Genomic DNA, 57492 nt, shown 5'->3' with positions numbered 1-57492 from the left:
GTGCCGACCGCCTTCATCCCGGGTATTTCCGGGCAGTTCTACCAGCAATTCGCCATTACCATCGCGGTGGCGACGGTGATCTCGGCGATCAACTCGCTGACCCTGTCGCCGGCGCTTGCCGCCCTGCTGTTCCGTCCGCATAGCCACACAGCGCCGCGCTTCATCGTGACGCGCTGGCTCAAGGCCGCCGGCGACGGCTTCAACCGCGGCTTCGACCGGGTGTCGGAATATTACGGCCGGCTGGTGCGTTTCCTGGTCGGCAAATGGCTGGCGCTCATCGGCATGCTGGCGGTCTTCGTCGGCCTCATCGCGGCGACGGTCTATATGCTGCAGACAACGCCGCGCGGCTTCATCCCGACGATGGATCAGGGCTATGCGATCGTGGTGATCCAGCTGCCGGAAGGCGCCTCGCTGTCACGCACCGACCAGGTGGTGCAGCGCGCCTCCAAGATCATCGCGACGACGCCGGGCGTCACCGACGCGGTCGCCTTTGCCGGCTTCTCGGGCGCCACCTTCACCAATGCGTCGAATGCCGGCGTCGTCTTCGCGCGCTTCGATTCCTTCGCGAACCGCCTGAAGGAAGGCCACAATGCCAATGCCATCATCGGCGATCTCTATGGCCGTCTGCAGCAGATACAGGAGGCCTTCATCATCGCAGTGCCGCCGCCGCCCATCCGCGGCATCGGCAATTCCGGCGGCTTCAAGATCCAGCTGCAGGAGCGCGACAGCGCCGATGTGCGCCGCGTCCTCGGGCTTGCCTATGACATGATGCAGCAGGCGAATCAGACGCCTGGCCTGACCGGCGTCTACACCACCTTCTCGGCGTCGAGCCCGCAGCTCTTCCTCGAGATCGATCGCGACAAGGCGCGCATGCTGAATGTGCCGATCCCCAATATCTTCGACACGCTGTCGATCAATCTCGGCACGTCCTATGTGAATGACTTCAACGCCTTCGGCCGCGTCTACCAGGTGCGCGCCCAGGCGGATCAGGAACACCGGCTCGAGCGCGACGACATATTGCGGCTGAAGGTGCGCTCGGCCACCGGCGCCCTGGTGCCGATGGGAACGCTTGTCGCCATTCGCGACGTCACTGGCCCCTCGCTCATCCAGCGCTACAACATGTATGTGTCGGTGCCGCTGCAGGGCACCGCGGCGCCCGGCGTGTCGACGACGACCGCGCTCGATCTGATGGAGGGGCTCGCCGCCAAGGGGGCTGCCGCCCGGCACCTCCTTCGAATGGACCGAGCTGTCGCTGCAGGAGCGCCAGACCGGCAATACCGCCATCTTCATCTTCGCACTGTCGGTCTTGTTCGTCTTCCTGGCGCTCGCGGCCCAGTATGAAAGCTGGGTGCTGCCCTTCGCGATCATCCTGATCGTGCCGTTGAGCATTCTGGCCGCGCTGATCGGCGTCAATCTGCGTGGGCTCGACAACAACATCCTGACCCAGATCGGCCTCATCGTGCTCATCGGCCTCGCCGCCAAGAACGCGATCCTCATCGTCGAATTCGCGAGGCAGGCGGAGGAGCGCGGCGCCAACGCGATCGATGCGGTGGTCGAGGCCTGCCGCCTGCGTCTCAGGCCGATCCTGATGACCGCCTTCGCCTTCATCCTGGGCGTCGTGCCCTTGATGCTGGCGACCGGTCCGGGTGCGGAGATGCGTGAATCGCTCGGCACCGCGGTGTTCTCCGGCATGCTCGGCGTCACCTTCTTTGGTCTGTTCCTGACGCCGGTCTTCTTCGTGGCGCTGCGCAAGCTCTTCCCCTATCGTGTCGCCTCGCGGCCGACCTATTCGGAGGCGGTCGCGACCGATAACAAAATTTAGGATCAGTTTGTCTTCCACCCGTCAGCCCGGCGAAAAGTCGGGATGACGTAGAAAGGAAGAAACGAGTGGAGGACGTTCGACATGTATGATGGGCCGGTCATCGATCCGCATCATCATCTGTGGGATTACGGCATGGGCAAGCATCGCTGGCTCATGCCGGTCGATGGCGCGGTCGAGGCGCTCGGCGGCCTGGACTCGCTGCGGCGCGATTATCTGGTCGAGGATTACTTAAGGGATTGCGCCGGCCACAATATTGTCGGCACCGTCCATATCGAGGCGCTCTGGCAGGAAGACGACGCGCTCGGTGAGACGCTCTGGCTCGAAGGCCTCGACAAATCGCAAGGCGTGGCCTTGCGCTATGTGGCGCGCGCCCCTCTCGGATCACCGGAAGCCCGTGACGTCATCGCCAGGCAGGCGACGGTCAAGCGCGTCGTCGGGATCCGGGGCATATTGAGCCATCATCCGAGCGCGCCGCAGAAGAGCTTCATCCAGCGGCCCGATCTCGGTTTCGACAAGGACTGGCGGCGCGATGTCGGTTACGTCGGCGAGGCCGGGCTGCATCTCGAGCTGATGGCCTATCCCTATCAGGCGCAAGCGGTCTTCGAGCTGGCGCATGTCTTTCCAAAACTGCAGATCATCGTCAATCACTGCGCCAGCCCGATCGACCGCGACGAGGCCGGCATGGCGCGCTGGCGCGACGCGCTGACGCTTCTGGCCTCGCGCCCCAATATCGCGCTCAAGATCTCCAATCCGGGCGCCTATGATCCGCAATGGACGCCCGACAGCATCAAGGCCGTGGTGCATGACTGCCTCAATGCCTTCGGCGTCGGGCGCTCGATGTTCGGCACCGATTTTCCGGTCGCCGCCCTGCAGATGACCTTCGCGGAGATCTATACGAACTTCAAGGAAGCGGTGGCACATCTGCCGGCCGCCGACCAGCGCGCGCTGTTCCATGATAATGCGCGCCGCTTCTATAGATTCGATTAGAGCGTCATCGCTTTGTCCATCGCCTCCAGCACGATCTCTGCATGCTCGCGGGCGAAGGGCAGAGGCGGCCTGACCTTGAGGACATTGCCGTGTGGTCCGTCTATCCCGACCAGCACACCCAGCTCGCGCAAACCGTTGGTGATGCGCCGGGCTTCCTGCGGCGAGGGCGTGCGTGTGGCGCGATCGGCGACGATGTCGACGCCGGTCATCAATCCGCATCCGCGCACATCGCCGATCATCTGATGGCGTTGCCCGAGTGCCTTGATGCCGGCACGTAGGAAATCGCCCGTCGCGCGCGCTTTGTCCTGCAAGCGGTCGCGCTCGATGACGGTGAGGGTCGCGAGCGCCGCCGCGGCCGACACCGGATTGCCGCCGAAGGTCGAGAAAAAATCAACTCTGCCAGTGAAGTCGGCAAGGATGTCCTCGCGGGTGACGGCGAGGCCGACGGGATGACCATTGGCCATCGGCTTGCCCATGGTGACGATGTCCGGAACGATACCTTGTCCCGCGAAGCCCCAGAAGGCCTCGCCCAAACGGCCGAAGCCCGGCTGCACTTCATCGGCGATGACGAGGCCGCCTGAGGCGCGGATCTTTTGCGCGACCATGGCGAGCCAGCCCTCGGGCACGTCCAGAATGCCATGCGCGGTGTAGGCGGAATCGATCATCAGCGCGGCCGGCCGGTGGCCGCGCTCGGCCAGTGCCGCGATGGCGCGATCGGCATCCTCGGCATAGGCGCGTGCAGCATCGGGATGATCCTCGCGGAAGCGGCCGCGATAGATGTCGGGCGGCTCCAGCGTCTCGACATGCGGCGGCGAAGGAATAGCCAGCGGACCGCTATAGGGCGAGAGGGCGGCGATCGCATCCGAGATGCCGTGATAGGCATTGGCGATGATGATGGCGCCGGTATTGCCCGTGACCGCCTTGGCGATGCGCCAGGCCGCGTCATTGGCCTCGCTGCCGCTGTTGACGAAAAGGCATTTGTCGAGGCCATCCGGCATGGTGCGGGTGATGCGCTCGGCATAGGCGACCACCGTCTCATGCAGATAGCGGGTATTGGAGCAGATCCGGCTCGCCTGGCGCGCGATCGCGTCCGCGACCTCAGGGTTCGCATGACCGACCGAGGGCACGTTGTTATAGACATCGAGCAGGCGCGTGCCGTCCGGCTCCCACAGGAAGACGCCCCGGCCTTTCACCGCATGGACAGGCTTCACATAGGAAAGCTCGAGATTCCGGCCCATGACCTTGCGGCGGCGGGCGACGAGCGTCTCTGTCGCGGCCGTGTCGCCTAAACTTGCGGCCTGGAAGGCGGCCAGTGCCTTGTCCGGTCCGAGGCGCATCATCTCGGCCAGAATTGGCCCGTTCAGCGCGCAGTAAGTGTCGAGCTTCGCGGCCGCTTCGGGGTCGTGCTTGCCGCGCCAGCCATGGATGGCGAGCGTGAGGGCGTGACGCGCCAGGATCACATCATAAAGGATGCCGAGCTCCGCCTCTTCGAGCGGTGTGATGCCGGCATAGCCGGCAAGCACGGCAGCGGCGGAGCCGATAGGCGACAGGCCGGCGCCCTGCGTCTCGGCCATCGGCACGGCCAGATCGAAGGCGAGCGGCCCGTGGATGATATCGCCGAAATCGAGAAGCCCGGTGATTTTGCCGCTGGCGTGATCGACCAGGAGATTGCCCGGATGGCAATCATGATGGATCACCTGATGGCGGAGGCCTGCGAGCCGCGGCCCGATCTCGATGAAGCGGTCGAGCGCCTTATTGACGATCCCACGCATCTCGCGATCCGCGATGAGGCCCGTATGCGGGCGCAAAAGGGCCGCCTGGCGCGGATCCCAGGCGATGCGCCGTCCGGCAGCGGCATGAAAATAGCCGCGCAGAGCGAGGCCCAGGCGGGCGACGGTGCGGCCGATCTCCTGCAGGAGCTCAGGGCTCGCCGGCATGCCCTCCAGCATCTCGCCGGGCAGGAAAGAGAGCGCGTAAACGGCGTAGCGCGCGCCATCCGGCGCCTCGACCTGTGCCACGTCCTTGCCGTCACGCGCCGCGATGAGGCGCGGCACCGGCAAAGACGGGTCGGTCCGGGTCACATGCCGCAAGGCGGAGATCTGCAGGTCTATGACGTCGGCATTTTCGCGGGGATCGACGATCTTCAGGAGGATGTCCGGGCCGCCGGGCACGGCAATGTGGAAATTCTGGTCGCGTTCGCCATAAAGAAGGCGCGGATTGCCCTCGATGCCGAATATGTCGCGGGCTAGTCTGGCGGCTTGTTCGTCGGTGAAGCGGGGTGGCCGTCCGGCCAAGGCGGTCAAAGCGAGTTCCGCCGGATCTCTTTCATCTTTCGCCACGCTGCTCCACTACGGTTGTTCGCCATGGTCTGTACCGATCACATTATCGCGACTTCGGCTTCGATTTCCACCGGGATGTTGAAAGGAAGTTCCGCCATGCCGACGGCGCTTCTTGCATGGGCGCCGATCTCGGGGCCGAAGACATCGAGGATCAGGTCGGAGAAACCGTTGATGACACTGGGCTGGCTCGCGAAGCCAGGCGCCGAATTGACCATGCCGAAGACGCGGGTCCAGGCGGCGATGCGGTCGAGATCGCCGAGCGCGCGATGAAGGCTGCCGAGCATGGCCAAAGCGGTAAGGCGCGCCGCCTGATAACCCTGATCGATCGTGAGGTCGCGCCCCACTTTTCCAAGCGGCTCGGCGAGTGAGCCGTCATCCTTCGTGGGGCCGTGCCCGGAGATGAAGGCGCGCGTGCCCAGTATCCGCACAAACCGGAAGGGCAGCACGACGCCCGGCGGTCCCTTGACCGGTCCCGGCAGCCTGAGACCCAGCGCCGTCAGGCGTTCTTCGGCTTTCCCCATCATCATTCTCCCGAGATGCCTTGATTCATGGATGTTTATCCGAGAATATCGTGCCGATGAACCCCAGTCGTGAATACTGGCGTTCGCGTGGGGCATAGTGTGGGGCATTAAGAAGTGAGATGTCGCGGTCGCGACGGATCAAAAAACAGGCCAGGGAGGTCAGCCATGAAAATGAGATTATTCTCTGCAGCGTGCTTTCTCGCCGTGCTTTCAGTTCCAGCATTTGCGGATGACGTCACCGTCGTCTCCTGGGGCGGCGCCTATCAGGACAGCGTCCGCAAAGCCTTCTTCGAACCATTCATGAAGGAATCCACCGATAAGATCGTTGAAGAGGAGTTCAACGGCGAGATCGCCAAGATCCGCGCCATGGTCGAGACGGGCAATGTCACCTGGGACGTGGTTGAGAACGACTCGATGACCACCCTCGCCGCCTGCGCGGAAGGCATCGTGGAGAAGATCGACTGGGACAAGCTCGGCCTGAAGCGTGACGATTTCATCAGCGCCGATGCCAGCGAATGCGTCGTTCCCAGCATTCTCTACTCGACCGTGCTCGCCTATGACACCACGAAGGTGAAGGAGCCGCCGAAGTCGATCAGCGCCTTCTTCGATCTCGAAAAATATCCGGGCAAGCGCGGCCTGCAGAAGAGTCCCTTCATCAATCTCGAATGGGCGCTGATCGCCGACGGCGTGGACATCAAGGACGTGTACAATGTGCTCTCGACGCCCGAGGGCGTAGACCGCGCCTTCGCCAAGCTCGACACGATCAAGAAGGATGTCGTGTGGTGGGAAGCGGGCGCGCAGCCGCCGCAGCTGCTCGCCGACGGCCAGGTGATCCTGACCTCGGCCTGGAACGGCCGCATCTACAAGGCCGTGAACGAGGACAAGAAGCCCTTCGCCGTGATGTGGAACGATCAGGCCCTCGACTGGCAGGGATGGAATGTGGTCAAGGGCTCGAAGCATCGCGACACGGCCTATAAATTCATCGCCTTCGCCGGCCGTGCCGACCGTCAGGCCGACCAGACGAACTATATTTCCTATGGACCGGGCAACAAGGCAGCGATCGCCAACACCAACCCGAAGATCACGCCCGATCTGCCGACCAACCCCGAGAACCTGAAGGACGGCTTCATCGTCAATGCGAAGTTCTGGGGCGACAACATCGACGCATTGCGTGAACGCTTCAATGTCTGGGTCGCGCAGTAACTGAACAGGATCGCGGGGGCCGCAACGCCCCCGCTTTCTTGCAGCGGCCAGAATAATGACAGCGACCGTCGCGACCGCACCAAGATTGCCCTGGCAGTTCGCCGCCGCGCAGAGGAGAGGACATCTGCGCGCGATGATCCTCGTCCTGCCGCTGCTGCTCTTCGTGCTCGTCACCTTCGCGGCGCCGGTCGCCTTTCTGCTGACGCGCGCCGTCTACGATCCGAGCATCGCCCAGAACCTGCCGGCGACGATCGAGGCGCTGCGCAGCTGGGATGGCAAGGAGACGCCGGATGAGACCGCCTTTGCGGCGCTGGCGAACGACTTCAAGAATGTGGCGCAGGACAACAGCGCGGCTCTGATCGGCAAGCGGCTGAACTACGAAATCTCCGGCGTGCGCAGCAAGGTCATCGCGGCCGCCAACAAAGCCAAGGAGATGACCGGCCCGCCTTACAAGGAACAGTTCATCGCCCTCGACAAGATGTGGGGCGACCGGCTGATCTGGGTGAAAATCAAGCAGGCGGGCCGGCCTTTGACCGATTTCTACCTGCTGCGATCGCTCGATCTCGAGCGCAACGCCGACAACAGCATCGTGCCGGTGGCCAAGTCGCAGGCCGTCTATATCAATGTCCTGGCGCGGACCTTCTATATCAGCGCGCTGGTGACGCTCATCACGCTGGCGCTCGCTTATCCCGTTGCCTTCATGCTGGCCAACGCGCCGGAGCGCCTCGCCAATATCCTCCTCATCTTCATCCTGGTGCCGTTCTGGACATCGCTCCTGGTGCGGACCACGGCTTGGTTCGTGCTCCTGCAGGACAACGGCCCGGTCAACAACCTCATCCAGTTCATGCATCTCTCGGACGGGCCGCTCAAGCTGATCTTCAGCCGATTCGGAACGGTCACCGCCATGGTGCATATCCAGCTTCCATTCACACTGCTGCCGATCTATGGCGTGATGAAAGGCATATCGCCGTCCTATATGCGGGCCGCGCGCTCGCTCGGCGGCGGGCCGATCTATTCGTTCTTCCGCGTCTATCTTCCGCTGACGCTGCCCGGCATCGGCGCCGGCTGCCTCCTGACCTTCATCCTGAGCCTCGGCTATTACATCACCCCGGCGCTGGTCGGCGGCGCGTCCGACCAGATGGTCTCGGGCGTTATCGCCTCGGCGATGAATCAGGAGAACAACTGGGGCAAGGCCAGCGCCCTCAGCCTGATCCTGCTGGGGGCGACGCTCGTCCTCTTCTTCGTCTACAACCGCATCGTCGGCATCGACAAAGTGAAGCTCGGCTGAAGCCCATGTTGAAACCCGCTCCCTATGCCATGCCGATCGAAAAGGCGCTCTTCTATGGCGGCTGGATCTTCACCGCGCTGGTGCTCCTGTTTCTCATCGCGCCGATCCTGGTCATCATCCCGCTTTCCTTCAATTCCGAGCCCTATTTCAGCTATCCGATGCCGGGCCTGTCGCTCAAATGGTATGCGGACTTCTTCGGCAATGAGCGCTGGACCAGCGCCTTGTTCCTCAGCATCAAGCTCGCCGTCACGGTGACGATCGCCTCGACGGCGCTCGGCACGATGGCGGCGCTGGGGCTCGCCCGCGCGGGCCTGCCGGGACGCAGCATCGTGCTCGGCATATTGCTGCTGCCGATGATCGTGCCCGTCATCGTCGTGGCGGTCGCGGTCTTCATGTCCTTCGGCTATTTCGGGCTGATCGGCACCTTCGCCGGGCTTGCTCTGGCCCATACAGCGCTCGCGACCCCCTTCGTGGTGATCGCGGTGACCTCGACGCTCACCAATTTCGACTGGACGCTGCAGCGCGCCGCGCAGGGTCTCGGCGCGCCGCCGCTCACCGTCTTCCGGAAGGTTATTCTCCCGCTCATCCTGCCGGGTGTGATTTCCGGCGCGCTCTTCGCCTTTGTGACATCCTTCGATGAAGTGGTCGTGGCGCTGTTCCTGTCGAGCGCCGAGCAGCGCACCTTGCCGAAACAGATGTTCAGCGGCATCCGCGAGATGATCAGCCCGACCATCACCGCCGCGGCGACGGTTCAGGTTCTGCTGTCGGTCTGCCTTCTCATCGGCGTCGAGCTCTTGCGGCGGCGCTCGCAAAGGCTGCGCGGGATAACTTAGTTCTTAGTCTGCGCAGGGGATTATCTGAAAACTGCTGCGAGTTTTTCGGTCCGATGCGCTAAACATCATCCAGCGCGCGGCAGTCCTCCGGTTCCCATCCGATCCTGACCGTGGTGCCTTCCTTGAGCGCGGGCCGCTCGGTGTTGTTGGGAATCTTGACGATGAAATCGGACTGGCCGGCCACCGCGAGGCGGGTTCGGACATGGTCGCCGAGATAGATGATCTCCTCGACGCTGCCCTGAATGACATTGGCGCCGCCGCTGTCGCCCGGATTGATCTTCACCCGCTCCGGGCGCAGCGACAGCAAGGTGCGGTCACCCTTCTTCGCGACCTTCACGGCCGACGCGTTGACCACCTCGCCGGAGGTGAGCTTCACCTTGCAGGTACCGTTGCCGGCCATGTCCTCGACGACGCCCTGCAAGCGGTTGTTCTCGCCGATGAACTGGGCGACGAAGGAATTCTGCGGGCGCTCATAAAGCTCGGCCGGGCTCGAGAGCTGCTGCACGATGCCGTCTTTGAAGACGGCGATGCGATCCGACATGGTCAAGGCTTCGCCTTGGTCATGGGTGACATAGACGACGGTGATGCCGAGCCGCTCATGCAGATGCCGGATTTCATACTGCATCTGCTCGCGCAGCTGCTTGTCGAGGGCGCCCAGGGGCTCGTCCATGAGCACGAGGTCGGGATCGAAGACGAGGGCGCGGGCGACGGCCACGCGCTGCTGCTGACCGCCCGACAGCTGGCTCGGGCGGCGATTGCCGAAGCCCGGGAGCTCCACCATTTCGAGGGCGGTCTTCACCCGGCTCTCGATCTCGCTTTTGCCCAGGCGGCGCACCTGGAGCGGAAAGGCGAGGTTCTCGTTGACGGTCATATGGGGAAACAGCGCATAGTTCTGGAAGACCATGCCGATGCCGCGCTTGTGCGGCGGCATCCCGCTGATCGGCTGGCCGTTCAGGAAGATCTCACCGCTGGTAGTGGGCTCGAAGCCGGCGAGCATCATGAGCGTCGTGGTCTTGCCCGAGCCCGAGGGGCCCAGCATGGTGACGAATTCGCCCTTGGCGATGTCCAGATTGAGATTCTTGACGACCAGCGTGGCGCCGTCATAGCTCTTCTGCACATTCACGAAGCGGACCATCGGGTCTGCGGATACGGAAGCCGTTGCGGTCAAACTCCCTCCCTCACCTAGAGCCTTCCCCGTTTTGATCGAATCAATAGATTCGATCAAAACGGGAGAAAAGGCTCGATTAAATATATCTGGAGCGCTTCCTTGTCGCGAAAGTCGAGCAACTTTCGCGGGAAGCGCTCTAGATCACGATGAGGTTGGATTGAGTCAATCCAAACTCATAAACGTGATCGGTTCTTATATATTGGCGCGGGATTCTTGCGAAAACCGGTGCCCACTTTTTCGCATCCCGCGCCTGCCTTGCAGTTTTGAGCCAAGGATATTCCGACGTCGCCAAAAGGCAAGGGCAGGATGGACAGTATTTGACCGGGCGTCGGACGAGGCGCAGGATCGGCGGGTTGAGCAGAATCAGACCAAAGAGGATCGATGCGCACACATCCCTGCGTTGTCGTCGGGCTCGCCCTCGATGCCGCCCGGTCTGTGCGCGAAGGCGACAGGCTGACTCTCGCGCGCAGGCCACAGGACGAGGACATCGTCGCCTGCATTCATGACGGCCAGCGCATCGGCCACATTCCGCCGGGACGAATCTGGGTCGCCCGGCTCCTCACTGAGGGCGCGCATCATGAGGTCACCGTCACTGGCTTCGATACCGATCCCGCCGGCGCGCTGGCCCATATCGAAATCGCGATATCCATCATAGGAGACGGACCGGAGCGTTCCGTCATCCGGTCGGTCATCTCCGAGATCGGCGATGAGTTGCGCATCCTGGCCATGATCGGCGCGACCGACGGCCGGCTCGAGCCCGCCGAACGCGGGGTGATGGAGCAGTTCGCGTCCGTCCGCGCGGCGGAACTCGGGCTTGAGACCGACCCTGGCGAAGTGGCCCATGCGGTACGCTGGGCGCGCCGGCATGTGCCCAATGTCCTCGATGTCGCGGGCATCGTGAAGAGATTGACGAAAGAACGACCGCAGGCACTGCCGCTGATCTGGGAAGCCTGCATGCTCGTCGCCGAGATCGACGGGCGGATCGCGCCAGAGGAGCGGCAGTCGATGACCACCCTTCATGCCTTGCTCGAGCAAGGCATGTCCGACGCCAAGCGGAACACTGCCGGTGGTTAGACTGGATCGCCGCAAGTTCCTGCTGTCGTCGGTGGCCGGCACACTGGCCTTGGGGCCTGGCCTCGCCATGCCCGCCATCAGCCACGCCGCCACGCGCCCGCAGCTGAGCCACGGCGTGCAATCGGGCGATGTCGATGCGCGTTCGGGTATGATCTGGGCCAGAAGCGACCGGCCGGCGCGGCTGCATGTCCAGGTCGCCACCACCGAGAGCTTCAAGGATGCCGTGCGGGTGGCGAGCCTCGATGCGCGGCCGGCGCGCGATCTGACCGTGAAGCATCTCCTCGTCGATCTGCCGCCCGATCAGACGATCTTCTATCGCCTGCGCTTCGCCAATCTCTCTTACACGAGCACCAAGAGCCAGCCGCTCATCGGCCGCTTCCGCACCGCGCCGCTCAGCCACCGTAATGTGCGCTTCGTGTGGTCGGGCGATACCGCCGGGCAGGGCTGGGGCATCAATACGGAAGATGGCGGCATGCGGACTTACGCCACCATGGCCACGCATGATCCGGACTTCTTCATCCATTCCGGCGACACGATCTATGCCGATGGGCCGATCAAGCCGGAAGTGCAGCTCCCCGGTGGTGGTGTATGGAAGAACATCGTCCAGGAAGGCGTCGGCAAGGTCGCGGAGACGCTCGACGAGTTTCGCGGACGCTGGAAATACAATCTGCTCGACGAGAATCTGCTGGGCTTCAATGCCACGGTGCCGACCTACTTCCAGTGGGACGATCATGATGTGCTCGACAACTGGTCGCCGGCCACCGATCTGCGCCAGGATGCCCGTTACAAGGAAAAGTCGATCGAGAAACTCGTCGAACGTGCCGCGCGCGCTTTCCACGAGATGACGCCGATCGTCTATTTTCCGGAAGAGCCGGGGCGCATCTATCGCCGGATATCCTATGGCCCGCTGCTCGACATCTTCTTCGTCGACCTGCGCAGCTATCGCGGGCCGAACGGCCCATCGCTCGAAACCGAGCTCACGCCCTCATCGCGCATCATCGGCGAGACCCAGATGCTGTGGCTCAAGCGCGAGCTCGCGGCATCGAAAGCGACCTGGAAGGTGATCGCCTGCGACATGCCGATCGGCCTCATCGTCTGGGACGATTGGAAGGAAAGAAAGGGTGTCGAGGCCGTCGCCAATGGCGATCAGGGCAAGCCGCTCGGACGCGAGCTCGAATTCGCCGATCTCCTGAAGTTCATCAAGGGATCGGAAATTCACAATGTCGTCTGGCTGACGGCGGATGTGCATTATACCGCCGCGCATTACTACAGTCCCGACAAGGCGCAGTTCCAGGATTTCGAGCCTTTCTGGGAATTCGTGTCGGGCCCGCTTCATGCCGGGACCTTCGGTCCCAATGAGCTCGACAGAACTTTCGGGCCGGACGTCAAATTCATGAAGGCGCCGAGCAGGGAGCAGGGCGTCAATCTGCCGCCTTCGGCCGGCCTGCAGTTCTTCGGCCTCGTCGATATCGACGGCAAGACGGAGCAGATGACGGTCAGGCTCATGGATCGTGGCGACGCTGAGCTCTACAAGGTGACGCTCGATCCCAAGCGCAGGGCTTAAGGCGTAGGCGTCTGAGGACCCACCGCGCAGCGTCCTGCGTGCTCGCCCACCGCGGTCAAAAAAAGTTCCGGCTTTGTGCCTTTTCGGACAATGTGTTTCGGCTCGACGGATAGATTTCGCCCGCGAAGAACACATGGGATGTTGCGCAGGCGCTAGGGGGCTGATGTGATTTTTGCTTCGGCGGGCGAAATGACGAAAATCGTCATTCGCGACGCGAAACCTTTGTGGAAAGCCGGGTTTGCAATTGCCGCGTTGACCGTGATGCAAGAGCCGGTGCTGGCCGATGAGGGAGGCGTCAGCTTCTGGCTTCCAGGACAATATGCGAGTCTCGTGGCAGTGCCGTCACAGCCTGGCTGGTCGCTTGGTCTCGTTTATTATCATGCCTCGGTCGATGCAGGCCGCGGCCTCGATTTTCCGCAAGGGGGAGAAATCAGAGCCGGTCTCGAGAGCGACGTGAATCTGTTGTTTGTCGCTCCGAGCTATACATTCGAGGAGGCGGTTCTGGGCGGACGGGCCACTCTCGGCTTGACCGGTGTGTTTGGCCGGAACGAAACCACGGCAGAGGCCACGCTCTCCGGCCCAGGCGGTGGAACGATTTCCGGTGATCGCACGGATATGCTCACGAGCGTCGGTGATCTCTATCCCGCATTCAGTCTGAAGTGGAATGCCGGCGTCAGCAACTATATGACCTATATCACCGGCGATATCCCGGTCGGCGACTATGAGGCTGGCCGCCTCGCGAATATCGGGATCGGACATGCGGCCATCGATGGCGGTGCCGGCTACACCTACTTCAACCCGGTGACCGGCCGGGAATTCTCCATTCTCGGTGGGCTCACTTACAATTTCGAGAATCCCGACACCAATTATCAGAACGGCGTTGACGGCCACATCGATTGGGCGGCAGCACAGTTTCTGTCGCCGCAGGCGCATGTGGGTATCGCGGGCTATGTCTACCAGCAGCTCACAGGCGACAGCGGACAGGGTGCCGTGCTCGGTGATTTCAAATCGCGCGTTTTGGGCATCGGACCTCAGGTCGGCTTCATGTTTCCCACCGGGACCATGCAGGGCTATCTGAATATTCGCGGCTATTACGAATTCGCGGCGGAGAATCGCGCCGAGGGATGGAATGCCCTGGTGACTTTAGCCCTATCCCCGCCGGCACAGGCGCAATAGCGGCCGTTTGGGACGGATTCCGGTAGTATTATGATTTTGCACAAGATTAACCGGTTGCTCCTCATCGGCGCCCTGGCGATGGTCCTTTCGGCATGCGCGGGCAGCAAAGATCTGCTTCGCGACCCGGTGCCCGAGACCCTTGCATCCCAATCGGTCGTGCCGGGTTACCCGCGCATACGTTATTGGGGAGATGACGCCACCGACATGGAGGCCGGGGCGCTTTCGCAAATGGCGGCCCAGCAGGCCAGCAGAAAGCTTTCGGAAGTCAGCTATCTCTCCGTGTCCGGCGGCGGCAGCAATGGCGCGTTCGGAGCCGGATTGCTGTTCGGCTGGACGGCCTCGAGGACACGCCCGGAATTCACCGTCGTTACGGGCATAAGCACCGGCTCCCTGATTGCTCCCTTCGCGTTCCTTGGGCCCCCATATGACGAAAACCTCAAGGCCGCCTATACCCGTATCTCGGGCAAGGACATCTATGAGCAGAAGGGCTTGCTCGAGATACTCGGTTCGGCATCGGCTGCCGACAACTCTCCCTTGCGCCGGCTGGTTGCCACCTATGTGACCGACCGGATGGTGTCGGATATCGCGCGCGAGCACGCAAAGGGCCGGCGGCTGCTTATCGGGACGACCAATCTGGACGCCGAGCGCCCGGTCGTATGGGACATCGGGGCGATTGCCACCAGCCAGGGGCCCAATCGGAGGCAGTTGATCCAGGATGTCCTGGTGGCATCCGCTTCAATTCCGGGTGTCTTCCCGCCGGTGAATATCAAGGTTGACGCCGGCGGGCGGTACTTTGACGAAATGCATGTCGATGGCGGGACGAGCAATCAGGCGTTTCTCTTCCCGTCGAATCTTTCGCTGAAGAACACGGACAAGAAGCTCGGCCTGAAGCGCACTAGGACGCTCTATGTGGTGCGGAACGGGAAAGTCACGCCGGAATACAGTGCCGTCAGACCCAAACTCGCGTCCATTGCGGGCAAGTCGATCGGCAGCTTGATCAAGACCCAGGGCATCGGCGACCTCTACCGGATGTATGCCAACGCCAGGCAGGAAGGGGTCGACTTCAACGCAATCTGGATTCCTCCCAGCTTTACGGTAAAGGAAACTTCCCCGTTCGATCACGGCTACATGAATCAGCTGTTCCAGATGGGATATGAGATGGGTCGCTCCGGCGTCAGGTGGAACAAGCGCCCGCCGTGACAGGGCCTGCTGATACCGGCGTTGCCTGGTGCTCATTCCTGCAATCGTAGCGTGTCTTTGCGTTGGCCGAGAGCCACGCTTTCGTCCCCCACATCTGCCGAGTGCAGTTTGATCGACCGATCGCTGAACGCCGATCCCGAAACCAGTATCCCCTCTTTCGCTTCCCGCGCTAGTTTAGGCCGAGCCACGATAATTGTCCTGATGGGGACGAAAGGGGAGGCAATCGATGGTGCGAATCACCCGTATGAAGGCGGAAAACACCATGAGCCAGCAAGGCTGGCTCTCCCAGCTGCCCGCGGCGTTCCGTTCGGAAGTGTTGCGACGGTCCGTCTTGATGCGTTTCTCTCCAGGTCAGACGGTGTTTCGTCTCGGAGATCCGATCGGTGGCATCTATGGCCTCGTCCATGGCATCCTCACGATCAATACGGCTCCTCCCACCGCCACGCCGCGGCTGATTCACCTGGGCGTGCCGGGTGCCTGGACGGGAGAGGGATGTTTCATGACCAGGCAACCTCGACGGGGTGAAATGCGCGCGATCACCGATACCTGGATGATGCATCTGCCGTTGGATGCAATGGATCAAATGGTGGCCCGTGAACCCGAGTTGTTGCGCTACTTCGGGTTCATTTCGATCTATGGGTGCGATGTCCTTATCCGTGTGATCCACGACCTTCAGAAACCCCGGGTTGATCGGCGCATCGCCTCCATCCTCCATCGTCTTACCTGGGTAGGCGCGGTATCGATCCCCCTCACACAGACCGAGCTCGGGCTGATGGCCAATGTCTCGCGCAAACAAGTGAATGCCGCCCTGAAACGTTTCGCTGCGGCCGGCTGGATTGCCAATACTTACCGGTCGATCATGATCAATGATGCCGAGGGCCTTCGCCGTTTCGCTTCCGAGGAAGACTGATCTTCTTCACTCAGTCCGCTAAATGCGATTCGGCGACGATCGCGTCGAATGTCATCTCGCTGTGTCTCGGGCCTCGGTGGCTGAACGCAAGCGGCGCAAGCACGCGCCCACGAGCGAGCAATCCCAGGAACTCTGCAAGCTTTGCCTCTATGGGAAGAGGCACGGCATTTGACAGATCACGGGTTGTGTCAAGGTGGAGCGCCTTCGCCCTGGTGGTTCATTTCCGATACTCGCCAAATTGTCCGGTTCGGGACAGACTCTTTTGCGGGCGATGAGTATCATTCCCCGCAGCGGAGCGAATTGGACTTGAAGGCGGGCCGATGAGCTTCCCCATTTGTCGATGTCATGCAAAGTGTCTGCGGCCGAGCAGCAGGGAGTATACCCGGAATGAATGCAAGTCTTTTGCGGTGCTTGTGCGCCGCCGGAATCTTGATCGCAGGTTTGGCCGCGAACGCATTCGGGGCGTTTGCGTCGGCCACCGGCCCGAACACTGACGAAGTCCGGGCAATCGCCAAGGAGGCAACGATCTACGGCTTTCCCTTGGTCGATAATTATCGGATTCTCCATTCATATTTTGTCGACCGGGACAGTACGGAATTCAAGGCGCCGTGGAACACGATCAACAATGTCGGCCGGGTCTTCACGCCTGATGACAAAGCCATCCAGACGCCGAACTCGGATACGCCCTATTCGCAACTCGGCGCGGACCTGCGCAGCGAGCCGCTCGTCATCTCGGTTCCGGCGGTCGAAGCGGATCGCTATTATTCGCTCCAGTTCATCGACCTCAATACATTCAATTTCGCTTATGTCGGCAGCCGCGCGACCGGCAATGAGGCCGGAAACTTTCTGCTCGCCGGACCGAACTGGAAAGGGGAGGCGCCCGCCGGCATCAAGCAGGTCATCCGCTCGGAAACCGAGCTTGCCTTCGTTCTCTTCCGCACGCAGCTGAAAGGGCCGGAAGATATCGAAAACGTGAAAGCCGTGCAGGCGGGCTATAAGGTCCAGCCGCTCTCCGCGTTCCTCGGCCAGCCGGCGCCGCCGGCCGCCCCCGCAATCACTTTCTTCCGTCCCTTGTCGCCGGAGGCGCAGCGCACTTCCCTCGACTTCTTCGACGAGTTGAACTTCGTCCTGCAGTTTGCGCCGACGCATCCGAGCGAGACGGATCTGCGCGCACGATTGGCCAAAATCGGCATCGTCCCGGGCCAGGCCTTCGAAGCGGACAAGCTCGCACCTGAACTTCGCGATGCGATCGCGGCCGGCATGGCGGATGCATGGCAGGCGCTGGCCGAGTTCAAGGCAGCCGTCGTCGACACAGGCAAGCGAACTGCCGCTGACGGTTTCGGGACGCGCGAGTTCCTGGCCAATGATTATCTCGCCCGCATGTCCTCGGCGGCCTTCGGTATCTATGGAAACTCCAAGGAAGAGGCGCTGTATCCCAACTATTTCGTCGATGCGGCGGGGCAGCCACTCGACGGCGCCAAGAACCGCTATATCCTGCGCTTCGCTCCCGGTGATCTGCCGCCGGTCAATTCGTTCTGGTCGCTGACAATGTATGAATTGCCGGCAAGCCTGCTCGTCGCCAACCCCATCAACCGCTATCTGATCAACTCTCCGATGCTTGCCGACCTGAAGCGCGACGCCGATGGCGGCATCACCATCTATCTGCAGCATGACTCCCCCGGAAAGGACAAGGAGACGAACTGGCTGCCCACGCCTAAAGGCCCGTTCTGGACGACGCTGCGGCTCTATTGGCCGAAGCCCGAAGCCCTTGACGGGCGGTGGAAGCAGCCGCCGCTCGAGCGCGTCGCCGACAAGGCCGGTGCGCAGGAGGTGCCGAGCGTGCCGGTCACCATCGAAAACTTCGCCCGCGCCGAGTCCGATCTCTATTTCGGCGGCGTCGTCAAGAATGGCGGTTTTGGCAAGTTCGATCACACGCGTGAGATGGCGCCGCTCGACAAGCAGTCGGTGATCAGGCTCAATCGCGATACGCTGTACTCATCCGCCGTCTTCGATCTCGACGCCGGCCCGGTCACGATCACGCTGCCGGATTCCGGCAAGCGCTTCCTGTCGATGCAAGTCATCGACGAGAACCAGTATACTTACGATGTGTATTATGGAGCGGGAACACATACCTTCGATCGCAAGAAGATCGGGACACGGTATTTCGTGGCCGCGATCCGCATCCTGGCCGATCCGGGCGATCCCGATGACCTCAGGAAGGTCCATGCGCTGCAGGATGCTGTCCGGGTAAAACAGAAGAAGATCGGCGCATTCGAGGTCCCGAACTGGGACATGGCGAGCCAGAAGAAGGTCCGTGATGCGCTGATCGTGCTGGCCGACACGCTGCCCGACAAGAACCGGATGTTCGGCAAAAAGAGCGACGTCGATCCGGTACGATTCCTGCTCGGCGCAGCGTCCGGCTGGGGCGGCAATCCGGACAAGGACGCCATATATCTGAACATCGTGCCTGAGAGAAACGACGGCAAGACCGTCTACAGGCTCAGGACGCGTGATGTCCCGGTTGGAAGCTTCTGGTCGGTCAGCGTGTACAATGCCGATGGCTATTATGTGCCCAATCCGCTCAATGTCTACACGCTGAATAACATCACGGCCAAGAAAGATAGCGATGGATCCGTCTCGGTCCAGTTCGGCGGCTGTGACGGCAAGATCGTGAACTGCATTCCGACCATGGAGGGCTGGAACTACATGGTCCGGCTCTACCGTCCCAAGGCCGAAATCCTGAGCGGCAAATGGAAGTTTCCGGAGGCGGAACCTCTGAACTGACGGATGAAGGACGGCGCCCGCGCTTCACGGCGCCGGCAGAAGCAGCGTATCGCGGAATTTCAAGATCTGCCTGACATCGTCCTTGTCGATGATCTCGATGCTCGTCACCTCGCCTCGATCCTGCTCGGCATAGACGGCCTTGGGGTCGCGGATCATGTGGTCGAGACCTTCGACGGCGATCTCCACCGAGTTGCTCTTCGGCTCATAGACGAGGCCCAGGACAGGAACCCATTGCGTCAGGATCTGATCGCCGAGGCCCAGCGCGGCAACCTCGATCTCCACCTGCTTGCCGGCGAGGCCCTGGAGACCCGGTCGAGAAATCTCTGCCATTCAGGCTTGTCGATGACATTGCGGGGCATGAGCTCCTCCTGAGCAACGGTTGATGGTCATGGCATCAACTGCGTGACCGGGCGGCGCGCTTGTGCGTGGTGGACACTTGCGGCGCATCGGCCGCCGGGGAGGTTTCGCCAGGTGCTTCCAACGCGGCCGCCACGGCGTCTTCGACCGTGTCGAGCCAAACGAAGCGGACATGCTGGCGGGCGCTTTCCGGAACGTCTTCCAGGTCTTTGCGATTGCGCGCCGGCAGCAGAACGGTGGTGATGCCGGCGCGTATCGCCGCCAGGACCTTCTCCTTCACGCCGCCGATGGGCAGTACCAGCCCGCGCAGCGAGATTTCGCCGGTCATCGCCGTATCGCTGCGCACGGTACGGCCGGTGAGAAGCGAGGCGAGCGCGGTGAACATGGCGACGCCCGCGCTCGGTCCGTCCTTGGGGATGGCGCCCGCGGGTACGTGAATGTGAATGTCCGATCTTTCGAAGCTGTCGATATCGACGCCGAGCTCCGCGGTGCGCCCCTTGGCCAGGGTCAAGGCGGCCTGCGCGCTCTCCTTCATGACATCGCCGAGCTGCCCGGTGAGGACGAGTCTGCCGTTGCCGGGCGTGCGCGTCGCCTCGATGAACAGGATGTCGCCGCCGACCGGTGTCCAGGCAAGGCCGGTGGCGACTCCAGGAATGCTGGTGCGCATCGCGCTCTCGCGTTCGAAACGCGCCGGTCCGAGTATGGTGGCCAGGGTCTCCCCGGTGACACGCAGCCTCTCGTCGCCTTTCTCTGCGATGCGCATGGCGGCATGCCGGCACACCGCGCCGATCTCGCGTTCGAGGTTCCTGACACCGGCCTCGCGCGTGTAGTCGCGGATGATGCCGCGGAGCGCTTCATCGGTGATCTCGCATTGTTCAGGCGTCAGCCCGGCTGCCGCGAGCTGCCGCTTGACCAGATAGCGCTTGGCGATCTCGAGCTTCTCCTCGTCGATATAGCTCGGGATCTCGATGATCTCCATGCGGTCGCGGACCGGTCCTGGAATGGTATCGGCGACATTTGCGGTTCCGATGAACAAAACTTTCGAAAGATCGAAGGGGACCGCGAGATAGTTGTCGCGGAAGGTCGAGTTCTGCTCAGGGTCCAGAACCTCGAGAAGGGCGGATGCGGGATCGCCCTGGAAGCCCGCGCCGAGCTTGTCCATCTCGTCCAGCATCAGGACCGGATTGCGGATCTCGGCCCGGCGCATGGCCTGGATGATGTTGCCGGGCAGGGCGCCGATATAGGTCCGGCGATGACCGCGGATCTCGGCCTCGTCATGCACGCCGCCGAGGCTGATGCGCGCGAATTTCCGGCCCGTCGCATGAGCGATGCTCTGCCCCAGCGAAGTCTTGCCGACACCCGGCGGTCCGATGAAGCAGAGGATCGGGCTCTTGCCGTCCGGATTCAGCTTGCGCACGGCGAGGAATTCGAGAATGCGCCGCTTCACCTTGTCGAGGCCGTAATGCTCCTCGTCGAGGATGCGCCGCGCTTCGGCGATGTCGATGCGTTCGGGCGCAAGCTTCGACCAGGGCAGGTCGATCAGCCAGTCGAGATAGGTGCGGATCATGGCATATTCGGCGGCGGCCTCCGGCATCCGCTCCAGCCTCTTCAATTCCTTGTCGGCCTGCTCCTTCGCCTCCTTGGGCATTTGCGCCTTTTCGACCCGCTCGCCGAGCTCGGCGATCTCGGCCGATTTCTCGTCGCCTTCGCCGAGTTCCTTCTGAATCTGGCGGAGCTGCTCGCGCAGAATGTGCTGACGCTGCTGCAAGGACAAAGAGTGCTGGGTCTGCTCGCCGATCTCCTTGGTCAGCCGCAGTACCTTGAGGCGCTCGCCAATGAGCACGAGCACCTTGTCGAGCCGCTCCATCACTTCGACCGCTTCGAGAATCTCCTGCTTCTCCGCGGGCTTCGCGTCGCTGACGCCGGCGACGAAATCGGCAAGGGCCGATGGCGAGTCGAGTCCTTCGATGGCCGCGCCCATTTCAGCCGGAAAGTTCGGCAGCAATTGCAGGGCTTCCTGGGCGCGCTGTTTCAGGAGCCGGACCCGTGCCTCGATCTCGGGCGTCATGACCTCGGATGTTCCGATCTCCTCGACCCGCGCCGCCAGGAAAGGATAGCCGGAAAGGAACTCCAGGATACGGATGCGCCGAACACCCCGGCAGATCAGGTGATGCGTCCCGTCCGGGGCGGTCACATAGCGCAATATCTCCGCCGCGGTTCCGACGCGATAGAGCTGCTCTGCGGTCGGCTCGTCGACCGCGGGATCGCGTTGCAAAAGAACCCCGATGTTCTTCTCGTGCCGGACCGCCTCCTGAGCGGCGGCGATCGACGCCGGCCGGTTGAGGGTCAGCGGCAGCACGATGCCGGGAAACAGAACGGCTTGACGCGCCGGAAGTAAAACCAGGGCATCATCAGGCAGTGGCGCAGTGCGTTCAGGTTGCCGCGCCGGATCCGGATTGGGGCGTGTGTCGGACATGATCCACCTGTCAGTCAGATTTCCTGTCTGGCGAAGAGCAGGGTCAGCAGGCCGTCTCTGAATTCCGTCCTGCCGGTAAGCCCCCAGCCGGACGGCATATGGACCCGCCGCTCAAATCCCCCATGGGGAATTTCGAGACGATGAATAAGGGCACGGCGGGCGAGCCGCGGCAGACGCTGCCGGCCGCGGATGACAACAGTGCCGTCTTCCATTCGGATGTCGAGATCATCAGGGGCGACGCCCGGCAGGGCCACCATCAGAATCACGTTGTCGTCGTCCTCGAATATGTCGATCGGGGGAATCCAGCTGGCCGCGGGCGCATCGGAGAGCTGAGGCTGGCGATGCAAATTTTCCGCGCGCTCGATGAAAGCGCAGGCTTCGTTCCACATCCAATTGCGGGGATCAATCGACATCGCCCGGCTCCTTCTCGCTGTGGTGGCGGCCCACGAACCTCCCGGGGAACCGGGAACTTCATGATGCCTGTATAAGAGACCCACGCTCCAATGCCTGTCAATTGTACGTGGCGGCATGGGATGACGGTAAGTCGAGCTCGCTTTTGCGATCGGGGGAGGCGTGTTACACCCGCTCATCCTCTCCACTAAACGTTCCCCCGTCTTGACCTCACTCGCCGTCACTGTCTTCATCCTCGTCTATGTCGGCATGGCGCTCGGCCGGGTGCCGGGGCTCGCCGTCGAGCGCACCGGCGTGGCGCTGCTCGGGCTCATCGTGCTGCTCGCCTTCGGCGAACTCAGCCTGGAGGAAGCCGGCCGTGCGGTCGACATGCCGACGATCGCGCTGCTCTTCGCCCTGATGATCCTTTCCGCTCAGTTCGAGCAATCGGGCTTCTATCGCCTCGTCGCGGCGCGGGTGACGCATGCCGCCCGGAATCCGAAGGTGCTGCTCGCCCTTCTCATCGCCGTCACCGGCCTTCTCTCGGCCATCCTTACCAATGACGTCATCGTCTTCGCCTTCACGCCGCTCATCTGTGCCGGCCTCCTCTCCCAGAAGCTCGATCCAAGGCCCTATCTCGTGGCGCTGGCAGGCGCGGCCAATGCCGGCTCGGCGGCAACCCTCATCGGCAATCCGCAGAATATCCTGATCGGCCAGGCGGGCGGGCTCGACTTCTGGCGCTATTTTCTCATCTCCCTGCCGCCGGTCCTCGCTTCGCTCGCTTTCGTCTATTGGGCGGTCCTGGCAACCTGGCGCAAAGCGCTCAGCGCACCGATTGCGGCCGCTCCCGTTGAGCCGGTGGCGATCGACCGGTTCCAGACCCTGAAGGGCCTCATCGCGGTCCTGGCCCTCATCGCTCTCTTCCTCACGCCGCTGCCGCGCGAACTGAGCGCGCTGGCGGTCGCCGGGTGCCTGCTCCTGTCGCGGCGGCTCTCCTCACACGAAATGATCGGCTCGGTCGACTGGCACCTGCTCTTGCTCTTCATCTGCCTGTTCGGCGTGACCGCCGCCTTCGGCAAGGCCGGTCTCGCCCAGGACGGGCTCGCCTGGCTCGCGGGGCTCGGCGTTCTTCCCGAACGCCTCTCAGTGATGCTGCCGGTGACGCTCGCCGCCTCCAACACGATCGGCAATGTGCCGGCGGTCATCCTGATCCTGCAGCTCCTTCCGGATTTGTCCCAGGGTGCGTTGGCGGGCCTGGCGCTGCTTTCCACCTTTGCCGGCAACCTGCTGCTCACCGGCTCGATGTGCAATATCATCGTCGCCGAGCGGGCGAGGGCTCAGGGCGCCTCTCTGAGCTTCATGGATTTCGCCCGCTCCGGCATTCCAATGACGCTGGCGAGCCTCGCCGTCACTACACTCTGGCTGTGGGCTACAGGGCTGATGGTGTTCTAGCTGCCGCGAAAATGCCCCGAAAATGGGCTCGCTTGAGGCCCCGACCTGTGCTAAGCCCCGGCCCGAATCCAGGGCAGGATGGCGGGAACAGGCCGGTTTCCGCGTGAATCCCGCTCTTTATCTATTGAAATTGGCCATGTTCCGGGCCTTAGGGGTTTCCTAAGGTCAGGGTGGCCTTGACAGATTTTTTCTGGAAAGTCACCGCGCCATGAAACTGCGCAATATCGCCATCATCGCCCATGTCGACCACGGCAAGACCACCATGATCGACCGGCTGCTCTCGCAGTCCGGCGCCTTCCGCGACAATCAGAAGGTCGCCGAGCGCGCGATGGATTCGAACGACCTCGAGCGCGAGCGCGGCATCACCATCCTCGCCAAGGTGACATCGCTCGTCTGGAAAGATACCCGCATCAATATCGTCGATACGCCGGGCCATGCTGATTTCGGCGGCGAGGTCGAGCGCATCCTCAATATGGTGGACGGCGCCGTGCTGCTCGTCGATGCCGCCGAAGGCCCGATGCCGCAGACCAAATTCGTGCTGCAGAAAGCGCTCAAGATCGGCCTCAAGCCGATCGTCGCCATCAACAAGATCGACCGTCCCGATCAGCGTCATGTCGAAGTGGTCAACGAGGTGTTCGATCTTTTCGCCGCCCTTGATGCGAGCGATGAGCAACTCGATTTTCCCATCCTTTACGGCTCAACCAAGCAAGGCTGGATGGCCGAAAAGCCGGAAGGCCCGCAGGATTCGATGGCGCCCCTGTTCGATCTGGTGGTCCGCCATGTGCCGGCGCCCACCGTCGAGGAAGGCCCGTTCCGCATGCTGGTGACGACCATCGAGGCCAATCCGTTTCTCGGCCGCATCCTCACCGGGCGCATAAGCTCCGGCAGTATCAAGGCGAACCAGGCGGTCAAGGCGCTGGCGCGCGACGGCCGGCTCGTTGAGCAGGGCCGCGCCTCGAAGGTGCTGGCCTTCCGCGGCCTCGAGCGTCAGCCGGTTGACGAGATCCAGGCCGGCGACATCGTCGCCCTTGCCGGACTGACCCAGGCGACAGTGGCGGACACGATCTGCGACGTCGCGGTGAGCGAACCGATCGCGGCGCAGCCGATCGATCCGCCGACACTGACCATGACCTTCCGCATCAATGACGGGCCGCTTGCCGGCAAGGAAGGCGACAAGGTGCAGAGCCGCGTCATCCGCGATCGCCTGTTCCGCGAGGCCGAAGGCAATGTCGCCTTGCGGGTGACGGCGTCGCCCAATGAGACCGATGCTTTCGAAGTGGCCGGCCGCGGCGAATTGCAGCTCGGCATCCTCATCGAGACCATGCGCCGCGAAGGCTTCGAATTGACCGTCGGCCGCCCGCGCGTGGTGTTCCGTACCGACGAGGCCACAGGTCAGAAGCTCGAGCCGATCGAGGAAGTGATCATCGACGTCGATGAGAATTTCACCGGCATCGTGGTGCAGAAACTGTCCGAGCGTCGCGCCGAGATGAAGGACATGCGGCCGTCAGGCGCCGGGCGCCAGCGCATCGTCTTCCATGCGCCGACCCGCGGCCTCATCGGCTATCAGTCGGAACTCCTGTCGGATACGCGCGGCACCGCGATCATGAACCGCATCTTCCATGATTACGCGCCGCATGTGGGCGAGATCCCCGGCCGCCATACAGGCGCCCTCATTTCCAATGGCGATGGTGAAGCGGTCGCCTATGCGATCTTCAACCTGCAGGATCGCGGGCCCATGTTCATCGATCCGGGCGCCAAGGTCTATGCCGGCATGATCATCGGCGAGCATACGCGCGGCAATGATCTCGAGCTCAATGTTCTCAAAGGCAAGAAGCTCAGCAACGTCCGTGCCGCCGGCAAGGACGATGCCTTGCTGCTCGTCCCGCCGATCCGCATGACGCTGGAAAAGGCGCTGGCCTATGTCGGCGAGGATGAACTTGTCGAGGTGACGCCGCAGTCGATCCGCCTGCGCAAGACGCTGCTCGACCCGCATGAGAGAAAGCGCGCCAGCCGCGCCAAGGAAGCCGAGAGCGCCGCGTAATTCGGAGCATTCCAGGAATCGTTGTCGCTCTGCCGGAAGGAGGTTAGACTTCCGGCATGACCGACCCTTATGAAATACTGGGCGTCGCCAAGAACGCCTCGGCGGACGATATCCAGAAGGCGTATCGCCGCCTCGCCAAAAAACATCATCCGGATCTCAATCCCGGCGACAAGAGCGCCGAGGAGAAATTCAAGGACGTCACGGCGGCCTATGATCTGCTTGGTGACGCCGAGAAGCGCGGCCGCTATGACCGTGGCGAGATCGACGCCTCGGGCGCGGAAAAACCGCAGCGGCGCTACTATCGGGACTTCGCCGAAAGCGGCCAGGCCGGCGGGCGGGGGTTCGAGCAGGGCTATGCCGATTTCGGCGACGAGGACATTCTGTCGGAAATATTCGGGCGGCGCGGCGCCAATGTCAAAATGCGCGGCGGCGATGTGCGCTATCATCTGGCCGTCGACTTTCTCAGTGCCGTCAATGGCGCGAAGCCGCAGCTGTCGCTTCCCGACGGCTCCGAGATCACCGTCACCATCCCGGCCGGGACGCGCGATGGGCAAACCCTGCGCCTCAAAGGCAAAGGCCGGCCCGGCTATAATGGCGGCGAGCCCGGCGACGCCCTGATCGAAATCGAAGTGCGTCCGCATCCCTTCTTCACGCGCGAGGACGACAATATCCGCATCGAGCTGCCGATCTCGCTCGCCGAAGCCGTGTTGGGCGGCAAGGTCAAGACGCCGACGCCTTCGGGCGACGTATTGCTGAACATCCCCAAGGGCGCCAATAGCGGCACGGTGCTCCGCCTCAAGGGCAAGGGCGTCGCCAAGGCCGGCGGCGGCCAGGGCGATCAATATGTGACACTGAAGGTGATGCTGCCCGAGAAGCCCGATCCGGAACTTGAAGAATTCATCGCGCGCTGGAGCAAGGCGAAAGCCTATGATCCGCGCCGGGCGATGGAGGTGTGAGATGCGCAAGAAGAGCACGGTGCTGTTCGCCGTCCGCTACAACGAGGACACTTTGCGCGAATGGGCGTCGGCAGGATGGATCACGATCGAGGAAAGTGCCATCGGCCAGCCTTTGTCGGAAGCCGATCAGGCGCGCTGCGATCTCATCTGCGACCTCAAACAGAATATGGGCGTCAATGACGACGGCATTGATGTGATCCTCAATCTGCTCGACCAGATCCACGGGCTGAGGCGCGTCCTGCGCGAGACGTTGGATCATGCGAAACGAAGTTGAGAATACCCTCTCCCCGCTGCGCGCAGGGCTGTCCGGGGAAACTTGCGACATGCCAGAGAAAATCACATAAAGATTGGGTTTCGAGACACGTCTTCTCTAGCGAGACTCAGAACTCACCTTCGTTCCCCTTCTCCCGCCTGCGGGAGAAGGGGAAAACAGGTAAGGCCTGATGTACTGCAATGAATTTCCCCGGACAGCCCTGCGCTGCGCGGGGCGAGGTATTGGTTCACTCTTCCCGATAAGGTCCGCCGGGGCAGGGCATGCCGCTCGCGTAGTCGGTGGCGCTGCCGCCGCGCGCCGAGAAGATCTCCGGCATGTCCTTGGCGCAGTCGAATGTCTGGGCGCGTTCGTCGGCGCGCTGGCGGGCTACTTCATTGGCATCGGTGTATTTCGTGTCGACATAGGCGATGTGGCACGCATCGGCGCCGTCGAGCTTGGTGACCACCAGCCAGTTCTGCTTGACCGGGGCGCCGTCATCGGCGCTCGATTCCGTAAACCAGCGCAGGATCGTGGCGAAGGGCTTGCCGTCCCTCATGCGCCACTCGACCCGGGGGCCTAAGGAGTTGAAGGCGCCGAATGTCTGCATCGCGGCGCATTGCGCCGGCGCTTGCCTGCCGAAGCCCACGAAGCTGCGCAGATCGCCCTCCCAGACACGCACGTCATAATCCCTGATGCCGCGGCACCGCCATTCGCCGCCCTCGTCCTCGGTCTCCTGGAGGGCCAGCTTTTCGCACTTCTTAAGGTCCAGCTCACTGTAAACACTGGAGATTTCCGCTGCCGCAACGGAAATAGGAAAGACGGTGAGAGCTATTGGAAAGAGTAGGCGTTTCATGCAAAGAAGGCCTCAACTGACGTCATTAGAGGTGCCTGCTCATGCGAATTGATGCCATATCGACCGGCAAATATCCACCCAAGGAGGTGAATGTCATCGTCGAGGTCCCGGTCGGCGGCGAACCCATCAAATATGAGATGGACAAGGCGGCGGGCACTCTGGTGGTCGACCGCTTCCTCTATACGTCGATGCGTTATCCCGGCAATTACGGTTTCATTCCGCACACTCTCTCGCTGGACGGCGATCCGTGCGACGTGTTGATCGCCAATCAGCGCGGCATCGTGCCGGGTGCCTTGGTCGCGGTGCGTCCCGTCGGCGTCCTCTTCATGCAGGACGAGGCGGGTGGTGATGAGAAGATCATCGCGGTGCCGGTGCCGAGGCTCACAAGGCGCTACGAGAATGTGCATAATTACACCGACCTGCCGGAGATCACGATCCAGCAGATCCAGCATTTCTTCGAGCACTACAAGGATCTCGAGACCGGCAAGTGGGTCAAGGTAACGGGTTGGGGCGACGCCGCGGCGGCCGAGCAGATGATCGTCGAGGCGATCGAGCGGGCCAAGCAGGCGAAAGCGTAGCACATCAATCGCCGGCGGGGTCGAACCGACTCCGCCGGTTGCCGGCCCGCCCTATCCCGCCTTCGCCAGCTTTACCGGCTCGGCGTCATAGACGCGCCCGAAGCGATTGGCGAGGAAGTCGGCAAGGGCTACCTCCTCCTGCCGCACGAAGCCTTGCCGGCGCAATCTGCCGTAGCTGAGAAGGTCGAGAAGGGTACAGATGCCGGCCGCGGTGGTGATCTGGATGGCGCTCATGTCTTCTCCCGCGACCGTGCCGGCATAGACCTTCTTGGCGTAGGTCTCCTGGAGATAGCGCGCGTCCTTCCAGCCGCAGACGGTGACGAAGATGACCACGACATCCTGCATCGTGGCGGGCAGCGCGTTCTCGAACAGATCCTTCAGCACGTCGCGGCGGTTCTTCAGGTTGAGATCGTTGAGGAGCGCCTTCATGATCGCCTGGTGGCCGGGATAGCGGATGGTGCGATAATTCATCGTGCGCACCCGGCCCTCCAGCGTCTTCGCCAGGGTGCCGAGGCCGCCCGAGGTGTTGAAGGCTTCGTAGGTGACGCCATCGAGCGAGAATTCCTCGCGCTCTTCCATGGCCGGCATCGCCACCAGCCGGCCTTCGACGATCGCCTCGCAGGGTTCGATATATTCGTTGATGAGCCCGTCGGTGCTCCAGGTGAGATTGTAATTGAGCGCGTTCGAGGGATATTGCGGCAAGGCGCCGACGCGCATGCGCACGCTGTCGAGCGTGTCGAAATGGCGCGTCAGATCATGGGCGACGATCGAAATGAAGCCGGGTGCCAGTCCGCATTGCGGGATGAGCGCCGTCCCGGCGCCCGCGGCGATCGCCTCGACCTTGCGCGTGGTGGCGACGTCCTCGGTCAGATCGAGATAATGCACCTGGGCCTTGGCGGCGATCTCGGCCACGCGGCCGGTGAGATGGAAAGGGGCGGCTGAGAGCACCGCGTAACGGCCGGCGAGCAGTGTTTCGAGCGCGCTGCCATCGGCGATATCCACCAACGAAGTCGATATCGCCTTATGGGGTGTGATGGCGGCCAGTTGCGCTTCGCTGCGGTCGGCGACAGTGGCGCGGTACTCGCCGCTTGCCGCCAGCATCCGCGCGATGGCGCCGCCGATCTTGCCGGCGCCCATGACCACGATGTCTTTCATTTGCTGACCCCCCCTGAGGCTTGTTTAATACTAGCAGGATGCTGGCCGTAGTTTTCGATTCCTAGTGGCGATTTATCCGGAATGCCGTATAAAAATAGGCAAATCGCCAAAGGTATATGGCAGAATGCAGGTATCGGAGAAGGATCGGAAGCTGCTGGCGCTCCTGGGCGAGGATGCCCGCATGCCGGTCGCGACGCTGGCCCGCCGGCTCGGCCTGTCGCGCACCACCGTCCAGGCCAGGATCGAGCGGCTGGAGCGGCAAGGCGTCATTGCCGGTTACGGCGTCAGGCTGTCGGATGCTTATCTGAGCGATCTCATCCGCGCTCACGTGCTCATCACCATCGCGCCGAAATCGCTGTCCGCGGTGACGGCCGAACTCAACGCGATCCATGAGGTGACGGCGCTTTACTCGGTCAACGGTCCCTATGACCTGATCGCCATCATCGCGGCTCCCTCGATCGCCGATCTCGACCGGCTGATCGACCGCATCGGCGAAACCGACGGGGTCGAGCGCACGCTGTCTTCGATCATCCTCTCGACCCGCATCGCGCGCTGAATAGGCGCAATCGCGAATGCGCCCCAGCTCGTCATGGCCGCCCTTGCGGCGGCCATCCAGCCTATCCACTCAACGACTGCATGACGAATGCTATGGATGGCCGGGTCGGGGCCCGGCCATGACGGAACGGAGAAGCTGATGTGTCGAGCTCCGGCTTCTGCGCGCCTCGCCTTTGCCTACATCTCCGGCACGGGCAGCGATTTCTGCGCGCAGGCGGCGCGCACCGTATTGTGCAGCAGGCAGGCGATGGTCATCGGGCCGACGCCACCCGGCACCGGCGTGATCGCGCCGGCCACTTGGGCGCAGGACGCATAATCGCAATCGCCGACCAGCTTGCCCTTGCCGTCGCGCTCGATACGGTTGATGCCGACATCGATGACGCAGGCGCCCGGCTTGATCCAGTCGCCTTTCACCATTTCGGGCCGGCCGACCGCGGCGATCACGAGATCGGCGCGGCGCACGACAGCGGGAAGGTCCTTCGTCTTCGAATGCGCAATGGTGACGGTGCAGTTCTCCTGCAACAGAAGCTGCGCCACCGGCTTGCCGACGATGTTCGAGCGGCCGATGATGACGGCCTCGAGCCCTTCGAGCTTGCCCAGCGCATCCTTGGCCAGCATCACCGAGCCGACCGGTGTGCAGGCAACGAGCGAATCTTGTCCGGTGGCGAGCTTGCCGGCATTCACGACATGGAAGCCGTCGACATCCTTCGCCGGATTGATGGCATTCAGCACCTTGGTCGAATCTATCTGCTTGGGCAGCGGCAATTGCACCAGAATGCCATGCACCGCCGGATCATTATTGAGCTTGTCGACGAGCGCCAAGAGATCCTTCTCCGAGGTCGCGGCGTCCAGCCGGTGCTCCCAGGAATTCATGCCGACCTCGACCGTCTGCTTCGCCTTGTTGGCGACATAGACCTTGCTCGCCGGGTCCTCGCCGACGAGGACGACGGCGAGGCCGGGTTTCAGCCCATGTTTGCTCTCGAGCTCCTTGACGGCCTTGGCGATGCGAGCGCGCAGTCCCTCGGCATAGGCTTTTCCGTCGATCACTTTGGCGGTCATGGTGTCTGGCCCTGAATGAGATGGGTGAGCGTCTGCTCGATGGCGGTGGGGTCTCCGGCGATATGGACCGTCTTCAGACGGCTCGTCTCGCCGGCGGTGAGGGTGAAAGCCTTGCGGGGAAGGCCTAAATACTCGGACAGCAGGTCGATAACCGCTTCGTTGGCCTTGCCCTTTTCCGGTTGCGCCGTGACCTTAACCTGAAGCGACACTTTTCCGTCGGCGCCGTGAAAGAGCCCGGCAAGCCCGGCCCGCGCCGATTTGGGTGTCACGCGCAAGAACAGCGACCCGCCTTGCGCCTCGGGCCTGAAGGGTAGCGGGCTCAAAAGAGGCGCACACCATAATACACGACAAGATAACGGATGAACTGCAGCGCGATGAGGGCCACGACCGGAGAGATATCGATGCCGCCGAGGTCAGGCAGGAAGCGCCTTATGGGCGCCAGGACGGGCTCGGTCAGGCGGTGGAGGGCATAGGAAACCTGCCGGACGATGTCATTCTGGCGGTTGATGATATTGAAGCCGGTCAGCCAGCTCATCACCACCATGGCGATCAAGATCCAGAAATAGATGTCAAGAATGGTGACGATTAGCCACAAAATGGGATGCATGCCGAAATCCTGAACCGGAGGAACCTGGCTGAGATGTAAAGGGCCTCACCCTTCCGTGCAAGGCGGCGAAAGCTTGACAGCCCGTTCGGCGAACCCTAAACAGCCCCGTCTCGCGTGGACGGGGCAGTAGCTCAGTTGGGAGAGCGCGGCGTTCGCAATGCCGAGGTCAGGGGTTCGATCCCCCTCTGCTCCACCAGTTCCCAGGCAAATCAGGCGTAAGGCATTATTCTAGCAAGGGAAATTTGACGGATTTCTTGCCAGTCTGCGTGTAATCCCGACCGGGCATTACGCTAGCGCCGCCATCCCGGCGACCGGATCTATTCCCCGCAGATACCCACCCCGTCGAAAGGGAATGCGGGCCGGACTGGGCCTCGTGCAAATGCCCTTGCGGCATGGGGACTCGCTGCCCAACCCCACATCTGCAACTTTACGAAAATTAATGGATTCAAGGGGAGCAAACGCCAGAGTCTTGTTTAAAGTAAAGTTTGAGAGGCCAAGATCCGGCAACACTCGCTCTCGGATCTCGGCGTCGGCAATACATGGAGGAGGAAGTCCGTCCAATGTTCTTGCCCATTCTCTTTGAAGCGCGCCCGCTAGGCATGGCTCATGCGACAACTGGACTGCCTGCGTGACGACGGGGAGAGCGGCGATGCGCATTCTCCCCTTCCTTGTCATCTTCCTGGGATCGCTGGCGCTTGCCATTCCCCTCGCCGCCCAAGACTGCACGGCGCCCTGCACCGGATATGAAGTTACCACGGAACTCGAGAATGACTGGATATTTGCAGCCGATCCCTCTTTCCTGAAATCCGATGTGTTGCAACCGACGATCACCGTCGATTATCTGCTCGCGCCGACGGATTATTTTCAAATGGCGGCCGAGATCATAACCGAGCCCGTCGTGGACCTGGAGCCCGGCGAAAGCGCGACTTTTGAGAGAATCGGCACCTATGCCGACGAACTCTATGCGGTGTTCGAGAAGGGGCCGGCCCTCCTGCAGGTGGGAAAATTCGATACGATCTTCGGTCTGGCCAGCGAAGTGCTGCCCGGCATCAACGCCGACAATATCGCATCGAATTTCGATGCCGACGAACGCATCGGCGCCGAGCTTATCCTCGGATTCGACAGCCTCGGCATCAACAACACGATTGCCGCGACAGCCTTCACGACCGATCGCACCGCGCTGAGCGGGTCCTTGTTTTTCCATCGACCACGGACGCAACTGTCTGATGGCGGCGCGGGCAATACGGAGGGCGTTTCCTCTTTCTCGATCGCCCTCAATGGCTGCAAGGGGGCCGAGCCCGAACTATGTTACGATGACGGCGATCTCGGATACCGGATCGGCTATCGTTTTCAGAAAGCTGGCCGCGCGATTGAAGAGCAAATTATCGACGAGGTGACGCCTGAGGACGAGCAAGTTGACGACCAGGCGCCACCGCAAGACGACCAGGCGACACCACAGGACGAGCAGGCGTTCCTTGCCGCGGGCTTCGCGAAATACGAGTTCGACAGCGATGCGGCCTTGCGACTCCTCGGTGAAGCGGCATATCTGCGTCATTTCGAAGGTGATCAGGATGATGCGTTGATTTTAACAGGCTCAGCCGCGCTGGAGCGCGATAACATGCTCTATATCGCGACATACTCACTGCAGAAGAACATCACCGCCGACGGACCTGATACCCGCGACTATATGGTCGATCTTGAGGCGATTTATTCATCCGAGGAAGATACGCCGATCGAGGACGGCAACTGGGATCTGGGCGCGGCCTATACGTTCGAGCGCGATGCCGAAGATCAGGAGGCCCACCTGTTCAGCGTGCGCCTCACTCTCTACTATGGCGGCGTCTGGGACATCGGCAAGTAGCCGTCGCTGGCGGCGCGCGGGGCAAACTCGCATGATCCGGGCGGCCTGAAAAAAGTCCGCCATCGGCCGCATGGTAATCTCGGCGCGGCGGGCAGAGGGTTCGAATAACAGAGACAACCCCCATGGTGGCTGACTGAGTTGACCGGGGCAGACCAATCGTTATCCGATGACGTCCGGCTGGTCGAGGCGGCGTTGCGAGACCGGCATGCTTATGCCGCTCTGGTGCGGCGCTATGAGCTTGTGCTCGGACGCTATGTACGGCGCCTGCTCGGCCCTCACCTGCAATCGGCGGACGATGTGTTGCAGGATGTTTTCATCAAGGCCTATGTGAACCTCAACGACTATGACAAGTCGCGGCCCTTCGGCGCCTGGATCTACCGGATCGCGCACAACGAGGCGATCAGCTTTCTGCGCCGGCAGCGCGCCGGCCTACAAATCGTCGACAGCGACGATGCGCGCCTTATCCTTGAACGTGTCGCCGACCACGACAGTCCGGAAGGCACGTTGCAAAGGTCCCGGACCGCGGAAGATGTCCGCAAGGCGCTGGCCGCGCTCGATCAGCGCTACCGGGATGTTCTCGTCTTGCGGTACCTCGAAGAAAAGAGCTACGACGAAATTGCCGATATTCTCGAAATGCCAATGGGAACCGTCGCGACGCTCATCAATCGTGGTCTGAAGCAACTGAGAGTAGGGCGCGCCATGAACCCGTCCTGGGCAGACAAATGACGGACCTGGAAAAAAAGGTCCTCGAAGCCATCCAGCGGCAGAACCTGGTTCCGCGGCCATATTATCTGTTTCTCGCAAAGCGGTCGGTGTTCTGGGGTCTCGCCGCACTGTCGATCGTCCTTGGCGCTCTGAGCATTGCCGTTCTGCTCTTTGCAATTTCCGACTACTACGCCACGGGAGGGCGGGATTTCGACAATATGCCGCTCGACGACCTGCTCGCCAGCATTCCATTCATCTGGCTGCTTTCGATGCCGCTCTTCGTGGCAAGTGCCTATTACGGCGTGCGCCGCACGCGGCGCGGCTATCGGCTTCGGCCCATACAGATCATCGCACTGTGCCTGGCCGCAAGCCTGGGGCTCGGGACGCTGCTTCACTTCGTCGAAGCGGGACGCTTGGTCAACGATTTTCTTGCCGCGCATATCGCCGCCTACCGGGAGGAGACCGATGTGCCCTATGACAAGTGGAGCCGGCCGGACCAGGGATATCTCGGCGGAAACGCGGATAAGCTGCTCGACAAGAATACCCTTCAGCTGACGGATTTTAAACGCAAAGTGTGGACGGTGGACATATCGCACGCCACCATAAATCTGGACGGCGCGCTCGAGGACGAAGGCGACGTCGCTATTCGCGGTGTGAGAACCGGACCCGCATCTTTCCGCGCCGAAACGATCGAAGCATTCGATTGATCCTGGATCGCGACGAGTTTGGAATGAATCAATCCAACTCATAAACGTGATCGATTCTTATATGTTAGCGCATTTGAGTTTTTTTGCCGACGATCCTGAAAGAAAAAGAATGTCGACGGCGTAAGTGAGCTTTGTGAGATTTCAATCCGATGGCGATCGCTTCTCGGAGGTGGGGATTTGCATTGCATGGAGCAGGAGGCTTGAATGTCACAGATGAACATACCCTTCGACGCAAATAATTTCACCGGCGGTCCGATCACCAACCGGTACATGCCGCTCGCGGTCGGAAACACGTGGGTCTACTCAGACAGCGATGGGTCCATTGACACTGTCATCGTCACAAATCAGGCGATCACGATCGATGGTGTGCAGTGCGTCGTCGTCTCGGATATCGTCATGAAAGACGGGAAAGCAACCGAGATCACCAAGGACTATTTTGCCCAGGATAAAGCCGGCAATGTCTGGTATTTCGGCGAGGATACGAAAGAGTTCCTGCCCAGTGGCGGCGTAAGCACCGAGGGCACCTGGCGAGCCGGCGTGAACAACGCGATGCCCGGCATTATCATGCTCGCGAATCCCGCGGAAGGTAACAGCTATTTCGAGGAGCATGCGGCCAACGTCGCGGAAGACCAGGCGAAGGTGCTCACCGCGAAGACTTCGGCGGCCGTGCCATTTGGAAAGTTCAAGAATAACGTTCTGGAGACGAGGAACTTTTCAGCCCTCTCCCCAGGTGACATCGAATTCAAATTCTATGCGCCTGGAATTGGCAGTGTCCTTGAAGTCGACGCCGATGGCAATCTCCAGCGGCTCGTATCGTTCAATGGGCAGACCAGCAACGAAGCCCTGGTCCAGGCGATGGCAAGCTTTGGCGGCGGGCAGTCCGGCCTGGCTCAAGGGCATGCAACGCCTGACCAGGAAAATACGAACTTGGACCGTGTGCTGGCGGCGCATAATCAACATGCCTGACGCCTGTTTCGGCGGGGATAAGAGAATACTCAACATGGCAGAGTGGCTCGCGAGGGTACACGGAGGCAGGTACTGGCAGTAGCTGCTCCGAGGAAGACGCGCTTCTCTCAAAGAATGTTGAAAGGCGTGCTCGCTGATGCAGAACGATGCAAATGATGCCGGGCTTGCCGTGTTCGTCGCGCTCCTGCGTTTTCACGGCGTCGCCGCCGACGCCGAGCAGATTCGCCACTGCATCGCGCCTGGAGACCTCATCGGCGTGTCCGACATGCTCCGCCACGCCAAATCCTGCGGGGTCAAGGCGCGATGCCTCACGAGCAATTGGAAGCGCCTGGAGAAGACTCCGCTTCCGGCGATTGCCAGTCGCCGTGACGGGCGGTTCTTCATCCTGGCAAAGGTCGCCGACGATCGCGCGCTCATACAGGAACCGTTCGAGCGGCAACCGATGGTCGTGGACCGCGGTGAATTGGAGGCAATGTGGGATGGTCGTCTCGTCCTCCTGGCCCGGCGCGCGAGTCTTTCCGATCTGTCGCGGCGCTTTGACATCACCTGGTTCATGCAGGCGATGCACAAGTATCGCCGTCTTCTCGGCGAGGTACTGATCGCCTCATTGTTCCTGCAGATATTCGCCTTGGTGACGCCGCTCTTTTTTCAGGTGGTGATCGACAAAGTGCTCGTGCAGCAGAGCCTGCCCACGCTCGACATCCTGGTGTTCGGGCTGGTTACCGTTTCGATCTTCGAGGCAGTTCTCGGGGCGCTGCGAACCTACGTTTTCTCCCATACGACCAACCGGATCGACGTCGAGCTGGGCGCGCGGCTGTTCCGGCATCTGGTGGCCTTGCCGCTCGCCTATTTTGAGGCGCGGCGGGCGGGCGATTCGGTGGCGCGGGTGCGCGAGCTCGAAAACATCCGCAATTTCCTCACGGGCTCGACGCTGACGCTGATCGTGGACCTGGTTTTCACGACGGTGTTCCTCGCGGTGATGGTCTACTACTCGCGTCTGCTGACCGGGATCGTGATCGTCGCCTTTCCCTTCTATATCGCGCTTTCAGCCGGTCTGACGCCAATCTTTCGCCGACGGCTCGACGAACGCTTCGCGCGCGGCGCCGAAAATCAGGCGTTCCTCGTCGAAACGGTCACAGGAATAGAGACCCTGAAAGCCATGGCGGTTGAGCCGCAGATGCAGAGGCGCTGGGAAGATCAGCTCGCCGGCTATGTGCGGGCAAGCTTCAGGGTCGCCAATCTTGGCAATGTCGCGAGCCAGGTGGTCCAGCTGATCAGCAAGCTGGTCACGGCCGCGACGCTCTATTTCGGCGCGCGGCTGGTGATCGACGGAAATCTCAGCGTCGGCGAACTCGTCGCCTTCAACATGCTGGCCGGCCGGGTGATGAACCCGGTCTTGCGTCTCGCCCAGCTGTGGCAGGACTTCCATCAGGCGCGGCTGTCGATTGCGCGCCTCGGTGACATACTCAATACCCCTGCTGAGCCTTCGCATAGTGTGGCGCGCGCCAGTTTGCCGGCGATCCGCGGCGAAGTCGCCCTTGAACGCGTGACATTCCGCTATCGGCCGAACGGGCCGGCGGTTCTGACAGAGGTCGACTTCCGGATTCCCGTCGGGCAGATCGTCGGGATCGTCGGCCCGTCGGGCTCGGGTAAGTCGACGCTGGCCAAGCTGATCCAGCGACTCTATGTCCCCGAAAGCGGGAGGGTGCTGATCGACGGCATCGATGTCTCGCTTGTCGATGTCGCTTGGCTCAGACGTCAGATCGGCGTCGTCCTGCAAGAGGATATCCTGTTCAACCGGTCGGTCCGCGACAACATCGCAATCACCGATCCGGCGACGCCGATGGAGCGGGTGATGGCGGCGGCGCGGCTTGCCGGCGCACACGATTTCATTCTCGAGCTCCCGGAGGGCTACGACACCTGCGTCGGCGAGCGCGGCATGTTGCTGTCCGGCGGGCAACGCCAGCGCATTGCCATCGCGCGTGCTCTGGTCGCCAATCCCCGGATACTGATCTTTGATGAGGCAACAAGCGCCCTCGATTACGAAAGCGAGCGGATCATCCAGCAGAACATGCAGGGCATCTGTGCCGGGCGCACCGTCTTCATCATCGCTCATCGCCTCTCTGCCTTACGGCAAACCGACCGGATATTGGCGATCGAGCACGGCCGGGTCGTCGAAGACGGCTCGCATGACGAACTCATGCTCTGCGATGGACAATACGCCATGCTCTATCGCGCGCAGACGGGACTGCGGGAGGTGGGGTGACATGGTCGCATCGATCCAAAGGCTTCCGCTTCTTTACACGCCCCACGACGAGCGCGAGTTTCTTCCGGCAGCCCTGGAAATCATAGAGACGCCGGCCTCGCCTGCCGGTCGTGCGATTGCCGGCGCGATTATCGTATTCTTTGTACTGGCCTTGGCCTGGTCGGTGCTGGGTTGGGTCGATATCGTGGCGACTGCTCCGGGCAAGATCGTGCCTACCGGGCGTAGCAAGCTTATCCAATCGCTCGACAGCGGCATCGTTCACGCGATTCACGTTCAGAATGGGCAGATGGTGAAGGCAGGCGATTCGTTGATCGAGCTCGATCCAACGGAGAGCGAGGCCGACCGAAACCGACTGGCCGGCGAACTCCTCGTTGCTCGCCTCGAAGTGGCGCGACTGGAGGCGATGCTGTCGGGGGCGCCAGATCCGGCCGCCGCCTTCGTCGCATCCCCGGGTACCGACGGAGTGCAGGCGGCACTCAGTCGCCAGCTGGTCGGCAGCGCAATGTCTGAATTCCGCGCCAAGCTCGCCGGGCTTGATCAGCAGGCGGCCCAGTCAGAAGCCAATCGCGTCGCGGTCGCTGCCACAATCGAGAAGCTGAACGCCGTGCTGCCGCTATTGCGGGAGGAACTCGACATGCGCCAGGTACTCTATAAAGGCAATGTCGGGTCGAAGCTTGCCTATCTCGACGCCCAGGAAAAGGTGCTCGAGATGGAGCACGAATTGGCGGTGCAGCAGGGCCGTTTGAGCGAAGCGCAGGCGGCGGCGGCGGCGGTCGCCGAGTCGCGGCGTGAAGCCGAAGCCGAAAAGCGGCGCAGCTGGCTTGCCGCCCTTGCCGATGCACGAGCCAAGGTGCAGACGCTGACGCAGGATCTCGTCAAGGCCGAGGAACGCATGAAGCGGCAAATCCTGGCGGCGCCGATCGATGGCATCGTGCAGGAGCTCGCCATCCACACGATCGGCGGCGTGGTGAAGCCGGCCGATACACTTATGGTGCTGGTTCCGACAGACACCCGGCTTGAGATCGAGGCGTTGATAGCCAACACCGACATCGGATTCGTGCATGCCGACCAGCCTGCGAAGATCAAGGTCGATACGTTCACCTTCACCCGCTATGGGTTGATCGATGGCAAGCTTCTGAGTGTTTCACCCGACTCAACACCAGATCCGGCGACGAGCAATGCATCGGAAGCACGCAGCCGCGAGCCCGGCTTCGCCGCCCGGGTCAGTCTGGATCGCACCTCGATGAAGATCGGCGATCAGGTCGTGCCGCTAAGGCCCGGCATGGCCGTGACCGTCGAAATCAACACCGGCGAACGCCGCATCATCGACTATCTGCTTTCACCGCTGCTGCGCCATACGCAGGAGAGCTTGCGGGAGCGTTAAAGCATCGGACCGAGGAGTGCGTGCGAGGCGCGCTTGCTAAGGGGCGCGGCGGCATGGTTACATGGCTGCGGGAGAGACAATACCATGCTCAATTTCGACGCCGACCGCTTCCTCAAGATCCAGGGAGGTGCGGTAGCCCTCCATGACGAGATTCATGCCGTGCTCGGGCGCTATGTGGCGGAGGGCCTCGACAGCGTATTTTTCCTCGGCACCGGCGGTGCCGCAATATTGATGTATCCGGCGGCGGCGCTGCTCGCCCGGCGCTCAGGCCTCCAGGTCTTCACCGACAGGTCGGCCGAGCTCGTCCTCACCGACCATCACGCGCTCGGACCGGACTCGCTGGTGATCATTCCCTCGCTCTCCGGCACGACGCGGGAGAGCATCGCGGCGCTCGACTTCTGCCGCGCCAGGGGCGCCCGCATCATCACTCTGGTCGGCCATGCGGACTCAGCCCTCGGCAAGGCGGCTGATCATGCTTTCGTCAATTACGCGCAGGACGACACATCGTCGGAATCCTTCTATGTGCAAAGCCTGCTGATCGCGCTGTCGCTGCTCCAGCATCGCGGCGAATCGAGCCTTTATACGGAAGTTGCGCCGGCGCTCGCGCAATTGCCCGCCGCACTCCTCAAGGCGAAGTCCGGTTTCGAGGCGCGTGCCGCGACGCTCGCCGCGCAACTCAAGGATGAACCCTATCACATCATCACCGGCGCCGGGTCGGTCTGGCCCGAGGCCTTTTATTACGGCATGTGCATCCTGGAAGAGATGCAATGGATCCGAACCCGGCCGGTGCATGCCTCGGATTTCTTCCATGGCACGCTCGAAGTGGTGGAAAAAGGCGTGAGCGTCATCCTCTTTCACAGCGAGGACGAGTTCCGGCCGCTCGGTGAAAGAGTGGAGAAGTTCGCGCGGCAATATACCGACAAGCTCACCATCCTCGATCCGCGCGATGCCGAGCTTCCCGGCATTCCGGCGGTGCTGCGGTCGCTTCTGTCGCCCGCCATTCTCGCCACCGAGCTCGAGCGTCTTTCCGCTCATCTCGAGCATCTGCGCAACCATCCGTTGACGACCCGGCGCTACTACAAACGTGTCGCCTATTAGGACCCACGACGGTGACCGTCCGGATCGCCACGGTCGGTGACAATTGCATCGACCGCTATCTGCCGCCGGTCGATCGCCAGCTGGTTGGTGGCAATGCCGTCAATGTCGCGGTTAATCTCCGCCGTCTCGGACATGACGCAGCCTATTTCGGCGCCGTCGGCGACGATGCGGAGGGCCGGCGCGTCAGGGCGGTACTAGCGAAGATCGGCGTCGACATCGCTGCGCTCAAGACCGTCTCTTCGGGACGGACATCGCTCACCACCATCGCAACGGGGCCGGATGGCGAGCGGCATTTCATGGCGGAGGATTTCGGCGTCTGTCGCGGCTACCGCCCTGATGCGATTGACCTCGCGCGGCTGAAGACGATGCGCCATGTGCATATCGGCTGGCTCGACGACGGCGGCTCGACGAAACGCGCACTCGCTGACGAGGGGATCAGCGTCTCGCAGGATCTCTCCGTCAATGCCGCGCCTGAGAACATCTCGCCGGACGCTTTGTCGATCGCCTTTGCTTCCTGTGACGGCAGCGCGGCAGAGGGCATGCGTCTCGCGCGTCAGATTTGCCGGAAAGGTGCTCGCCTCGCAGTGATCCTGCGTGGAGCGCAAGGGTCGCTTGCGCTTGCCGGTGACGACATCGTCAGTGGCGAGGCGCTGCCGGTCGCAGTCAGCGATACGACCGGCGCCGGCGACAGTTTCATCGCGGGCTTCCTTTCAGCGCATCTCAACGACTTACCCATCACCCAATGCCTCGCAAGGGGTCACCGGGAAGCGGCGCGGACCTGTCAGTTCTTCGGTGGCTTCATCCAGGATTGAGTGTTAGCCTTATCGGCGCCATCAGCGAGCGAGGATCCGGATCATGCTCCATGTCGATCTGCCGACGGCCGAAGACTTGACACGCCTGGCTGCCGCGCGCGGCGAGGGCTCGGTCACCATCGTACTGCCGACGACCCGGCTCACGCAGGAGATCGGCGCCAGCATCATCGAGCTGAAGAATCTCGCCAAGGAAGCGACCCGCCAGCTGAAAGATGCCGGATTCGACAAGCGCAAGATCTCCGCCATCGAAGAACAGATCGAGCATCTCTCGGAGGATGAGGATTTCTGGGCGCATCAGGCGACAAGCCTCGTCCTCTATGTCACGCCCGAGAACCTGACGAGCTTTCGCCTTCCGACGCGTCTGGCGGCGCTCGTCGAGGTGGCCGACCGCTTTCATGTCAAGCCGCTGATACGCGCCGCGGCCTTCCCCGATGTCGCTTTCATTCTCGCTCTGTCCGAGAACAGCGCCAGGCTCATCGAGATGCATGGCGATCTGCCGGCGGAGGCCGTCGCCGTCCAGGACATGCCGAAAAACATGGATGCGTCAGGTGCCCGCGCCAAGAGCCGCGACACATCGCCCGGCGGGCGCTTCCAGGGAGGTGCGGGCGAGACGTTTCATCGCCGCAATTACAGCCGCAAGATCGATGCCGCTTTGCGGCCGCTGCTGGCCGGTCGCGATATTCCCCTGATCCTGGCGTCGGTCGATGATTTCGATACGATCTATCGCTCGGTGAACAGCTACGAGCATCTCGCCCCAGAGACGATCAAAGGCAATCCCGACCGGATGTCGGCGGGCGAACTCGCCGAGTTCGCGCGACCGATCCTGCAGCGCCTTCATGCCGGACGCATCCAGGCGCTCAATGAGCAATATCGCCTGCGCGAAGACCAGGGCCGCGCCGGAGCCGATCTCGCGCAAGTGGCGCGCGCCGCGGCGAATGGCGCCGTCGACACCTTGCTCGTCGAGATCGACAGCGTCGTCGACGGCACGATCGATGAGACCACGGGGGCCATCGACGTGGCCAAGGGGGCGAGTGCCGACACCTATGACATCATCGATGAGATCGCCGGATTGACGCTGCGCGCCGGTGGCCGCGTTCTGGGCCTCAGGCAGGCGGATCTGCCGGTGGCGACATCGCCGGTCGCCGCGCTCTACCGCTATCCGGCGTGATCGGATAAACCACTTCCTACAAATCCAGGACCGACTCGCTCCATGTCCAACTCGTTCGATGTAATCGTCATCGGCGCCGGCATATTCGGCCTCGCGACAGCAGCCGAACTCGCGGCGCGCCGGCGGCGCGTGGCGGTGATCGACCGTTTCGGCAGCGGCCACCCGGCGACGTCATCGACCGGGCGCTCGCGCGGCATCCGCATCGCCTATGACCATCCTTTCTATGTGGAGCTCGCTTTGGACGCGATCCACCGCTGGCGCGCTCTCGAAAAAGCGGGCGGCCGTCAGATCCTGCATCTCACCGGACAGGTCGATTTCGGTCTCGACACCAAGCTCGCCGCCATTGCGTCAGCGGTGCGCGAAGCAGGCGGCGTGATTGATGAGCTCGATGCCGCGGGTCTACGCCGCAAGCTGCCGCATCTTCTGACCGCGCCCGGAGATATCGGCCTTTTCCACGCGCAGGCCGGCACGGTGCTGTCCGACACCGGCATGGCGGCCCTCAAGGCCAAGGTTCTTGGCGACGGTGTGAAGCTGTTCGAACCCGAGCGCGTCATCGCGATCGAGCCCGGAAACCTCACGCAGGTGGTGACAGAGAAGCGCCGGCTCGAGGCTGGAACAGTGGTCGTGGCCGCCGGGCCGTGGACCGGTGCCTTGCTCGCGACGCTCGACATCCATATGCCGCTGGCGCCGTCCATCGCGCAGGTCACCTTCATCGCGGCCCAGGAACTCGTCGATCGGCCGGGCATCGGCGAATGGGGCGGTGAGGGCGAAGGGCTCGGTGGCGTCTATGGCCATCCCGTCCCCGGCATCGGCTACAAGCTCGCTTTCAGCACGGGCCAGGAGGGCTGGGTTCCGGATGTCGACCAGTGGCAGCCGGATTACGAAGAACAGGCACGCCTTTTCGCCTGGCTCGACCGACGCATGCCCGACTTCCCGCGTCAGGTGCAACTGGTGCAGCGACACCCCTGGACCATGACGCCCGATGGGGACTTCATCGTCGACCGCGTCGGGCCGGTGGTGCTCGCCTGCGGCTGCTCGGGCCATGCCTTCAAATTCGGGCCGGCGCTCGGGCCGCTTGTCGCCGATGTGGTCGACGGGAAGCCTGCACATCCTTTGCTCAGGCGCGATAGGCCCTCGCTTGTCGGAAAAAAAGCGGCGGCGGGCGACGCCATTTCACGGTGAGGCGCGGCCTGCATCAGAGGGCTTGCAATCCGCCGCGATGTCAGGCTCGATATATCATACAAAAGGGAGATGGGTGGAGCGATGGCTACTTCCGACTATTACGAGATTCTCGATGCCCGCTTCGGGCGGCTGTTCAACGGCAGTGCACAGGTCGACAAATTGTTCACCGGCTGCCGCTGGGCCGAGGGGCCGGTCTACTTTCCGGCCGGGCGCTATCTTGTCTGGTCCGACATACCGAATGACCGCATGCTGCGCTACGACGAGACCGATGGCTCGGTCAGCGTCTTCCGGCAGCCGGCCGGCAACAGCAACGGCAACACCACCGACCGCGAGGGCCGCCTCGTCACTTGCGAGCATGGCGGACGGCGCGTGAGCCGTACCGAGCCTGACGGATCGATCACCACTCTTGCCGACAAGTGGAAGGGCAAGCGTCTCAATTCGCCGAACGACGTGGTGGTGAAATCGGACGGCTCGATCTGGTTCACCGATCCCTCCTATGGCATCGACACCGACTATGAGGGCAACAAGGCCGAGAGCGAGATCGGCGCGTGCCATGTCTATCGCATCGATCCGAAGAGCGGTGAGGTCGACGCGGTGATCACCGATATGGTGCGGCCGAACGGTATCGCTTTTTCGCCGGACGAAAGTCTCCTCTATGTCGTCGATACCGGCCGTACCCATGGGCCGCAGAATCCCGCGCATATGCGGGTGTTCAAGGTCAACAGCAAAAACAAGGTCTCGGGCGGCGACGTGTTTGCTGATTGCACCTCCGGCCTGTTCGATGGATTCCGCCTCGATACCGACGGGCGCATCTGGACCAGCGCCGCCGATGGAATCCATTGCTACGATCCGGACGGCACGCTGATCGGCAAGGTAAAGGTGCCGGAAGTGGTGGCCAACTGCGCCTGGGGCGGGCCGAAGCGCAATGTCCTCTATATCTGCGGAACGACGTCGCTCTACTCAGTCCGTCTGATGGTCAATGGCGTGAAGATCTGCTGAGAGGAGGCTTGCATGCCCTTCGTCAATATCCGCATCGTCAAGGAAGTCATCGCCGCCGATCCCAAGGGGAAGAAGGCCGAGATCAGCAAGGCCGTCACGGCCGCGATCACCAAGGCGACCGGACTGACACAGAACGACGTCTGGGTCGTGTTCGAGGAAGTCGCCGCCCGCGACTGGTATGTGGGCGAAACCGATGTCGAGACATTGCGCTCGAAATCCTGATCGAGCGTGAAACCTAGCGCGTGATCAGGAAAAGTGGGTACCGGTTTTCCGTCCGATCACGCGCTAAACTAAAGATTCCAATCACGTTTATCACTTCAGGTCGATTCGACCTGAAGTGATCGTGATCTAGAAAAACGGGGAGGCCCACCGGCACTCCCCGCTTTCAGAAATTCCGCCGGGTACGCAATACCTGATCCCGGCAGCGGCCCCGCTATTCACCCTCGAGAGCCTTGGTCGAGGATGATGACCCAACGAAGTTTCCAAATAGCTAAAAATTGAACTTTTTCAGCTGGTTAACAGATTGTGAAGAGGGTGGCGCGGAAGGGGTCAGGCAGCCCGCGCGGCGGCCGTCGCTTCGGGCTTGAGCCAGGCGTCGAGAAAGCCTGACAGCCAGTCGCGCACCGGCGCATCATGAAGCATCTGGCCGGCGAGATGTTCGGCGCCGTTCTGGGCACCCTTGAGCGCGAAGCGATGGGCGCCCCTGACCGACCAGCGATGCATCATGAGGCGCGTCACTTCCGGATGAAACTGCAGGCCGAAGGCGGTATCGCCATAACGAAAGGCCTGGTTGGCGAAAGTCTCTCCGGTCGCCAGAAGCTCGCAGCCTTCGGTGAGCGTGAAGCCCTCGCGGTGCCAATGATAGACCTGGCCCGGCCAGTCGCCGAGCTTGCGGCCAGCCTCGGTGGGAATGAGAGGATAATAGCCGATCTCGACAAAACCCTCCTCATGCGGACCGACCTTGCCGCCGAGATGCCGCGAAAGCATCTGGGCGCCAAGGCAGATGCCGAGAAAGGGTTTGCTTTCCTTGAGCGGCACGCCGATCCAGTCGGTCTCGTCGCGGATGAACGCGTCGCAGTCATTGGCGCTCATCGGGCCGCCGAAAATAGCCGCGCCCGCGTGATCCTCCAGCGTTTCCGGCAGGCTGTCACCGAGACAGGGACGGCGAATGTCCAGTCTGTAGCCCTTCTGCTCGAGCATGTGACCGATCCGCCCCGGCGAGGAGGTTTCGGAATGCAGCACGACCAGGATTTTGCCGGCAGGCATGATTCGCAAGCGTGACATAGAGCCGATCAACCGTCGAGAGGGTAGGCTTTGCGTTTGCACATCGGCCCGATGCGCTCACTTGTCCTTGGCCGCGCCCATGGCGCGCCGGATCACCGGCAGGATCATGCGGCGCGGCGCGGCGCGCAGCGCATAGGCGGCGAGCTTGTTCATCGTGCCCGGCACGACCAGCCTCTCGCCGGCCTTGAAGCCGGCCCAGCCGGCCTGGGCCACCGCCATGGCGCTTTTACTCAAGGCGCGGGACTGCTTCATCCCGGCACGGCGCTGGAAGTCGGTCTCGACCGGCCCCGGACTCAAGGTGGTGAGGGTCACGCCCGTCCCCTTGGACTCCTCATAGAGCGCATCCGTGAAGGAGACGACGAAGGCCTTGGAGGCGAAATAGACTGCCATATTGGGTCCCGGCATGAAGGCCGCGGTCGAGGCGACATTGATGATGCCGCCGCTTCCCCTGGCGAGCATCTGTGGCAGGAAGCGCAAGGTGATGTCGGCAAGGCCGCGGACATTGAGGTCGATCATCCTGAGCTGCTCCTCGCGCGAAAGATCGGCCGCCTTGCCGATAAGCCCGAAGCCGGCATTGTTGATCACGATATCGGCGTCAAGCTTGCGGGCCTCGAGCTCATTGGCCAGCGTGTCAGCGGCTCCCGGCTTGCCCAGATCGAGCACGATGACCGAAACCGGCACGGCATAGCGCGCGATCACCACGCCGCGCACCCGGTGCAACTCGGCCTCGCTCCTCGCCACCAGGATGAGGGGATGGCCTTCGCCCGCCGCGACATGGGCAAAAGCTTCGCCGATGCCACTCGAGGCGCCGGTGATCAGAACCGTCGGAAAAGGGGATTTATCGACCATAGCCCCTGTCTATAGGGCAATTGGGGCAGAGAAAAGATGGTCCGTATACGCCGTTTTTGCCTGCCTCCACGACGCCGCGCTTGCGGCGGCGGCGGCTAGCCCAGCCCCAGCTTCTTGCCGGCGGCGAAGGCCACGGGGCTCAAAGCGCCGGCGTCCTTGGCCATCAGCTCGGCCAGTTGCCTGCGCATGCGCGGGTCCCAGTAGGACTTGATATGATTGGCCGTCTCCTTGACGGCCTCTTCTTCCGGGCAGGTCGCAAATGCCCTGGCGATCTGATTGGCCATGCGCTTGATGTCGCTGAACTGGTCCATACTCTGGGTCTGCCTGATCAATGAAAACACACAATGCCGTCGGGGGCTCGGCTCGCCAGCGTGATGCCCGCCCCTTGCGCCAGATGCAGCGCCAGGCTCGTCGGCGCCGAGATCGTCACCAGATGGGCGATCCCAAGCTGGGCGCATTTCTGCACCAGCTCGAAGCTGCAGCGGCTGGTCATGGCGACGAAGCCCGCTTTCCTGTCGAGCCCCTGACGGATCACCGCGCCCAGCAGCTTGTCGAGCGCATTGTGGCGGCCGATATCCTCGCGCGCCAGCAGGATCCCGCCCTCGGGGCTCACCCAGGCGGCGGCATGCACGGAATGATTGTGCCGGTTCATCGGCTGATGCGCGGGAAATTCGGCAAAAGCCTTCAGCACGGCGCCCGGATCGAGCGCGAAGCGAGGGCTCACCGGCGCTGTCGGCTTGACGACATCGGCGATGTCCTCGACACCGCACAAGCCGCAGCCGGTGCGCCCTTCGAGCGCGCGTGCCGAACGCGGCTTTAGTGCCGCCTCATCGACAGCGATATCGACACAGAAGCCATTGTCGACGGGCAGCGCCACCACATTGCGGATGGCGGACGCCTCGGTGACGAAGCCCTCCGACAGCGAGAAGCCGACGCCGAAATCCTCGAGATCGGCAGGCGTCGCCATCATCACCGCGGTCGATACCGAGTTATGCATGATCGCCACCGGAACCTCCTCCGGCAACTGCCAGACGAGGCCCGCACTCGTGCCGTCGGCGCGATAGTGGCGCCCCTCGGCCGGCCGTGAGGTCGCAGGCTCGGCTGCCCGGATGGGATCGGGCCTGGCGGTCACGGCATCACTCCGCCGCGACAAGCGGCTCGATGGCCACGCGCTTGTGCTCGTTTTCGCGCTGCTCCCATTCCACCTGCCAGTCGGAGGGCTGGTTGGAGATCGTCACCTGCACCGCGGTCACCTTGTATTCCGGGCAGTTGGTCGCCCAGTCGGAATTCTCGGTTGTGATCACATTGGCGCCGGTCACCGGGTGATGGAATGTGGTGTAGACCACACCCTGCGGCATGCGGTCGGTGATCATGGCGCGCAAGGAGGTGGCGCCGACGCGGCTCGACAGCGAGACCATTGCGCCGTCCTTGATGCCGCGCACTTCGGCGTCATGCGGGTGGATCTCCAGCACATCCTCGGGATGCCAGGCGACATTGGCGGTGCGCCGCGTCTGGGCGCCGACATTGTACTGGCTGAGGATGCGCCCGGTGGTCAGGATCAGCGGGAAGAAGCGGTTGGTGCGCTCATCCGTCGGTACGAATTCGGTGACCATGAAGCGGCCCTTGCCGCGCACGAACTTCTCGACATGCATGATCGGCGTGCCTTCGGGTGCCGCGTCATTGCACGGCCACTGCACCGAGCCCAGACGGTCGAGCTTCTCGAAGCTGACGCCGGCGAAGGTCGGCGTGACATGGGCGATCTCGTCCATGATCTCGGCGCCCGAGGAATAGCTCATCGGATAGCCCATGGCGGTCGCGATGCGCGCGACGACTTCCCATTCCTGCATTCCCTGCTTCGCCGCCATCACCGGGCGCACGCGGTTGATGCGGCGCTCGGCATTGGTGAAGGTGCCGTCCTTCTCGAGGAAGGACGTGCCCGGCAGGAAGACATGGGCGAAGGCGGCCGTCTCGTTGAGGAAGAGATCCTGCACCACGAGGCATTCGAGCGATTCGAGCGCCGCGTTCACATGATTGGTGTTGGGATCGGACTGGGCGATGTCCTCGCCCTGAACGAAGAGGCCCTTGAAGCTGCCTTCGACGGCGGCCGTGAACATATTCGGGATGCGCAGGCCGGGCTCCGGATCGAGCCCGACATTCCATACTTTCTCGAACAGATCGCGCACCGTGTTGTCGGAGATGTGGCGGTAGCCCGAGAATTCATGCGGGAACGATCCCATGTCGCAGGAGCCCTGGACATTGTTCTGACCGCGCAAAGGATTGATGCCGACGCCGTCGCGCCCGATATTGCCGGTGGCCATGGCGAGGTTGGCCATGGCCATGACCATGGTCGAGCCCTGGCTGTGCTCGGTGACGCCGAGGCCATAATAGATGGCGCTGTTGCCGCCCGTCGCATAGAGACGCGCCGCGGCGCGCACGTCGGCGGCGGGAACACCGGTGATGTTCTCGAGCGCTTCCGGCGAATGCTTCGGATCGGCGATGAACTTCTCCCAGCGTGCGAAATCCTCGGGCTCGCAGCGTTCGGCCACGAAGTCGCGCTTCACCAGGCCCTCGGTCACCACGACATGAGCGAAGGCGTTGAAGATCGCGACATTGGTGCCGGGCAGCAGCGGCAGATGATAGTCGGCCTCGATATGGGGCGAGCGCACGATGTCGATGCGCCGTGGGTCGATGACGATGAGCCTGGCGCCCTCGCGCAGGCGCTTCTTCATGCGCGAGGCGAAGACCGGATGGCCGTCGGTCGGATTGGCGCCGATGACGACCATCACATCGCATTGGTCGACCGACTTGAAATCCTGGGTGCCGGCGGAGGTGCCGAAAGTCTGCCTCAGGCCATAGCCGGTGGGCGAATGACAGACGCGGGCGCAGGTATCGACATTGTTGTTGTGGAAGGCGGCGCGGATCATCTTCTGCACCACATAGACTTCCTCATTGGTGCAGCGCGACGAGGTGATGCCGCCGATCGAGCCCACGCCGTGCCTGGCCTGAATGTCCAGGAATCGCTTGGCGGTGAAGTCGATCGCCTCGTCCCAGGAAACTTCGCGCCAGGGATCGGTGATCTTCTCGCGCAGCATCGGCTTCATCATGCGGTCCTGATGCGTCGCATAGCCCCAGGCGAAGCGGCCCTTCACGCAGGAGTGGCCTTCATTGGCGCCGCCATCCTTGTAAGGCATCATGCGGACGACCTCGTCGCCCTTCATCTCGGCCTTGAAAGAGCAGCCCACACCGCAATAGGCGCAGGTCGTCACCACCGAATGATCGGGCTGCCCCTTGTCGATGATCGACTTCTCGGTCAGCGTCGCGGTCGGGCAGGCCTGCACGCAGGCGCCGCAGGAGACGCATTCGGAGGCAAGGAAATCCTCGTCCATGCCGGCCGAGACATGCGAGGCGAAGCCGCGTCCGTCGATGGTCAGCGCAAATGTGCCCTGCACCTCCTCGCAAGCCCGCACGCAGCGCGAGCAGACGATGCATTTCGCCGGATCGAAGGTGAAGTAGGGATTGCTCTCGTCCTTCGGCTTGTAGCGGAAATTCTCCGAGCCGTTGTTCTTGGCGAAGACGTGATTGTCGCCCTCATAGCCATAGCGTACTTCGCGCAGGCCGACCGCACCCGCCATGTCCTGCAACTCGCAGTCGCCATTGGCGGCACAGGTGAGGCAGTCGAGCGGATGGTCGGAGATATAGAGCTCCATCACGCCCTTGCGCAGTTGCGCCAGATGATCGGTCTCGGTCTTGACCTTGAGGCCCGGCGCCACCGGCGTGGTGCAGGAGGCCGGCGTGCCCTTGCGGCCTTCGATCTCGACCAGGCAGAGCCGGCAGGAGCCGAAGCTCTTCATCGAATCCGTGGCGCACAGCTTTGGGATCTTGGTGCCAAGCTCCATCGCGGCGCGCATGATCGATGTGCCTTCCGGCACCGTGACCGACTGGCCGTCGATCTCGAGCGTCACCATTTTGGCGGCGTCGGATTTGGGCGTGCCGTAGTCGATTTCCTTGATGAGCGTATGCATCTCGCTCTCTCCTATTCTGCGGCCTTGGCCACGGGAGGCCGGTCGAAATCCTCGGGAAAATGCTTGACGGCGCTCTGCACCGGCATGGGCGTCAAGCCGCCCATGGCGCAGAGCGAGCCTTCGGTCATGGTCTGGCAGAGGTCGTCGAGGACGATCAGGTTCTTGTCGCGCTCGACGCCGGCAATGATACGGTCGATCACCTCGACACCGCGTACAGCACCTATTCGGCAGGGCGTGCACTTGCCGCAGGATTCGATGGCGCAGAACTCCATGGCGAAACGCGCCTGGCGCGCCATGTCGACCGTGTCGTCGAACACCACGATGCCGCCATGGCCGACCATGGCGCCATTGGCGGCGAAGGTCTCGTAATCCATGGCCATGTCGAATTGCGATGCCGGCACATAGGAGCCCAAAGGCCCGCCCACTTGTATGGCCCGCGCCGGCCGGCCGGAAAAAGTGCCGCCGCCGAAGTCCTCGAGAAGCTGGCGCAAGGTGATGCCAAAAGCCTTCTCGACCAGACCGCCCTGCCTGATATTGCCGGCGAGCTGGAACGGGAGCGTGCCGCGCGAGCGGCCCATGCCGTAATTCCTGTAGAATTCCGCGCCATGGCTGAGGATATCCGGCACCGCGGCGAAGCTCAGGACATTGTTGATCACGGTCGGCTTGCCGAACAGGCCTTCGAGCGCCGGGATCGGCGGCTTGGGCCTCACCATGCCGCGCTTGCCTTCGAGGCTTTCGAGCATGGAGGTCTCTTCGCCGCAGATATAGGCGCCGGCACCGGTGCGCACGGCGAGCGCGAAGGATTTGCCCGAGCCCTGGATGTTGTCGCCGAGGAAGCCGGCCGCGAGCAGCACGGCGATCGCCTGTTTCATCTTAGCGATGGCATGGGGATATTCGGAGCGGATATAGACATAGCCCTGGGTGGCGCCGGTGGCGATGCCGGCGATGGTCATGCCTTCGATCAAGGTGAAGGGGTCGCCTTCCATCAGCATGCGATCGGCGAAGGTGCCGCTGTCGCCCTCATCGGCATTGCAGCAGACATATTTCTGATCGGCCCTGGCGTCGTGGACCGTCTTCCATTTGATGCCGGTCGGGAAGCCGGCGCCGCCGCGGCCGCGCAAACCTGACTCGGTGACGTCCTTGCAGATGTCGGCGCCGGATTTCTTGAGCGCCGCGGCGAGCCCGGCAAAGCCGCCATGCGCCTTGTACTCCGCGACCGACAGCGGATCGATGATACCGCAGCGCGCGAAAGTGAGGCGCTCCTGCTTCTTGAGGTAGTCGATCTCCTCGGTGAGGCCGTGGCCGAGACGATGCTTGCCGCCATTCAGGAAATCGGCCTCGAAGAGCGAGGCGGCATCCTTGACCGCAACCGGCCCATAGGCGACACGGCCGGCGGACGTCTCGACTTCGACCAAGGGCTCCAGATAGAGGAGTCCGCGCGAGCCGTTGCGGATGATCTCGATGTTGAGATTGCGTTTGTCCGCTTCGGCCTTGAGGGCGGACGCGACCTTGTCGGCACCCATCGAAAGAGCGGCGGCGTCGTCCGGTACGAAGACGCGGGTCATTGCGCGGCCTCGCTCAGCGTTTCGCTCATGATCTCGTCGAAGCGGCGGGCGTCGACGCGGCCATGCAACTGGCCGTCGACCATCATCGCCGGCGACAGGGCGCAGTTGCCGAGGCAGTAGACGGCTTCGAGAGTGACGGCGCCATCGGCTGTCGTCTCTCCGAAGCCCGCTTTCAGGCTTGCCTTGGCGTGACTGCACAATGCCTCCCCCGCCATCGACTGGCATGACTCGGCACGGCAGATCTTCACCACATGGCGGCCGGCCGGTTCGCGCCGGAAGTCATGATAGAAAGTCACGACACCATGGACTTCCGCGCGGGAGAGATTGATGGTTTTCGCGATGACCGGAATGACGCTTTCGGGCACATAGCCCAACTCATCCTGCAACTCGTGCAGAATTTCGATCAACTCGTCCGGGCGGTTGCCGTGGCGGCTGCAGACGTCACGGGCGCGCTCGCTTTCCGGTGACAATTCGGGCTTCGTCAGCATCGAGCCAAACCTTCCTGGCCGGATGACCGGCGCCGGGTACCAACATTATATAATCATTCCCGTTTGCCGGAACAGGCGGATCCCGGCAAATCGGTAGTTCCGATCAGATGATTGCTACTCCCGATGAAGCGGCGGAGGCTTGCGCAAAGCGGCGGGATCGAAGCCAAGGGCGACTTGCTGCAATGCAGCAATAATCGGCGCCAGAGGTTCGCGGTCGACCACGAGCAGGCCGACGGCATGTTCCACATGAGGATCCGCCAGCGGAACGGCGGAGACTCCGGTCGCGGGGCCGAGCGCGTCGAGGAAATATTCCGGCATGATGCTGGCAAGGCAGGCAAAACGCACATTGGACCACAGATTGATCACCGAATTGGTCTCGAGGCGCGGTTGCGGCTGGCAGTTGGCGCTGCGGAAAGCGCGGTCGATGATGCGGCGGTTCTGCATATTGGGGGTGAGGAGGCACAGAGGCTCCTGGGCCGCCTCGAACCAGGACACGCTCTCGCGGCTGGCAAGCGGATGAGCCGAGGCGACGAAAAGGCAATAGCGCTCGCGATAGAGCGGCGAGGCGGTGAGACCGTCGATCGGCTCATTGTCGAGATAGGCGATGCCGACATCGAGCGAGAAATCGTTGAGGCCGCGCAGGATCTCGGCGGTCGAATGGGACAGAACGGTGAAATCGACGCCCGGATGCTGAGCCTGCATGGTCTGCGTCAGAAGCGGCGCCATGGGAAGTGCTGAGGGCACCGCGCCGATCATCAGCCGGCCGGTCAATTGTTCCTTGCGCCCCTTGATCGAAGCGAGCTCCTGCTGCATCGCCTGCCAGTTGTCGAGGATGGTATGGGCCCATTTGAGCACCCTTTCGCCTTCCGGCGTGAGCCCGTGATAGCGCTGGCCACGCTCGACGATCGGAACGCCGAGTTCCTGCTCGAGCTGGCGGATGCGCCCGGACAAGGTCGGCTGCGAAATGTTGCAGGCCTGGGCGGCGCGGGTGAAGTGCTTCTCGCGGGCGAGAGCCGACAGATAGGAAAGCTGACGGATATCCATAGGACCCGATAGCAGATCGCCGGCCTTTATATGAAGAGGGGCCTTTGGCGAAGGCAAATCAGTCAAAAAATACACGCAAAAATTGTTGGTCAAGAAATATTCGCGTGATTTAGGGCCAATTTTATTCACGTTACAAAGCGTTACTCATGGGCGTATAGTCGCAGTCGGGGACGGTGACATTGCCCCCGGATCCGCACCCCGCGAGAGCCCTCGCCATCAGGCGAGGGCTTTCATGTGTTCAGGGCAAAATTTACCTAAAGTGATCCGGTGAGGGAGGCGATCGGGGGCATATGCCCCTGCTCGAGCAAAAGCCAGGCGCCCGCAGCCAGGACAGCCAGCAGACCCAGAGGAATGACGACCGGCCAGCGGGGCAAGGGGGCGTAAACAATGTGGGGTGCCCAGGGGGCGGTTCCTGGTGCTGGCGGCTTCTCGGCCACGTGTTTGCTCACGACGAAACCCTCGGTCAACGCATGCTAACCGAGGGCACTATAACCGACACCGTAACCCAGCGATAGGCCGCCCGATCAGGCGGCCCGCCCGTGTCAGCGCTTGGCTTTCTTGGCAGCCCTGCGCGGAGCGCTCTGACCGGCAACTTTCTTCGACATGCCGGGCGAAAGCTTGGTCTTGAAACGCTTGTCCACCGCGGTGAACTGGTAAGGCTCGCGGCCCAGCCACAGAAGCAGGGATATCAAGTGCTCAACAGCAACAGGCGTGGCGCGTTCAAGCCGGAAAATGACAGTGTGGTCGCAATCGACTTCACGGGCGAGGTCACGAATCGTGAAATGCCGGGCAAGCCGCGCGGCCCGAAGTTCGGCCGCAACCGAAGCCCAGCCGAAGGTTACAGGTGACCACACGCGGGAGGCCGGCCGTTTCTTGTTCGCGGGAGAAACGGATCTTTTTGATTTAGGAGAAGTCAGCATTTTCCACCATAGCCGCCCCCGTTGAATACGCACTGCACATGCAGAGGTTTCATACCTACAAGAGGCTTCATTTAAAAGTGACAAATTGGAGAGGAATCACGAATTCCAGCTCATCCGGGTTTACTGGAGGGATCAGCACGGGCAGGGCGTAGCAGTAATGAGACCGCGCGCCCGGCGGCATCGGCTGATCGTCCAGAAGACGCGATAAACGGCCGATTTCATTACTGTATCCTCGTCGTTTGAGGGCTATATCGAAGCGCACCGACGCGACTTCGCGGGCGCTGTCGTTCACCACGTTTGCCGAAACAGGTGTCTGTGGCGCACAGGCTACGGGATCGTACAGGGCGGTGATCTTAACCTTTTCCTCATCGGCCAGGTTCTGCCTGTTCAAAAGTGATTCGTAGAGGGCCCAGCCGCCCAATAGGACCAACGCGACCAGCAGCATGTAGCCGACGGCGCGTGGAAAAAACACCAGCGGGACAATAAAAACGATTGCAGCGATCAACCAGGCCATCGTCCTCCTTCCATCGCGCAACCTCATAGCGTTAACGCCCCGCCAGATCCGCGCGACGTCGAATTGAATATAGGACGGGCTCCGGCCGCCATACAGAGTGTCGGATGCAATGAAGCCTTGCGGGCGCATCTGCTCCTTATGCACCGGTTCTATCGGAAGACGTGCATTTATCTTCAGCGGATGCATCGAAATTGCGCAACAAGACCCATATCGCACGTCCGGCCTCGGCAGCGCGCATCGACATTGTCGTAGTACATGTGGAACCAGTCGTGAACCTATTTTCTCACAATCGGTTCCTGGCGCGGGATGCGAAATAGTGACACCGGTTTTCCGTCCGATCACGCGCTGAATTTAACGTTCCGATCATGATCGTTTCAGGCCAAACCGGCCTGAAGCGATCCTGGTCCAGGCGCCTCGGCCGCGCTGCCGACAAACTTCAGTGTACGGTCAATCGAAGATATCGCTGAGGCCGGCGAGCGGATTGCGCCGCTTCTGGCCTTTGCTCTTGCGCGGCGTGTATTCGAAGAAGTCCGAATCGGAAGAGGAGAAGAAATCGAAGTCGAAGCCGCCTTTGAGGACGACACGCGTGTTCTTCATGCCATTCTTCTGTACCAGTGCGAAGAGTATCGCGGCATTGTTAGGCGCCAGGCGCACGCAGCCATGCGAGGCGCGCGTTCCCAGCCGCTTGGTGTAGGGACTGCCATGGATGGCATGGCCCTGCGGGGTGAAGAAGATCGAATACGGCATGGGCGCGTCGTCCCATTCCTTGGAGAAGTGATCGCGCTCCATGCGGAAGGGCTGGTAAGTCCCGCTCGGCGTCGTGTAGCCGCTGACACCGGTCGATACCGGCCAGACATAGGTCTTCTCGCCGTCGATCGAAACCGTCATCTTCTGGTTGGACTTGTTGATCGAGATCAGCACATTGGCGGCGAAGGCATTCCCGGCACCGAGCATGCCCAGCAGCATGACCGCGGCCACAACGAGCCTCAAACGCATGGACTTCTCCCCTGAAGCCAGGACGATACCCCATTCTAGCCATTTGCGCGGCCACGTCCACGATCTATTCCACCTAAGGCTGCGACCGCCTGCCTTGTCATCCTACCGGCGGCGCCAGGCGATCAGCGACAGGAGCTCGAACATCATTACCATGGCGACCTGGGCGGTGATCTGGTTCGGGCTGTCCTTGGTCGGCATCAAGCAGACGACGTCGGCGCCGATAATGTCGAGGCCCTTCAGGCCCTGCAACATCCGGGTCGCCTCGCGGATGGTAAAGCCCGAGAAGCCGGGCTCCAGATTGGAGACACCTGGCGCCACGCTCGGATCGAGGCAGTCGAGATCGAAAGTGATATAAGCGGGGCCGTCGCCGACCCGTTCACGGATCATCTCGACGGTTTTGGCGACACCGAGTTCCTCGAATTCCGCCATCTTGACCACGCGGTAGCCGAGTTCCTCGCTGGAGGAGCCGACCTTGCCCTGATGGATCGCCGCCGAGGGGTGGCCGCGCATGCCGATCTGGAGGCCGCGCGACGGATCGACCGCCTGTTCCCTGGCGGTATAGGCGGCCCAATGCGCGGCCGAGCGGCGCGCGCCCAGCCAATGCGGGATGTTCTCGTAGGAATCGGTATGGGCGTCGAAATGGATGAGCGCCGCCGGCCGGCCATTGGAGAGCTTGCGGCCGGGGCCCGCCAGGGCTTTCAGGATCGGCCCGGTGATCGAATGATCGCCGCCGATCGAGACGGGGCGGGTGCCGGCCTCGTCCAGCCTGGCGTAGAAGGCCTCGATGTCGCGCACGCAGGCCTCGTTGTTCATCGCCTCGGGCAGCGGCACGTCGCCCAGATCGTGGATACGCGCCGTGTCGAAGGGCGCGAAATCATGGATGCCGTGCGCGCGGCGATAGTAGCCCGAGACATTGCGGACGGCGCGCGGGCCCAGATGCTGGTCGCGTTCGGTCGAGCCGTTGCCGGAACTATGCGGCACCCCGACCAAAGCGATATCGCAGGCCGCCGGATCCTCGTTCCAGGGGCAGCGGAAGAAGGTCGGGATCCCCCACCAATACC

52 protein-coding genes, 1 tRNA gene and 2 pseudogenes (2 of these 55 running past the window's edge) are annotated in these 57492 nt (G+C 62.3%); 31 read left to right on the top strand and 24 right to left on the bottom strand.

The features are described 5' to 3' along the window. Positions 1-1822, top strand: a pseudogene (locus tag G5V57_RS10310) (efflux RND transporter permease subunit); it begins 1365 nt to the left of the window's first position. 81 nt (positions 1823-1903) lie between these two features. Then, positions 1904-2809, top strand: coding sequence for an amidohydrolase (locus tag G5V57_RS10305; protein WP_165167412.1), 906 nt, complete (start codon positions 1904-1906; stop codon positions 2807-2809). Here the strand turns inward: G5V57_RS10305 and G5V57_RS10300 are convergent. Beyond that, positions 2806-5148: an aminotransferase class III-fold pyridoxal phosphate-dependent enzyme gene (locus G5V57_RS10300; protein ID WP_165167411.1), complete on the bottom strand. Its 2343-nt coding sequence runs from the start codon at positions 5146-5148 to the stop codon at positions 2806-2808. The genes G5V57_RS10305 and G5V57_RS10300 overlap by 4 nt on opposite strands. Before the next feature lie 38 nt (positions 5149-5186). Next, complete coding sequence (locus G5V57_RS10295; RefSeq protein WP_165167410.1) at positions 5187-5669, bottom strand: RidA family protein; 483 nt, start codon at positions 5667-5669, stop codon at positions 5187-5189. 165 nt (positions 5670-5834) lie between these two features. Between G5V57_RS10295 and G5V57_RS10290 the strand changes: the two genes are divergently transcribed. From G5V57_RS10290 to G5V57_RS10280, 3 genes are read left to right on the top strand one after another with little or no spacing between them, the layout of a single operon-like run. Beyond that, a complete protein-coding gene (locus G5V57_RS10290; protein ID WP_246737587.1) occupies positions 5835-6872 on the top strand; it encodes an ABC transporter substrate-binding protein in 1038 nt (345 codons plus the stop codon). A 55-nt stretch (positions 6873-6927) separates the two neighbouring features. Next, positions 6928-8160, top strand: a complete 1233-nt coding sequence (locus G5V57_RS10285) for an ABC transporter permease (RefSeq protein ID WP_165167409.1) — start codon at positions 6928-6930, stop codon at positions 8158-8160. A gap of 5 nt (positions 8161-8165) precedes the next feature. Beyond that, positions 8166-8993, top strand: a complete 828-nt coding sequence (locus G5V57_RS10280; RefSeq protein ID WP_165167408.1) for an ABC transporter permease — start codon at positions 8166-8168, stop codon at positions 8991-8993. Positions 8994-9051: 58 nt separating this feature from the next. On the opposite strand, the gene G5V57_RS10275 is transcribed toward G5V57_RS10280, so the two are convergent. After that, positions 9052-10128 (bottom strand): ABC transporter ATP-binding protein, encoded by a 1077-nt coding sequence (locus tag G5V57_RS10275; protein ID WP_165167407.1) that lies wholly within the window; start codon positions 10126-10128, stop codon positions 9052-9054. A 414-nt stretch (positions 10129-10542) separates the two neighbouring features. On the opposite strand from G5V57_RS10275, the gene G5V57_RS10270 reads away from it, so the two are divergent. The 7 genes and pseudogenes from G5V57_RS10270 (at position 10543) to G5V57_RS34315 (ending at position 18869) form a co-directional block, all read left to right on the top strand. Beyond that, the gene (locus G5V57_RS10270; protein ID WP_165167406.1) at positions 10543-11235 is read left to right on the top strand and encodes a TerB family tellurite resistance protein; all 693 of its coding nucleotides are present in this window, start codon (positions 10543-10545) and stop codon (positions 11233-11235) included. Continuing rightward, entirely contained in the window at positions 11180-12799 is a 1620-nt protein-coding gene (locus tag G5V57_RS10265; RefSeq protein WP_165167405.1) for an alkaline phosphatase, read from the top strand. The genes G5V57_RS10270 and G5V57_RS10265 overlap by 56 nt, the downstream gene beginning before the upstream one ends. Before the next feature lie 189 nt (positions 12800-12988). Next, on the top strand, positions 12989-13975 hold the full coding sequence (locus G5V57_RS10260) for a transporter (RefSeq protein WP_165167404.1): 987 nt from the start codon (positions 12989-12991) through the stop codon (positions 13973-13975). A 30-nt stretch (positions 13976-14005) separates the two neighbouring features. Then, positions 14006-15175 (top strand): patatin-like phospholipase family protein, encoded by a 1170-nt coding sequence (locus G5V57_RS10255; RefSeq protein ID WP_165167403.1) that lies wholly within the window; start codon positions 14006-14008, stop codon positions 15173-15175. A 226-nt stretch (positions 15176-15401) separates the two neighbouring features. Further along, positions 15402-16085 (top strand): Crp/Fnr family transcriptional regulator, encoded by a 684-nt coding sequence (locus tag G5V57_RS10250; protein ID WP_165167402.1) that lies wholly within the window; start codon positions 15402-15404, stop codon positions 16083-16085. 387 nt (positions 16086-16472) lie between these two features. Further along, positions 16473-17888, top strand: a pseudogene (locus G5V57_RS34320) (DUF1254 domain-containing protein); the annotation flags it as partial. A gap of 27 nt (positions 17889-17915) precedes the next feature. Continuing rightward, complete coding sequence (locus G5V57_RS34315; protein ID WP_371744813.1) at positions 17916-18869, top strand: DUF1254 domain-containing protein; 954 nt, start codon at positions 17916-17918, stop codon at positions 18867-18869. A 24-nt stretch (positions 18870-18893) separates the two neighbouring features. On the opposite strand, the gene G5V57_RS10240 is transcribed toward G5V57_RS34315, so the two are convergent. The 3 genes from G5V57_RS10240 to G5V57_RS10230 form a co-directional block, all read right to left on the bottom strand. After that, a complete protein-coding gene (locus G5V57_RS10240) occupies positions 18894-19199 on the bottom strand; it encodes a DUF5335 family protein (protein ID WP_206530240.1) in 306 nt (101 codons plus the stop codon). A gap of 64 nt (positions 19200-19263) precedes the next feature. Then, the gene (gene lon / locus G5V57_RS10235; protein ID WP_165167400.1) at positions 19264-21702 is read right to left on the bottom strand and encodes an endopeptidase La; all 2439 of its coding nucleotides are present in this window, start codon (positions 21700-21702) and stop codon (positions 19264-19266) included. Between the two features lie 14 nt (positions 21703-21716). Next, entirely contained in the window at positions 21717-22115 is a 399-nt protein-coding gene (locus G5V57_RS10230) for an Hsp20/alpha crystallin family protein (protein ID WP_165167399.1), read from the bottom strand. 202 nt (positions 22116-22317) lie between these two features. Here G5V57_RS10230 and G5V57_RS10225 point away from each other — a divergent pair, with 202 nt between their 5' ends. The 4 genes from G5V57_RS10225 (at position 22318) to G5V57_RS10210 (ending at position 26815) form a co-directional block, all read left to right on the top strand. Then, positions 22318-23544, top strand: coding sequence for an SLC13 family permease (locus G5V57_RS10225; RefSeq protein ID WP_165167398.1), 1227 nt, complete (start codon positions 22318-22320; stop codon positions 23542-23544). 208 nt (positions 23545-23752) lie between these two features. Next, complete coding sequence (gene typA / locus G5V57_RS10220; RefSeq protein ID WP_165167397.1) at positions 23753-25585, top strand: translational GTPase TypA; 1833 nt, start codon at positions 23753-23755, stop codon at positions 25583-25585. A gap of 56 nt (positions 25586-25641) precedes the next feature. Beyond that, positions 25642-26541 carry a DnaJ C-terminal domain-containing protein gene (locus G5V57_RS10215; RefSeq protein WP_165167396.1) on the top strand — a complete coding sequence of 300 codons (900 nt, stop codon included), beginning with the start codon at positions 25642-25644 and terminating at the stop codon, positions 26539-26541. Between the two features lies 1 nt (position 26542). Continuing rightward, the gene (locus tag G5V57_RS10210; protein ID WP_165167395.1) at positions 26543-26815 is read left to right on the top strand and encodes a chaperone modulator CbpM; all 273 of its coding nucleotides are present in this window, start codon (positions 26543-26545) and stop codon (positions 26813-26815) included. Between the two features lie 226 nt (positions 26816-27041). Here the strand turns inward: G5V57_RS10210 and G5V57_RS10205 are convergent, their stop codons facing one another. Further along, positions 27042-27647 (bottom strand): hypothetical protein, encoded by a 606-nt coding sequence (locus tag G5V57_RS10205; RefSeq protein ID WP_165167394.1) that lies wholly within the window; start codon positions 27645-27647, stop codon positions 27042-27044. Positions 27648-27688: 41 nt separating this feature from the next. On the opposite strand from G5V57_RS10205, the gene ppa reads away from it, so the two are divergent. After that, a complete protein-coding gene (gene ppa / locus G5V57_RS10200) occupies positions 27689-28225 on the top strand; it encodes an inorganic diphosphatase (protein WP_165167393.1) in 537 nt (178 codons plus the stop codon). A 51-nt stretch (positions 28226-28276) separates the two neighbouring features. Here the strand turns inward: ppa and G5V57_RS10195 are convergent, their stop codons facing one another. Next, positions 28277-29380, bottom strand: coding sequence for a saccharopine dehydrogenase family protein (locus tag G5V57_RS10195; RefSeq protein WP_165167392.1), 1104 nt, complete (start codon positions 29378-29380; stop codon positions 28277-28279). 124 nt (positions 29381-29504) lie between these two features. Between G5V57_RS10195 and G5V57_RS10190 the strand changes: the two genes are divergently transcribed. Then, positions 29505-29936, top strand: coding sequence for an Lrp/AsnC family transcriptional regulator (locus G5V57_RS10190; protein ID WP_165167391.1), 432 nt, complete (start codon positions 29505-29507; stop codon positions 29934-29936). Between the two features lie 176 nt (positions 29937-30112). Here the strand turns inward: G5V57_RS10190 and folD are convergent, their stop codons facing one another. Genes folD through G5V57_RS10175 form a run of 3 tightly spaced genes read right to left on the bottom strand, consistent with a single transcriptional unit; the run spans position 30113 to position 31601 of the window. Then, on the bottom strand, positions 30113-30994 hold the full coding sequence (gene folD, locus G5V57_RS10185) for a bifunctional methylenetetrahydrofolate dehydrogenase/methenyltetrahydrofolate cyclohydrolase FolD (protein WP_165167390.1): 882 nt from the start codon (positions 30992-30994) through the stop codon (positions 30113-30115). Next, a complete protein-coding gene (locus tag G5V57_RS10180; protein WP_165167389.1) occupies positions 30991-31317 on the bottom strand; it encodes a DUF167 family protein in 327 nt (108 codons plus the stop codon). The genes folD and G5V57_RS10180 overlap by 4 nt, the downstream gene beginning before the upstream one ends. Next, a complete protein-coding gene (locus tag G5V57_RS10175) occupies positions 31314-31601 on the bottom strand; it encodes a YggT family protein (RefSeq protein WP_165167388.1) in 288 nt (95 codons plus the stop codon). The genes G5V57_RS10180 and G5V57_RS10175 overlap by 4 nt, the downstream gene beginning before the upstream one ends. 120 nt (positions 31602-31721) lie before the next feature. Here G5V57_RS10175 and G5V57_RS10170 point away from each other — a divergent pair. The 13 genes from G5V57_RS10170 (at position 31722) to G5V57_RS10110 (ending at position 44971) form a co-directional block, all read left to right on the top strand. Then, positions 31722-31797: transfer RNA gene (locus G5V57_RS10170), tRNA-Ala, on the top strand. Positions 31798-32250: 453 nt separating this feature from the next. Continuing rightward, positions 32251-33462 carry a hypothetical protein gene (locus G5V57_RS10165; RefSeq protein WP_165167387.1) on the top strand — a complete coding sequence of 404 codons (1212 nt, stop codon included), beginning with the start codon at positions 32251-32253 and terminating at the stop codon, positions 33460-33462. Positions 33463-33600: 138 nt separating this feature from the next. Further along, complete coding sequence (locus G5V57_RS10160; RefSeq protein WP_371744761.1) at positions 33601-34188, top strand: RNA polymerase sigma factor; 588 nt, start codon at positions 33601-33603, stop codon at positions 34186-34188. Next, a complete protein-coding gene (locus tag G5V57_RS10155) occupies positions 34185-34874 on the top strand; it encodes a hypothetical protein (protein WP_165167385.1) in 690 nt (229 codons plus the stop codon). The genes G5V57_RS10160 and G5V57_RS10155 overlap by 4 nt, the downstream gene beginning before the upstream one ends. Before the next feature lie 204 nt (positions 34875-35078). Then, a complete protein-coding gene (locus G5V57_RS10150; RefSeq protein WP_165167384.1) occupies positions 35079-35840 on the top strand; it encodes a hypothetical protein in 762 nt (253 codons plus the stop codon). A 136-nt stretch (positions 35841-35976) separates the two neighbouring features. Continuing rightward, positions 35977-38106 carry a type I secretion system permease/ATPase gene (locus tag G5V57_RS10145; RefSeq protein WP_165167383.1) on the top strand — a complete coding sequence of 710 codons (2130 nt, stop codon included), beginning with the start codon at positions 35977-35979 and terminating at the stop codon, positions 38104-38106. After that, positions 38030-39490 (top strand): HlyD family type I secretion periplasmic adaptor subunit, encoded by a 1461-nt coding sequence (locus G5V57_RS10140; protein WP_246737680.1) that lies wholly within the window; start codon positions 38030-38032, stop codon positions 39488-39490. Before G5V57_RS10145 ends, G5V57_RS10140 begins: the two co-directional genes overlap by 77 nt. Before the next feature lie 84 nt (positions 39491-39574). After that, positions 39575-40588: an SIS domain-containing protein gene (locus tag G5V57_RS10135; protein ID WP_165167381.1), complete on the top strand. Its 1014-nt coding sequence runs from the start codon at positions 39575-39577 to the stop codon at positions 40586-40588. A gap of 11 nt (positions 40589-40599) precedes the next feature. Continuing rightward, positions 40600-41400, top strand: a complete 801-nt coding sequence (locus G5V57_RS10130; RefSeq protein ID WP_165167380.1) for a PfkB family carbohydrate kinase — start codon at positions 40600-40602, stop codon at positions 41398-41400. 43 nt (positions 41401-41443) lie between these two features. Continuing rightward, the gene (locus tag G5V57_RS10125) at positions 41444-42568 is read left to right on the top strand and encodes a hypothetical protein (RefSeq protein ID WP_165167379.1); all 1125 of its coding nucleotides are present in this window, start codon (positions 41444-41446) and stop codon (positions 42566-42568) included. Positions 42569-42610: 42 nt separating this feature from the next. Then, positions 42611-43750 carry an FAD-dependent oxidoreductase gene (locus G5V57_RS10120; RefSeq protein ID WP_165167378.1) on the top strand — a complete coding sequence of 380 codons (1140 nt, stop codon included), beginning with the start codon at positions 42611-42613 and terminating at the stop codon, positions 43748-43750. An 81-nt stretch (positions 43751-43831) separates the two neighbouring features. Further along, positions 43832-44749 (top strand): SMP-30/gluconolactonase/LRE family protein, encoded by a 918-nt coding sequence (locus tag G5V57_RS10115; RefSeq protein ID WP_165167377.1) that lies wholly within the window; start codon positions 43832-43834, stop codon positions 44747-44749. Positions 44750-44761: 12 nt separating this feature from the next. Further along, entirely contained in the window at positions 44762-44971 is a 210-nt protein-coding gene (locus tag G5V57_RS10110) for a tautomerase family protein (protein WP_165167376.1), read from the top strand. A gap of 327 nt (positions 44972-45298) precedes the next feature. Here G5V57_RS10110 and G5V57_RS10105 read toward each other — a convergent pair whose 3' ends face one another. The 13 genes from G5V57_RS10105 to G5V57_RS10045 form a co-directional block, all read right to left on the bottom strand. Further along, positions 45299-46033, bottom strand: a complete 735-nt coding sequence (locus tag G5V57_RS10105) for a glutamine amidotransferase (protein ID WP_165167375.1) — start codon at positions 46031-46033, stop codon at positions 45299-45301. 57 nt (positions 46034-46090) lie between these two features. Further along, a complete protein-coding gene (locus G5V57_RS10100; protein WP_165167374.1) occupies positions 46091-46882 on the bottom strand; it encodes an SDR family oxidoreductase in 792 nt (263 codons plus the stop codon). Between the two features lie 95 nt (positions 46883-46977). After that, positions 46978-47193, bottom strand: coding sequence for a formate dehydrogenase subunit delta (locus tag G5V57_RS10095; RefSeq protein WP_165167373.1), 216 nt, complete (start codon positions 47191-47193; stop codon positions 46978-46980). Between the two features lie 17 nt (positions 47194-47210). Next, positions 47211-48014 (bottom strand): formate dehydrogenase accessory sulfurtransferase FdhD, encoded by an 804-nt coding sequence (fdhD, locus tag G5V57_RS10090; protein ID WP_206530239.1) that lies wholly within the window; start codon positions 48012-48014, stop codon positions 47211-47213. 4 nt (positions 48015-48018) lie between these two features. After that, positions 48019-50904, bottom strand: a complete 2886-nt coding sequence (fdhF, locus tag G5V57_RS10085) for a formate dehydrogenase subunit alpha (RefSeq protein WP_165167372.1) — start codon at positions 50902-50904, stop codon at positions 48019-48021. Positions 50905-50915: 11 nt separating this feature from the next. Beyond that, positions 50916-52469, bottom strand: coding sequence for an NADH-quinone oxidoreductase subunit NuoF (locus G5V57_RS10080; protein ID WP_165167371.1), 1554 nt, complete (start codon positions 52467-52469; stop codon positions 50916-50918). Beyond that, positions 52466-52957: a formate dehydrogenase subunit gamma gene (locus tag G5V57_RS10075; protein ID WP_165167370.1), complete on the bottom strand. Its 492-nt coding sequence runs from the start codon at positions 52955-52957 to the stop codon at positions 52466-52468. The genes G5V57_RS10080 and G5V57_RS10075 overlap by 4 nt, the downstream gene beginning before the upstream one ends. A 114-nt stretch (positions 52958-53071) precedes the next feature. Then, positions 53072-54001: a LysR family transcriptional regulator gene (locus tag G5V57_RS10070; protein WP_165167369.1), complete on the bottom strand. Its 930-nt coding sequence runs from the start codon at positions 53999-54001 to the stop codon at positions 53072-53074. Between the two features lie 254 nt (positions 54002-54255). Continuing rightward, positions 54256-54450 carry a hypothetical protein gene (locus G5V57_RS10065; protein ID WP_165167368.1) on the bottom strand — a complete coding sequence of 65 codons (195 nt, stop codon included), beginning with the start codon at positions 54448-54450 and terminating at the stop codon, positions 54256-54258. Between the two features lie 93 nt (positions 54451-54543). After that, entirely contained in the window at positions 54544-54921 is a 378-nt protein-coding gene (locus G5V57_RS10060) for a hypothetical protein (protein WP_165167367.1), read from the bottom strand. Positions 54922-54988: 67 nt separating this feature from the next. Further along, positions 54989-55435, bottom strand: a complete 447-nt coding sequence (locus G5V57_RS10055) for a hypothetical protein (RefSeq protein ID WP_165167366.1) — start codon at positions 55433-55435, stop codon at positions 54989-54991. Positions 55436-55882: 447 nt separating this feature from the next. Further along, positions 55883-56431, bottom strand: a complete 549-nt coding sequence (locus G5V57_RS10050) for a L,D-transpeptidase (protein WP_165167365.1) — start codon at positions 56429-56431, stop codon at positions 55883-55885. 102 nt (positions 56432-56533) lie between these two features. Beyond that, on the bottom strand, positions 56534-57492 hold the 3' portion of the coding sequence (locus tag G5V57_RS10045; RefSeq protein WP_165167364.1) for an arginase family protein. The gene runs 46 nt beyond the window's last position; only the last 959 of its 1005 coding nucleotides appear in the window; its start codon lies off the right edge, out of view — the gene reads right to left on this strand; the stop codon is at positions 56534-56536.

Origin of the sequence: Nordella sp. HKS 07 (genome assembly GCF_011046735.1) — a bacterium.
Taxonomy (GTDB): domain Bacteria; phylum Pseudomonadota; class Alphaproteobacteria; order Rhizobiales; family Aestuariivirgaceae; genus Taklimakanibacter.
The sequence above is the reverse complement of the archived record's forward strand: the minus strand, read 5'-3'. Positions and strand labels throughout refer to the sequence as shown.

Bases quoted from the DNA above. Each gene is read 5' to 3' on its own strand.
- G5V57_RS10240 (WP_206530240.1), bottom strand. From the start codon at position 19,199: ATGGCAGAGATTTCTCGACCGGGTCTCCAGGGCCTCGCCGGCAAGCAG.
- G5V57_RS10260 (WP_165167404.1), top strand. From the start codon at position 12,989: ATGACGAAAATCGTCATTCGCGACGCGAAACCTTTGTGGAAAGCCGGG.
- G5V57_RS10135 (WP_165167381.1), top strand. From the start codon at position 39,575: ATGCTCAATTTCGACGCCGACCGCTTCCTCAAGATCCAGGGAGGTGCG.
- G5V57_RS10075 (WP_165167370.1), bottom strand. From the start codon at position 52,957: ATGCTGACGAAGCCCGAATTGTCACCGGAAAGCGAGCGCGCCCGTGAC.
- G5V57_RS10100 (WP_165167374.1), bottom strand. From the start codon at position 46,882: ATGGTCGATAAATCCCCTTTTCCGACGGTTCTGATCACCGGCGCCTCG.
- G5V57_RS10175 (WP_165167388.1), bottom strand. From the start codon at position 31,601: ATGCATCCCATTTTGTGGCTAATCGTCACCATTCTTGACATCTATTTC.
- G5V57_RS10275 (WP_165167407.1), bottom strand. From the start codon at position 10,128: ATGGTCCGCTTCGTGAATGTGCAGAAGAGCTATGACGGCGCCACGCTG.
- G5V57_RS10155 (WP_165167385.1), top strand. From the start codon at position 34,185: ATGACGGACCTGGAAAAAAAGGTCCTCGAAGCCATCCAGCGGCAGAAC.
- fdhF (WP_165167372.1), bottom strand. From the start codon at position 50,904: ATGCATACGCTCATCAAGGAAATCGACTACGGCACGCCCAAATCCGAC.
- G5V57_RS10305 (WP_165167412.1), top strand. From the start codon at position 1,904: ATGTATGATGGGCCGGTCATCGATCCGCATCATCATCTGTGGGATTAC.
- typA (WP_165167397.1), top strand. From the start codon at position 23,753: ATGAAACTGCGCAATATCGCCATCATCGCCCATGTCGACCACGGCAAG.
- G5V57_RS10250 (WP_165167402.1), top strand. From the start codon at position 15,402: ATGGTGCGAATCACCCGTATGAAGGCGGAAAACACCATGAGCCAGCAA.
- G5V57_RS10120 (WP_165167378.1), top strand. From the start codon at position 42,611: ATGTCCAACTCGTTCGATGTAATCGTCATCGGCGCCGGCATATTCGGC.
- folD (WP_165167390.1), bottom strand. From the start codon at position 30,994: ATGACCGCCAAAGTGATCGACGGAAAAGCCTATGCCGAGGGACTGCGC.
- G5V57_RS10265 (WP_165167405.1), top strand. From the start codon at position 11,180: ATGCCTTGCTCGAGCAAGGCATGTCCGACGCCAAGCGGAACACTGCCG.
- G5V57_RS10215 (WP_165167396.1), top strand. From the start codon at position 25,642: ATGACCGACCCTTATGAAATACTGGGCGTCGCCAAGAACGCCTCGGCG.
- G5V57_RS10140 (WP_246737680.1), top strand. From the start codon at position 38,030: ATGACGAACTCATGCTCTGCGATGGACAATACGCCATGCTCTATCGCG.
- G5V57_RS10295 (WP_165167410.1), bottom strand. From the start codon at position 5,669: ATGGGGAAAGCCGAAGAACGCCTGACGGCGCTGGGTCTCAGGCTGCCG.
- ppa (WP_165167393.1), top strand. From the start codon at position 27,689: ATGCGAATTGATGCCATATCGACCGGCAAATATCCACCCAAGGAGGTG.
- G5V57_RS10285 (WP_165167409.1), top strand. From the start codon at position 6,928: ATGACAGCGACCGTCGCGACCGCACCAAGATTGCCCTGGCAGTTCGCC.
- G5V57_RS10125 (WP_165167379.1), top strand. From the start codon at position 41,444: ATGCTCCATGTCGATCTGCCGACGGCCGAAGACTTGACACGCCTGGCT.
- G5V57_RS10080 (WP_165167371.1), bottom strand. From the start codon at position 52,469: ATGACCCGCGTCTTCGTACCGGACGACGCCGCCGCTCTTTCGATGGGT.
- G5V57_RS10110 (WP_165167376.1), top strand. From the start codon at position 44,762: ATGCCCTTCGTCAATATCCGCATCGTCAAGGAAGTCATCGCCGCCGAT.
- G5V57_RS10255 (WP_165167403.1), top strand. From the start codon at position 14,006: ATGATTTTGCACAAGATTAACCGGTTGCTCCTCATCGGCGCCCTGGCG.
- G5V57_RS10270 (WP_165167406.1), top strand. From the start codon at position 10,543: ATGCGCACACATCCCTGCGTTGTCGTCGGGCTCGCCCTCGATGCCGCC.
- G5V57_RS10230 (WP_165167399.1), bottom strand. From the start codon at position 22,115: ATGTCGATTGATCCCCGCAATTGGATGTGGAACGAAGCCTGCGCTTTC.
- G5V57_RS10070 (WP_165167369.1), bottom strand. From the start codon at position 54,001: ATGGATATCCGTCAGCTTTCCTATCTGTCGGCTCTCGCCCGCGAGAAG.
- G5V57_RS10050 (WP_165167365.1), bottom strand. From the start codon at position 56,431: ATGCGTTTGAGGCTCGTTGTGGCCGCGGTCATGCTGCTGGGCATGCTC.
- G5V57_RS10205 (WP_165167394.1), bottom strand. From the start codon at position 27,647: ATGAAACGCCTACTCTTTCCAATAGCTCTCACCGTCTTTCCTATTTCC.
- G5V57_RS10060 (WP_165167367.1), bottom strand. From the start codon at position 54,921: ATGCTGACTTCTCCTAAATCAAAAAGATCCGTTTCTCCCGCGAACAAG.
- G5V57_RS10105 (WP_165167375.1), bottom strand. From the start codon at position 46,033: ATGTCACGCTTGCGAATCATGCCTGCCGGCAAAATCCTGGTCGTGCTG.
- G5V57_RS10280 (WP_165167408.1), top strand. From the start codon at position 8,166: ATGTTGAAACCCGCTCCCTATGCCATGCCGATCGAAAAGGCGCTCTTC.
- G5V57_RS10055 (WP_165167366.1), bottom strand. From the start codon at position 55,435: ATGGCCTGGTTGATCGCTGCAATCGTTTTTATTGTCCCGCTGGTGTTT.
- G5V57_RS10210 (WP_165167395.1), top strand. From the start codon at position 26,543: ATGCGCAAGAAGAGCACGGTGCTGTTCGCCGTCCGCTACAACGAGGAC.
- G5V57_RS10190 (WP_165167391.1), top strand. From the start codon at position 29,505: ATGCAGGTATCGGAGAAGGATCGGAAGCTGCTGGCGCTCCTGGGCGAG.
- G5V57_RS10290 (WP_246737587.1), top strand. From the start codon at position 5,835: ATGAAAATGAGATTATTCTCTGCAGCGTGCTTTCTCGCCGTGCTTTCA.
- G5V57_RS10115 (WP_165167377.1), top strand. From the start codon at position 43,832: ATGGCTACTTCCGACTATTACGAGATTCTCGATGCCCGCTTCGGGCGG.
- G5V57_RS10165 (WP_165167387.1), top strand. From the start codon at position 32,251: ATGCGCATTCTCCCCTTCCTTGTCATCTTCCTGGGATCGCTGGCGCTT.
- G5V57_RS10150 (WP_165167384.1), top strand. From the start codon at position 35,079: ATGTCACAGATGAACATACCCTTCGACGCAAATAATTTCACCGGCGGT.
- G5V57_RS10195 (WP_165167392.1), bottom strand. From the start codon at position 29,380: ATGAAAGACATCGTGGTCATGGGCGCCGGCAAGATCGGCGGCGCCATC.
- G5V57_RS10145 (WP_165167383.1), top strand. From the start codon at position 35,977: ATGCAGAACGATGCAAATGATGCCGGGCTTGCCGTGTTCGTCGCGCTC.
- lon (WP_165167400.1), bottom strand. From the start codon at position 21,702: ATGTCCGACACACGCCCCAATCCGGATCCGGCGCGGCAACCTGAACGC.
- G5V57_RS10095 (WP_165167373.1), bottom strand. From the start codon at position 47,193: ATGGACCAGTTCAGCGACATCAAGCGCATGGCCAATCAGATCGCCAGG.